Below are 57,671 nucleotides of genomic sequence, written 5' to 3'. Positions count from 1 at the left end.
GGCTGCGTCACCGATTCATCAAGCTCGACGGTCACCCGTTGCACGCCAGCACCTGTTTGGGTGTGACGTGGTCTCGAATCGCGTTGAGATGCCGCGCATGGCAGTGGCGGCATCGCTCCGTGTTTGCCCGCCGGCGTGTGGTCGAGGTCTGGGGTGGTTGGCGGAGTCGGCCGTACCCGGCGGGGTGTCGCCGGGTACGGCCGGCGGTCGGGTCAACTGCGGATGCTGCTGTCGAGGAAGCTGAGGACCATGCGGACCGTGTCGCGGCTGAACCAGGCGGTCTCGGGGTGCTGTTCGAGGATGTCCTGGACGTGGAAGGTGACCTTGGCCCAGTTACGGAAGTTGCCGTGGCAGGCGGCGTCGTTGATCCACATCAGGTCGTCGGGGGCGACGTTCTGCCACAAGGCGTGGTAGGTCGGCATCAGGGCCAGGACTTCGTCGGGGGTGAGCGGCTGGTACTGCTGGTAGATCGGGACGCGGGAGAAGAGGCCGGAGCAGCTGCGGATGCGCTGGAGGCAGTTGTCGCCGCCGGCGAGGACGATGGTCAGCTGGGTGCGCCTGTTCTCCCAGAGAGTCTGCAGGTACTCCAGGGAGTTCCGGGTCAGTCCTTGGGCCTCGTCGCAGACCAGGACGCGGTGCTGCTCGGCGAAGGCATGCAGGAGGAGTTGGTCGAATGCGTCGCTTTTGGCGGGAGGTTCTCCGGGCAGTGCCAGTGCGCGGTAGAGGGCGGCGCGCAGGGTGCCGAGCGGGGCTCCCTTGCGGCATTCGAGCCAGAGGGTGTTGTCGGGGGCGAGGTCGCGCAGGCTGGTGTTGATGGCGAAGGTCTTGCCGAGTCCGATATCGCCGTGGACGCAGCACAGAGCGCGGGCCTTGATGACCGTGGCCAGGTGGCGTTGAGTCAGGCGTGAGGCAGTGGTGGGGACGATGCTGGCTCCGGCCAGGCCGAGGTAGTGATCGTTGGCCGGGGCGGTGGTGTCAATCGTGTGGTTCATCGGTGGGCTCCTCGGGCGGGCCAGACAGGGGTGCGGGGATCCAGGAAGCGGTGGGGTCAGGCAGCGGCGGGAGCAGGGGGGCGGTCGAGCCGGAGCGGTTTTCGGTGGGCTTTGGGGTGTTGTTCCAGGTGGCGGTGGGGTCAGGCAGCGGGATGAGGTCGGGGCGTGCTTCGCTGGTGTGTTCGTCCTGGCGGTGCTCTTTGAGGATTGCGGCCGCCTGTTCCTGGGTCATGTCGCTGCTCGGGCGGGGGGTGGTGGCGACGGTGTCGGCCTCGAAGCGTTCCTCGCGCTGGCGCACCGCCTTGTCCAGGGCGGTGCGCAGGCGGCCGGCTTCGCGGTCGGCGGCGCGCCGTACCTCACGTCGTTCTTCGGGGGTGGCTTCGTTCTGTAGGACAGCCGGGCCCAGGTAGGTGCCGTCCTTGGCGTCGAAGAGTTCGACGGTGCGTTCCTGGCGGGGCATGTAGCGCAGCACGACTGTGGTGCCACCTCGGCCCTGCATGTAGGGGGCGAGGTAGCGGCGTTTGCCCCAGTGGACGCCGTCTGAGTTGATCGTCAGGGGTCTGGGGTGGAGTTCGAGGGTGAAGATGAGGTCTTGGGGGTCGGGGTCGTAGATGGGGGTGAGGTCGTCGTGCCACACCTCGTTGGGGGTGCGGTGGTCGCGGGTGCGGATGCGGTGCTCGTAGTTCCACTCGTGGACCCATTCGAGGAGGACGCGGATGAATGCCTCGTAGGTCAGGAGGCGTTCATCGGGGTCTCTTTTGGTGCGTCGGCTGGTTCGGGGGGCGTGGACGAAGCCGGGGAGGCCGGGGAAGTGCATGGTTTTGACGGCGTGGTTGAGGGCTTCGACGGTTCCCTTGAGCTCTGGGTGCCTGGGTGGCAGGTCGACGACGCGGACTCCGAGGATCCCGAAGGCTGTTTCGACGGTGTCACTCAGGAAGTCTTTGCCCCTGTCGACGCGGACGAGGCCGGGGGTGCCTCCGAAGGGGCCGTGGGCGCCTCCTCGCATGACGGCGGAGCGGATGGCGAGGAGGATGTTCTCCCGGCTGGGTGTCTGTGCGGAGACGGACAGGCCGCAGACGGCGTCGCTGGCGCAGTCGATGAACCAGGTGATCCAGGGTTTGCAGCGGTGCCCGTTGACATTGACCCAGACGCTTGCTTCGACGTGGTCGCCTTCCCAGGCCAGGTTGCGGTGTCCGATGTCGCGGGTGAAGTGCACGTCGAACTTGCGGCGTTCGCTCTCGCCGCCGTGCAGGCCGGCGAGGAAGCCGGGAGTGTAGGCGGCGGTGACGGCGCGGTGGAAGGTGGCATAGGAGACGGGGTCGTCTCCTAGGTGGCCTCTCTTCTTCAAGTCTCGGTAGGCGACGGCGATGTTGCCGCAGAAGAGAGCGACGGCGTCGCGCATCACCTGGGTGAGGGCGAAGGAGGCGCGGCGTTGCGGGGTGTAGCGGTCGTTGTGCTGGGCGGCGTTGGCCATCCACCGGCGCACGCTGCGCGGGTGGACTCCGAAGGCTTCGGCGACGGTGTTGATGTGGTCGGTGGTGAGGCTGTTCTGCTGGACGAGGAACATGAGCCGGCTGACGGCTGCCCGGCGCAGGCTGGTGTCGCGCAGCGGCTGCTCGGTGGTCACGGGGTGTGTCCTTCCGGGAGGGATGGTTCTGCCCGCATGCGGGGTCAGGCGGGGGCGAGGCTGAGCAGGCCTGCGCCGTAGGACTGGGCGCGGCCGATGCCGCGGCAGATGCTCTGGGCGAGGAGGCGGGCGTCGGTGATGCGGGCGTGTCCGTCGAACTGGATGAGCCGGTGGTCGAGTCCGGGCCTGTGGTGGGCGTGCGGGGAGCGTTCGAAGGTGCAAGGTGTGAGGCTGATGTCGGTAAGGGCGAGGCCGGCCTGGGTGGCTCTGCGCTGCCACCACTGGGCAGCGTCGTGGCCGTGCAGGGCGGTGGGGGTGCCGCGGCGGCGCAGGAGGCGTCCGTCGGGTCGTCGGCCGCAGGGGGGACCGGGGAGGTGGCGGACGGGGGCTGCGGTGATGCGGTAGCGGACGTGCTGGCCGGTGGTGAGGGCGTGTAGGACGGGGGTGAGGTCGCGGGCTGCGACGAGGGCGCCGTAGTGGGCGGGCAGGCCGGCCAGGTTGGGTGGCTGGGTGGTCTGGACGAGCAGGGTGGGCTCGTCGTGGTCGGTGTCGAGGCGGAAGAGGAGCCCGGCGTCGCGGCGGGGGTGGGGGCTGGGGGTTCCGGGGGTCAGGCGCATGAGGGTTTTGTGGAGCTGGACGCGGTCGGCCAGGTCGCGGCGTACGGCGTGGTGGGCGGGGTTGAGGCGGATGCAGGTGAGGGTGGCGGTGGGGGTCATGGCTGCTCCGGGTGCATGTAGGCGGCGAGGGTGGTGAGGGGGTTGGGGCCGGCGTAGAGGGCGGCGGGCAGGGGGACGCGGGTGCGCCACACACTGCGCGGGTGGTAGCGGCGTTGGCCGGGGGTGAAGTCGACGGGCTGGTCGCACAGTTCGTAGTGGTCGATGGCAGTGGACAGATCCGGTGGGGGGTCTTCGTGGATGAAGTCGACGTTGACGGTGGTGGTGTGGGGCCGGGGCGGCCGGGCGAGGCTGAGCGGGGTGCGGCGCGTCAGCTCGTCCAGGGGGTCGGTGACGGCGGTGGCCAGGACGAGGGGTTCGGTGGGGACGCAGGTGCGGCGGCCGAGGTAGGGGGCGTTGGCGGGGTGGCGGAGGTGGCCGGCGATGGCCTCAAGGAGGGGGGTGGGGCCGGTGACGGCGACGGTGAAGACCGCGTCGGCGAGGTAGTGGCGGTAGGAGACGAGGGTGGACTCCGCCTCGGGGCGCTGGGGGCCGCCGCTGGTGGACAGTTGCCTGTCGCGGGGGTGGCCGCCGCCGACGGTGTGGAAGTCGGTGTAGGGGGTGCCGGGCCGGTCAATGCGGATGAGGAATCCCAGGTCCTGGTAGCGGGGCCGGCCGGGCAGGTCGGTGAAGGGGTCGAGGGCGTGGTGGGGTTCGCGTCCGGCGCAGTTGGCGAACATGCCGATCAGGGCGGAACGGGTGGGGTGGGGGACGGTGTCGCGGTCGTGGAAGGCGGCGCTGGTGCCGAAGGCCGCCAAGGGGCCCGCGAGGCGCAGCAGCAGAGCGCTCATGCGGCAGCCGTCGGTGGCTGGCCGGTCGCGTCCGCGGCCGCGTTGGCGAGGGCTGCGGCGATGAGGGCGTCGAAACTGTCGTGCCGGGTGCCGAGGTGGGCTGCGTCGCTGCTCTGGGCGGTGGCGTAGCCGTGGCCGACGAGGTCGCTGGTTCCGGTCAGCCGGTGCGTGATGCCGGCGCAGGTGTCCAGGGCGTGGTAGCTGGGGGTGAGGTAGCCGCCGCCGGGGGCGGCTTGCACGGGTTGTTCGAAGGCGTTGGCGTAGCTGACGGGGCGGCCGTCGCGGACGGCGTAGGCGACCAGGTCGGGCACGGTGTGCGGGGCGGTGGACGTCTGCTTCGCGGGGAGCACGGTCATGATGGCCGCGCGCAGGAACAGGCCGGTCAGGTGCAGGGCCTGGCTCTGGTCGCCGCCGAGTTTGCGGGTCAGGTCGGTGAGGTTGAGCGTGGTGAACCGGTAGAACACTCCGCTGGTCAGGAACGAGGTGTCCATGAAGGCGCTGCCGCGGTCGCCCGGGTCGAGCCAGTCGTCCACCGCGGTCACGAAATCCGGCTGTAGATCGCTCTTGTGCGTGGTGAGGGCGGGGGCGGTCTGCACGGCGCTGGGGACGTCGGCGTCCGTCAGGCCGGCGAGCATGCGGCCGAAGAGGTGGATGGTGGCGGTGGGCCGGCTCAGGCAGGCGGCCACCTTGTCGGTGGGCAGTAGGGCAGGCGGTTTGCCGCGGCCAGGCTTGGTGTCCCCGCCCTCGTCGGGCTCCTTGTTCTGGAGGCGGGCCAGGCCCTTCTCCAGGGCTGCGCGGTGTGCGGTGCACAGTTCGGCGAGGTCCTCGACGATGGAGTCGGCGGCGACCAGGAGCATGGCGTTGGTGCGGTGGCCGTTCTTGGGGTCGGTGTCCAGGCCCTTGGCGGTGGCGGAGCGGGCGAGCTGCCCGGCGGCGAAGTGGGCCAGGTCCTCGGGCCAGCCTGCTGCGCGCAGCGCCTCGGCGACGCGCGGGGGCAGATAGCGGGTGCGGGTGGCGGGCTCTGCGAGCGTGTCCTCGAGTGCCAGGCGCAGTGGGCGTCGTTGGGTCTGGGCGGGGACCATGATGCGCTTGGCGTTGCCGACGGTCATGGTCTTGGGCACGTTGTGCTGGTCCCGGTTCAGGCAGGACGGCGGCCGGTGCTCGAGCAGGTGGAGGTCGAGGTAGCGGGTGTGCATCACAGCTCCAGGAGGGTGTCGGGGACGGTCAGGTAGAAGGAGTGGCGCCAGCGGCCGGCGACTTCCGGCGGGTCGAAGTCCCACTGGGCGAGGTCTTCGAGCAGCACGGCGAAGTCGCATTCCAGGCCGAGGTGGAGCAGCCGCTGGACGGTGTGGGGCAGCCGGGTGTGCAGCAGGTCGGCGGAGAGCACGCCCATCACTTCCACTTCGCGCTGCCAGCCTGCGGCGGTGCGGGGGTGTTCGCGGGCGGCGTCGGCCAGGGTGCGGCCGAGGTTGGGGCGCCGCGCCCAGCTGTCCGGTGGTGACGGTTCGCCTTCCAGGGGATCGTCTGTGGCGGGGTGTGTTGGCGGGGTGGAGGGGGTTGTCTCGGTCCAGTCCGGGACGGGACGTTCCAGGGCGATCAGGGAGGCGATCGTGTAGTGGGCGCGGCGGGCACCGAAGCCCTGGCAGGGTTTGACGAGGTAGGCGTCCATGTGCGGGCACTCGATGGGGGGCTGGCCGCGGCCGTTTTCAAGGCGGCTGCGGATGCGCCGGGTGCGGCACAGGCCGCGGACGTGAGCGACGAAGGCGTCGTAGTGGCAGCGGCGTTCGTCACGGCTGGGCATGCGGTCCTCCGGTCGGGCGCAGCGTGTCGTCGGGGGATGTGCCGGCGCGTCGCAGGCTCTGCACGGCGCGGGCCAGGGCCGGTCCGGCGTTGGGCAGGCGGTTGAGGGCGTCGCGGGTGGTCTCGGACAGCGCCGTGATGGCCGCGGCGGCGAACACCCCCCAGGCGGGACGGGTGTCGTCGACGAGCTGCCAGAAGGCCTGTTCGGCGCGCGGCCAGTAGTCAGCGAGGGCCTGGCTGGCCCACATACTGGCGTCTGTTTTCCCGCCGCCCTTTCGTCGGGTGAGACCGGCGTCCTTCCAGGCCTGGTCGGCTTCCTTGCGAAGGGCTGCGCCCAGGGTCTCTGCGGCGGCGCAGCACTCGACGATGCGGGAGGCCTTGACGGGGTCGCTCTCCTGGACCAGCGGCCAGATCGGCGGGGTGAGGCTGGTGTACCAGATACGGTTGTTGACCTTGCCTTCCTGGTCGAATCCGCACACCCATACCCGCAGGCTGGCGCGGGTGCCTTCGGGAAGGCTGTTAATCGTGGTGAATGCCTCGGGCCGGCAGCCCGGCCGGTGTTCGTCACCGGCGAGTGCGAGGGCGGGCAGCGCCCGGAACGTGGCGTGGTCGGCGTTCGCGCGGCGCGGGCTGCGCCGGCGTTCGGCGGGTGCCTTGGGGTCGAGGTCGTAGACGAGGTAGGGGTCGGTGGCCTCCAGCGGGTCGTGCTGGGTGGCCCAGGTCAGGTAGGCGTCGGTGACGTGCTCGCCGCTCGCGTCGGGGACCAGGAGTGCGGCGTGCCGGGAGCGGCCGGTCAGCACTCGTCTGGGCCAGGTCACCTCGGGCGGTACCTGCAGCGGATCGATGGGGGGCTGTTCCCAGGGGCAGGCGTCGCTGCCGGGGGTCTGGTCATGGCCGCGGTAGGGCGCCTGGTGCAGTAGGAGGGTCTCGTACAGGGTGCGGCCGCGGGGGTGGAAGGAGACGGTAGAGCGCAGCGGGCCGGCTCGCAGCTGTCCGCTGCTCGCTCCTTCGACGGTGCGTACGGTGGCCCGCCCGGAGCGCCCGTAGTAGTGGTAGGCGAGCAGGTTCCACAGCGCTTCCCTAGTGGGCGCGGGCTGGGGATTGGTGTCGGTGTGAAGGGGGTTGAACCAGACCAGGTTGCGGCCGGCCGCGCGGCCGTAGATGAGGGAGTTGATCCCGCTGCGTTTCGAGCACTGGACGGCCAGAGACGCGTCCTGCCACCACGGGCGTATGGGGTGGAACAGGTCGAAGGCGTCGGGGTCGGCGTCGAAGTAGGCGTGCACCGCATCGGGATCGAAGCCGTCTTCGCGTCTGAGCAGTTCTGACCGGTGCTCCAGCCAGTCCTTGATGTACTGGTCCGGGTCGTCGAGTTCGGTGATGGGCGCGCATATGGCGGTGAGGACGCGGTAGAGGCCGGCCTGGGCGGGCGGCAGAGGCAGGGCGAGGTCGTCGACGCGGTGCGCGTTCAGCAGCAGGTCGCGTAAGCCGACGTACTCGATGTGCTTGCCGGAGCGCACCGGGATGCAGGGTCTCAGGTCGATCCGGTAACTCGGCGGTGGCATCACCAACACTCCTCTTCGCTTCCTGCCGGGCCGTACGGGGCCATGGCAAGGACGCGGCGCAAGGCGCTCGGGCAGAGCGGTATGGACGGGATGCGGCCTGAGGGGGGCGCGCGCCCGCGCAGGATTTCGTTGGTGACGGTTCCTGGTACGGGAGCGGATCGAAGGGGCCGCAGGGACGACAGAAGGGACACATTCCGTGACGAGCGATACGCACCGTCACATGGATCAAGGAAAGCATCCGCAGTGAACTGCCGTACAGAGCCTGCGAACTAGTGTGACCAACGGCTGGCGCACAGGCCGGGGCGCGCGCCCACGGACGCCGCGCGCCGCGTACACCGCCGCGCGCCGTGCACTGCGCGCAGGGTCGGGCCGCGGGTCTTTTCGGCCTGCCGGCACCGCGCCGCAGGGCAGGTGGGCTTATGGGTGCTGCCTCGGCGACGAGGCCGTGAAGGGGTGAGGGAGTCTTCGCGGCTGTGGCCATGGCAACGGGCTGTTGCTGCGTGAGCTGGGGCATCGGCGAAACACGATGCCCCGTACCGATGCACAGGAGTGGCCGTAGCGCCCGGGTGCAGGAACCCGTGTTGTTGCCGGGTCAGGCCGTTTCGGTGTGGATCAGGCCGAGTTCGTCATCGATGTACAGGTGGTGGCGGCCGAGCTGGGCCGCCTGTGGGCGGTCCGGGTCGTGCGGGAGGAGGACGAGGTTGGCCAGCAGGGGGTGCTGCTGCCAGGCCTCGGGGCCCTGGTGCTCCTGAATGGCGGCAGCGACCCAGGCGCTGGGGACCGGCACGGAGTGCTGCAGCACGGTGCGGATCGCGGCAGGGCGCAGATGCGGTCCCTGAGGCAGAGGGAGACGGCCTGCCGCATCGAGGGTGGGCGGGCGGTCGCTATGCCGGTAGCAGGCGAGGACACGACGGGGCCGGTCGTGCGGGCGCGTGGCGGCTTGGGCTGCGGTCAGCTTCTGGCGGTGCAGGTCGGACAGAGAGGCGACCCGGTCGTGCGGAGGGACGAGGTGGACGCTGCTGGTGTGTTCCTCGGCCCGCTCGGCGGCCAGGTGCTGCGCGTACAGGGCGGCGAGACGGTCGGCCCAGGTGGCCGGCAGGCCGGACTGGTGGACAAGTTCGACCAGGTGCTGGGCCTGCTCGGGCAGGGTGATCCGGTGGTGGTCGGGCAGGGTGAGCAGGTGGGCGGTGGCGTGCTGGAGGTAGGGGTGGTCGGTGGTGGCCCAGGCCTCGGGCAGCAGGGTGGTGCGGTCCTGGTCGACGGGGTGCAGGACGGTGAGACGGGGGCCGCGGGCCCGGATCCAGGGCGGACGCGGGGCGACGCCGGGAGGCCGCTCGTCCTGCCAGGCCTGTTCGAAGCGCCACAGTCGTCCCGCGCGCTGGATGAGCCGGGCCAGCGAGGTGAGATCGCTGACCACGAGATCGGCATCGATATTGAGGCTGAGCTCCAGCAGACTGGTCGTGACCACCACCAGCCGTTCGGGGCGCGGCCCGAACGGGCCGAGCCGGGTACGGACCTGTGCCAGAGCCCGTTCGAGGTAGTGGCCGGGAAAACGGGCATGCACCAGCAGCAGTTCCTGCGTCCCTGCGGGCCACGTCAGGAACTGCTGCAGGTAACGGTAGGTGTCCTGGGCGTCGGCGACCGTGGCGCACACGATGACGGCGCATCCGCCCAGCCGGGCCACGGGGCCGATCGCCCCGGCGATACGGGCCAGCCGCTCCCCCGTCTTGGCCCGGCGCGCCGGGACATGCAGACGCTGATAGCGCGCCGGGCTCAGTCGGAGCGTGATGGTGCGCTGCTGGGCGGCGGCGTGCTGCGTTCGTGCGCCGGCGGGGATACCCGTGGCGCGGGCGGTGGCGGCGTCGGCGAACAGCCAGCCCGGGTAGGGCACGGTGAACTCGTCTGCGCGGGCGGTCAGATCGCGTCTGCGGTGGCCTGCGCCGGCCAGGTAGGAGTACACGAGTTCGCGCGCCGCCTGTCCCGGCAAGGTCGCCGACAGCACCACCACCGGGGTACCCAGGCTGCCCAGCCAGTGCAGCAGGCGGGTCAGGATGCGCCGGCTGAACGCGGTGAGTGCGTGTGCCTCGTCGACGATGACGCACTTGCCCGACAGGGACAGCATCCGCAGGGCGCTGTCGCGTACCGGGAGCGCGGCCATCAGCGCCTGGTCGACGGTGGCGACAGTGAACTGAGCCAGCAGCGCGCGGTCCCACCCGCGTACCCAGCCGTCCGGGAGGATCCGCCGCCAGGTACCGCCTTTCCCGCCGTTGCCAGCCGGCCGGCAGCCGTCGTCCTCGTCCTCATCGTCGTCCCCGTCATCGGTGTGCGGGGCGTCTCCGGTGCAGGCGGGGATGTCGCCGGGGGCGAGCATCTCGTCGGTGTAGGCGGCGTTCAGCCAGCTGTGGTTGTGCACGAGCGTGAGCACGGCCGGGGTGGGGCGGTGCGCACGCAGGTAGCCGCACAGCGTGTCGTAGGCGGCGTCCGCGGTGGCCGTGGTGGGCAGCAGAAAGCACAGTCCCCGGGTGCCGCACGTGTCGTTGAGGATGCGGGCCGCCTCCAGGGCGGTGACAGTCTTTCCCGCGCCGGTGCCGTCGGTGACCAGCAGGATCCCGGCGCCTCGTGGACCGGCCAGTTGAGGCAGGCCATCCAGGATCGAGGCCTGCAGCGGGTTCGGGGCGCGCAGGCCGGGATGTGCGGCGCAGAACGGCAGCGCGGGCAGTTCGATACGCGCCAGTCGTGACTCCTCCACCACCTCGCGGGCCTTCCAGCAGGCCCAGGCGAAGTGCTGGGCCGCGCCGTAGGCGGGCATGTCCGCCCGCGGCGCCCACACCTTGCACTGGCTGGCCAGCCGGTCGGCGACCATCACCAGCCCGGTCATCAGCACCGCCGCCGTGACGGACACCTGCGTCGGCACGGCCTCGGCACCTGTCAAATGCCGTACCTGGGCGGCGTAGCGGGAGCGGATCTCCTGCCACAACCGGCCGCCCAGGTCGACCTGCACGCGCCGGCTGCTGGCCGCACCATGCACATCGAGCTGCGGGAAACGTCCGTGGTGGCCGCCGGCGATCTGTGCCATCCGAACGGCCGGGCTGGCATCATCCGACAGCTCGTAGCCCATCTCCGCGAGGATCCCGACCAAGGCATGCGCGGAAGCCCGCTCATGCCGCATCAGCTTCCAGCGGCCCGTATCGGCCCGCAGCGCATCACTGACCCGTGCCCACGCAACCGGCTCGCAAGCCTGGAAACGGCTCACTTTGCCCAGGTCATGCAGGCCCGCGATGAACATCACTACACGACGGGCCTGCGCCTGGCTCATCCCCAGCCCCCCGGCGATAGCAGCGCACTGCGGCCCGGTCAGCAGCCGGTCCCACAACTCCCCCGCCACCGCGGCCGTATCGAGCATGTGGAACAGCAGCGGGTAAATCAACCCGTGCCGGGCGCAGTACTTGCCCCACAGGCACAGCGACAGCCCGTTGATCCGGCTCTCTTCCACAACCCTCATACCTGCGCTCGCCCTCCTGACGCCACCGGAACCGAACGCGGCCTCCCCTACCCCGCCGCACCCCGGCACGCGCTAACTCCTGCCGACAACCGCTCCCATGAGTGAATCGTCTCTATGGCACGTATCGTCGCCCCAGGAGGCGGGGACAAAGTGCTTCAGACAGCCACCCCGCACCTACATCACGTAACGGCAAAGCCGCCGCACAACCGCAGGTCAACAAGAGTCCGCTCTGCACACGCACAGATGTACCGAGCGAGCACGTCGTGGGCAGCGCCGCACGGATGTCCGCTCTGCACACGCACAGATGTACCGCAGCACGTCCGCGATGTGACCGTGCAGGAGGCGTCCGCTCCGCACACGCAGAGATGCTCCGATCCCTCTTGGCCCCTACACCCCCGCGCAGATGTCCGCTCCGCACACGCAGAAATGCCCCGAACCCGAAGTCGTCGCCGTACGTCGGGCCGCCGTCCAGTCTGCACGCGCGGAGATGTACCGGTCGGCGGCACCCACGTGCCCGGCGACACATCATCCAGGCGGCACGCGCGAAGATGCACCGGCCCAATACGGCCCCAGGCGGGACTCCCAACTGTCCACTCTGCACCAGCAGAGATGCACCGAGGAGTCGACGCCTGACCAGGGTGCGGATGATGCCCACTCCGCACGCGCGGAGATGTACCGACGCTGTGGGTCCCCCACCTCCACTACGCCTCCCGGGTCCGCTCCGCACAGGCGGAGATGCACCGTGGACGAACCGGCTTCGCGCCGTGGCCGCAGTGTTCACTCCGCACACGCAGAGATGCACCGATCGAGAGCGAAGGCTACGAGTACGCCGCCGAGGCGACTCCGCAGGCGCAGAGATGCACCGATGACCGCCCCAGGCGCCCTGCTGGCCGTCCTGTCCACTCCGCACGAACGGAGATGTACCGGTCAGCGGCACCCACATGCCCGGCGACACATCGTCCAGGCCGCACACGCGAAGATGCACCGGCCGAATACGGCCCCAGGCGGGACGCGCCCAACTGCCCACTCTGCACAGGCAGAGATGCACCGAGACGCCGGCTGACCGTGACCGGCTACACGATGGCCCCTCCGCACACGCGGAGATGCACCGGCGAGCAGACCGCGATGACCTTCAGCTCCGAGGCCCGCACCGCACGCACAGGGATGTACCGCACAGCTTGACGATTTGGTCCGTTGTCGAACGCCCGCTCCGCACGCGCGGAGATGTATCAAGCGGGATGCCGTACGCGAAGCTCGGGGACGGACCCGCTCCGCACACGTGGAGAAATGTCGTTGTAACGCGCTTCGATTTCACAGACCACACCGGGCACCCCAGCCCCACGAACCAAGATCGAATCTCCTATGCGATTCGCGCCAGAATGTCCTGCGCTTTTGCATGACTTGCCACGATCACCTTTCGCTAAATGTCGCACGGCGGAACCAACAAGCCAGCTCAACAGAGCTTTCCGAGCGACATCCAGATGAGAGAGATCTTTGACGTTTCGGTGCGAGACAACAACCTCGTCGCCCGCGACTGGAACGAACCACGCATCCTGCGCTGGCTCCACCACCTCGGAACGGAACTCGGCATACCCCGCTGGCGACCACGAGGCCCACACCGGGTGATCGCCGCCGCCCTACACCGCAAGGCTCAGGAGGACGCGCTCACGGCCGTCCCAGCCGACCTCGAACACGAGGAACACCTGCCCCACACAGGCCCGAACACCGCCTTCCAACAGGCCACCGCCATCCTGCGCACGCCGCTCGGCGCCGGGGCAGAACCCCCCGGTTACGCCGCCCGCTCCGGAGCAAACGACGAAGCCGCGCTCACCCCTTGGGAGTTGGCCCACCTACGCGAGGCAGCACGCACAGACCCGGCGCTGATCCTCGCCTGCGCACACATCGCAGGCCGCGAGGCGGCCATCACCACCTACGGCACCATGGCCACAGCAATCCTCGACGCCCCAGCCGCATACACCGGATTCAGCGACACACCCCACCACCAACCCTTGACCCGAATCACACCAGTACGTGCTTCGACCACGCCCCGGTGCACACCAGTTGACCGGGGTGCGGGAATTCATACCAGCAAGGCTGCCCCCGGTTCAGCGGTGGATAGCGACGACTTCGACCTCCGCATTCATCGCGCGCGGCCGTCTGACTGCTTGGAGCAGTGAGACCTGGGCGCAGGCGAAGAGTGACTCGACGCGGATGTTCTGGCCGTCCTTGAAGAAGGTGTCGTACCACATCCCGCTGGATCTGGACGGGCTGAAGCTCTCCCACCACGCTTTGCCAAAGACACATCAACTTGAGGGTTAGTCGGATGCCGAGCGTGCCGTGATCAAGGTGCCCACCCACTTCGTCCACGCGGCTACAAGTCGTTAGAGATCGGACCGCTGTTCCCTCGATAACAGTGGCCACAACAACCAAGTCGGACCCTTAAGGATGATCACGCATATGAGGCCGACGGCGCAGAGGATCGCCGTCAGCAGGTAAAAGCTCGGAACATGAGCCCGCTCGGCGCGAACATGCACATCTCCAAATCGCATCCACACGCGTGGCGACACGGTGCTGACGGACTCGGCTCTGGATGATCGCGGTGCCTAGAGGGTTAGCTGTCGGACTCAGACGACTTTCGCCCTACGGTTACGCAGCCGCCTCCTGCGGCTTCGCGTGCCGATTCGCCCCTGAACGTGGGTCCCCGCCTCCGTTCGTATGGGGAATGTAGCCCCAGAGGCGCGTGCCCGGGAGCGCAGGAGCGCACTCGGCTCGGTCCGTGCTTCGGCTCACGGAGGGGAAGGTGAGCCCGAACAGTACTTGTCGCGCATGTTCGTGACGCTGGTGGAAGCTGGCTCGCGCAGGCATCGCTGGACAGGTGGCCAGGCACCACGGTCGGTGTCTGCCCGCTCCACCGTGGGACAGCCACCAGCGGGGCACCCGTCCGCCAGTGGCCCTACCCGTAGTACGCCCTCACTCAGCAGTCGTAGCTCTTGAGCGTCTTCGAGGCACCGGTGGCCGACTTCAGGTAGTCGTTCTCCGACTTCAGGCTCTCATTCTCCGCCGTCGACTCTGCCAACTGCACGACCAGTCCGGCAGCCATGGACAGGAGCCCCTCGTGCTTCGTCTGGAGCTCCTCGTGCTCTTCCTGAAGCCCCTTGTACTTCCAGGTGAGGACCCCGATGGTGGTGGCGGCCAGAACGCTGACGCCGATCTTAACTGCGACCCTGGCTTTGCCGAACTTACCTCCAGTTGACCCTGTACCGTCCTTGCCAATGCAAACGTGGCCCGTCTGGTGCGAGTGCTGTTGAGCCTCGCCGAGATGGTCGCTCTGATACGAGCACGATCCGCATTGGTAACGGGTCATCAGTCGTTCCTCTCCCCCGGGGAGATGAGCCTGCCACAGGTCGCGTGCCTCCGGCGGCCACTTCGTCATCCTCCGTACGCCCACCAACGCTGAGGGAAGGACGCGCACCTGCACGGGCGGCGCGCCCCTGGTTGTGTTCTATGCCGTCAACGCTCGCAGGAGGGGCCCATGGCGCGCCACGGGTAGCTCGTTCAGGTCTCTGGCCAGCGGGATGCGTCGGTTCCAGCCGAGGAGGTCGAGGATATGGAGCTGACGCAGGTCCAGGTAGCAGCGCAGCCGAACGCCGAGCTCGCCCGCGTTCGGGTCGTCGGGCGCAGGTTCGCGGAGGGGTGGCTGCCCGTTCGCGGCTGAAAGTTGTTGGTGACGCTGGGGGGAGGAGGCCTCATTGTCAGAGCCCCTGTCTAGCCTTACAGCCACAACTCAGCTTAGGCGCAGGGGGTTTGCGTGACGACCGACGGTGGGCGGATTGCTGCACGCGGGTTTCAGTACCAGTATCTGCGCACGGTAGAAGCCCTGTTGGCCGCTGCAGGCGACGCAGATGTGGCAGCGTGCCGTATCGAAGGGCCCGGGAGCACGGTGTCTGTACAGCGTGCGGATTCGGTCGATTTCGACCTGACCGATGCCGCTGGCTGCTCCCTGATGGCTGTACAGGTCAAAAGCGCCGCGGCGGGCAGGACAGTGAGGGCACGCGAGGCCGTGTCGGTACTGGTGCATCTGGTCACCGGGTTCGAAGCCCGGCGGTACCGGTTGATCACGTCGGCGGCACCTGACGAAAGGTGTGTGCGGCTGGCCGAACTGCTGCGCCGGCACGGTGATGATCTTCCGCTACTCAAAGCGGAGTTGAAGGACCTTCTGGCGCGCGCGCCCAAGGTGTGGGACATCTGCCAGGCCCTGCCCGAGCAGCACTGGGAGCGCCTGGGGCGTGCCGGGATCGAGTTCGACGGCCGCAGTGACAGCCAGCTGAGGGAGGACCTCAACAAGGCGCTGCGCCAGGAACGGGAGCATGATCGACAGGGGCTGTCGCGCCGTTCCGGCGGGTTGGTTCTGGGCTACCTGGTGGCCGAGGTCATGCGCCGGGCGGCTGATCCCGACCTGGCGCACTGGGACGTGACGGACTTCCGTCGGTCGGTGCTGGTCGGCGATGCCGAGCTGATCTCGGCCGTCGGCCGGCAGGATTTCGGAATCGTGTACGGGCAGATGCCGCCCGTGCCCGAGATCGAGCGCGCGGACCTCGTCGACCAAATCGGAGAGTTCCTTTCGGGCGGCGAGGGCGGTCCCGGAGATGTGAGGGCATGCGTCATCACGGGTCTGTCGGGGCTGGGGAAATCAAGCCTGGCTGCGGCGTACATCGCTGGCCACGCCTACCGCTACGACGCCGTGTTCTGGGTGGACGCCGAGAGCGAGGAAGCTCTGGTCGCGTCGTTCACTCGCGTGCTGGCGCATCTGACCGGTGCCGGGGAGCCGGCCGAGGTGAGAGATCCGCGGCTGCTGCGCGAGCGTGTGCACGCGGAACTGCAGTCTCTGCCAGGACCGTGGCTGATGGTGTTCGACGACGCGAGCGTGTCCGTGGCCGATGCCTGGATACCGCGACGCGGGCAGGGGCGGGTCATCGTCACGGCGCTGGGCGGGCACTGGCGCGGTGCGCAGGGGCGCATCGAGCTGGCCCCGATGAGCAGTGAGGAAGCCCTTCGCTTGCTGCGGCTGCGGCTGGGCTTGAGTGGGAGCGAGGCAGACCAGCATGCGTCGTCGCTGTCGGACCTGGTGCGGACGCTGGAGTACTGGCCGCTGGCGATCGAGGTGGCCTGTGGTTATCTGGTCACCTGCCGCATCGGTGTCGAGCGGCTTTCCTCCTACACGGACACGCTGATCGCCCGAGCCGCGGACGACGAGCGGTCCGTACCTGATGGCTATCCCAGGACACTGGCGGCAGCCGTCGCGCTGAGCATGGAGCGTCTGATCGGCAGCGCCCGCGCACGAGGCCTGCTGCAGACGACGCTGGCCACGGTGGCGGCGCTGTGCTGGCTGGGCCCGCGCCGGGCGCCGGTGCATCTGGCACTGGCGAGCGCGTTCGTCGGCCCGCAAGACCTTCCTCCGGCTCCAGGATGGGTGGTGTTCGACGAGGCGCAGGTCCCGGTGCGCGAGGTCATCCGCGAGCTCCTTGATGTCTCCCTCGTGCGATACGACGAGCCGCTGCCGGCCCGGGGGGAGGTCTTCCCCGGCAGTGAGGACACCGTGTCGATGAACGCGGTGCTGCAGGGCATCCTGATCCGCCAACTTCGGTTGACGCGGGCGAGCATGGTCGAAGGCCTCGCGCATGTGGCCTGTCACACCGACCGCTGGTTGCGCGGGGCCCTGCTCACCGGGCAGGCAGAGCGCTCCTGGGAACTGGCCCAGCACGCCACCGCCCTGGTCGGGCATATCCGCGCAACGCAGACAACCGACGAGAACACGGCGCTGCTGATGGGCAATCTCGCAGCATTCCACCATGCCCACGGCCAGTACGACGCCGCGCACAGCCTGCTGGAACTGGAACTGGAATGGCTACAGCGTGCTGGTGACCCCGACGAGGGCCTGACCGCCCAGGCGCACACCCTGCTCGCTCACATCATCCAACTGCGCAAGCAGGCCGATGCCAGCAAGCCGATCGCGGCCCATCTGCGTCCCGTGCTCTCCTATCTGCGCCAGCTCGACGGGCCGCCGCCCGAGGCGGTCGCCAATCTCGCCATCGAGGCATCGGTGATCCTGCGGACCCGTCTGCGGGATGCCCCAGACGACGAGCTGGCGCAGTTGCTGCGGGACTTTCGCACGCTGGCCGATGCACAAGAACCCACCAAGACCACCCAAGCGGCCAAGGATCTCCTGGCCATCCAGGACCTGCTGGAAGAGGGAGCCGCCGAGAGCGCCGAACAGGCCGCTGTGCTGGCTTTGTCCCGCAGCACCGATCCGTGGTCCCCCGCCATGGCCGACCTCAAGCGTCTCCTCGTCGAAGCGCTGGTCAAGCAGGACAAATGGGAGCAGGCCGACGCCGCGCTCAGTGACTTCCTGCCGTATTCCGGACCCCACACGCTGTACGGGTTCGCCGTGCACCACCTGGTGCACAACGTCGGATGCGTATGCGCGTGGAAGTGGGTGGTCCGGGGCGAGCAGCGGGCGGTGGAGCTGCTGGGCCGCCTGCTCGAGGACACCGGCATCGCCGAGAACCCGGCGTATGAGACCTCCACCGATGAGGCCCGGTTCATTCTGCTCCAGGTGGTGCACGACAGCTGGCGGGCCATGAACGGAAGCGGACAGGGCGCAGGGTTCCTGGAGTTGACGCGCCGGCTCACCGACAAGACGTTCACTGATCCGCATGACCCGGACAACGTGTGGGAGCGGATCTATGCCGGGCTGGCGCCTCGGCTGTCGGCCGTGGTGGACGAGAACCTGCACCGTAGCTATCAGGCAGAGGGCGACGCCATCCTGTCGATCGGTGTCACGCTGCTCGAACAGGATGCGATGCTCAAGGAAGCCTACGAGACGGCCCGCTGCCACACGGTGCTGGCACTGTCCACCGACCGGGTCTACAGCAGCATCGCGGTGAACTCCACCGTCGACCTTCTGCTGCCGGAAGCCCGGAAGTTTCTGCCCGGCCCCAGGCCGCTGGTCATCCTCCAGCCGCACAAGATGCTCGGCGCCACGTCACCCGACACCGGCAAGTCCATCGAGCTTCAGATCCACCGAGCCTGCGACAAGGGCCTGCGCCGCCTCGCCGGGCCGCACCCTGTCATCCCCTCTTCCGAGCACCTCACCCTCGTTCTGATCGGCCAGGAGCTGACCCTCGAGCACGACGACGGCACCGTGATCGCCCGCTCCTTCGTCCAAGCTCCCGGCCCATGGCAACGCGCCGCCCGCTCCCGCCGCAGCGCACTGGTCTTCTACGGCTACGGCTTCGACATCCACGACATCACCGCACACCGCAGGCTCATGGCCTTCCCCGCCGAACTCAGCCGCCGTATCACCGGCGCCAGCGACAACGGACTCCTCGCCGCAGCATCCGTATCCGTCCGTCTCCCGCCAGCACCTGCCACGCCGCCCCGGCCGTCAGCCACGGCCCGCAACCAGCCCCGCAAAACCACGCGGAGCGAACGGCGCAAACCCCGTCAGTGACGCACCGGTGCACCCCAGCACGTCAAAGGAACCTTCCGGCGCGATCGTTCTCGGGATACACCCACTGGCCGCGCCCCGACGGCGCCACGCTCTTGATCGACAGCGCCCGGAACAATGCAGCCCTCCCTGCCCGTCACATCTTGCGCAGCCGCGCTCGGGTGCGGCCCGGACGTCGGGCCGTGCGCCGCGCGTTGGGCGTCGACGTGCGCGGCGAGTACCTCCCGGCCGGGGGCGCGGGTGGCAGGCCTCCAGGACGCCGGCGGCCTCGCCGGCCACCTCCAGGTCGTCCGTGGTGGGCTGGCAGGCGGCCAGCAGCAGGAGCGGGTGTGGTCCCCGCGCCAGGTCCGCATCCTCTCCCCGCCCATCCGGACCGTGTCCAGCCGCGTGCCCGGGCCGGGGCTGGGCATCTGCTCGGCCGGCACCGCGGGCCACCCGGTTGGCCAGCACGTCGTAGAAGGTGCGCAGCGGGCTCGCGGTCGGCACCGTGGCCTGCACCGCGTGCAGGGCAGACATGGCGCCCGGGCCGCTCGCGTAGGCCGGAAAGCGGTTCTCCGCCGTCCGGCGACGCCTCCCGCAGGGTGCGTGGTGGGCCTACGCGGCCTGCAGGATCGCGGCGGTCGCCGCGAGGACGTCTCGAGGGCTCTTCACCACCGGCACCTGTGTGGAGGTGGCGTCCTCCACCAGGTAGAGCCTCTCTGCGATACGGCTGGTGTAGACCCGGAGATGCCCGGCAGGGTATGGATCGGCCCGCCCGGCCGCAGGGCGGGTGCAATAACGCCTTGCTGGGTCCCCGGGGCCGCCCGTACCAGCTCGGCGGTCCGACCTGCGTGCCTGCGTTCGCCCGGTGTCAGCTCGTCGATATTCAGCGAGGGCCGTGGGGTGTCGGTCGTTAGAATCACGTCTGCGCCGGCCGTGCGGGGCAGGGTTGGAGAAGGCCGGCAGCAGAGCGGAGGGGGTCCGCAGTCCGCAGCTCGACGCTGCGGTGGAGCCTTCCTCTTCGGGGCCGTGAGGAGAAGTGGCACATGAAGGTACGGCGGCTCACGCTGCGCAATTTCCGGGGGGTCAGCAGCGGCACGGTGCTGCTGGACGACCAGTCCTTGCTGGTGGGCGCCAACAGCGTCGGCAAGTCCACGGTGTGTGAGGCCCTCGATCTCGTCCTGGGCCCCGAGCGCATGCTGCGGCGGCCCGTCATCGACGAGTTCGACTTCTACGCGGCGCGCTACCAGGAGGCTCAGGGAGAACTCCCAGAGGTCCGCATCGAGGCGGTGCTGACCGATCTCTCCGCTGAGGCGCAGCGCCGGTTCGGTCCTCATCTGCGGCGGTGGGACGACCGTGTGCAGGGCTTCATGGACACCGTTCCCGCGGCAGTGGCGGACGCCGATGCAGGCGAGTGGGCTCTGCCGGTGGTGTTCCTGGGCCGGTTCGACCCTGAGGAGGATGATTTCGTTGGGGGCACGTTCTTTGCCCATCCCCAGCGTGAAACCGATGATCTTTTCGGTGAGCCGGCCGCGGCCGAGCTGGGAGCCGGTCTGGCCCCCTTCAAGCGGGACGACAAGCGGCTGTGCGGCTTTCTGTATCTGCGGCCCAATCGCACCGGAAACCGGGCGCTGACGTTCCAGCGGGGATCGTTGCTGGACACGATCGTGCGGCTGGAGGCGGAGACCGCTCAGGGTCCGTTGTGGGAGAAGGCTCTGACCGATGTGGCGTCGGTGGCCGTGGCTGCAGGCGGCTCGGGCTTCGTCAAGATCCAAAGTGAGGTGCGGGACCGTGTGGCGAAGTTCCTCGCGCTGGCCCCAGGCGGCGACCCGGTGGACACCCGTGTCTCGGAGCTGACGCGTGAGCACCTGCGGGAGGTGCTGCGTCTGTTCATCGCCACACAGCCGGGAGCTCATGGTGTTCCGTTCAACCGGCTGAGCACGGGATCGTTGAACCTGCTGGTCTTTGCCCTGCTCACCTACATCGCGGAGCTGAAGGGCGAGAAGTCCGTGATCTTCGCGATGGAGGAGCCGGAGATCGCGCTGCCTCCGCATGCGCAGCGCCGCCTGGTCGATCACGTCGTCCGCAACATGGGGCAGGTGATCGTGACGTCCCACTCACCGTATGTGATCGAGCGGTTCTCCCCGGACCGGATCGTCGTCCTGGACCGCACTGCGGACGGTGCGATGACCAGCGCAGGCATCACGCTCCCCGACGGGTTCAAGCCCAAGAAGTACACGCAGAACCGGCGGCAGTTCGCCGAGGCGGTCCTGGCCCGGGCGGTCCTGGTCGTGGAGGGTGCCACGGAGGCGGCGCTGATGCCCGTGATCTCTGACGTCATGGACCGCGCCGAGGACGCGTCGCTGGCGGACTACCTGCACATCGACCTCTCCGGTGTCAGTGTCTTCGACGCCGGCAACGACGTGTCCGTGCCGGTGTTCGCTCCGCTGTTCAAGGCGATGGGCAAGCGCGTCTACGGCATCCACGACACTCCCACCAAGCCGTTCGATGAAGAACTCGCCGCGAAGACGGCCGACTTCACCCTGTACCGGCCCATCGCCTACAGCGGGGTGGAGGCGCTGCTGGCGGCGGAGGTTGCGGTGCCAGTCCAGCGCCGGTTTCTCGGGGAGGCGGCCGTGCGGCCGGACTACCCCAGGGAGGTCGGCGTACTCGGCGCCGAGGACACCGACGAGATGGTCCGGAAACTGACCCGCGCGGTGCTGATCAAACGCAAGGGTGACTACGCGGCTTTGCTGGTCGGCCTGTGCCGAAGCCGGGCCGACCTGCCGGCGAGCCTTGCGGACTTCCTCTTCGACATCGATCGCGACCTGCGTGCTTCCTCGTCCGCCGACGTGGCCGAGGTCGAGGTGCCGGGCCAGGAGGGAGGTGGCCGTGAGACAGATGCGGCTTGACGGTAAGAGGCTGGAGATCCTCCGCACACCAGGGCATCTCCTCATCGAGGGCGGTCCAGGCAGCGGCAAGACCACCATTGCGCTGCTGGCGACGCGGGAGTACCTCGATGATCTCGAGCCGGGCCAGCGGGTGCTCTTCCTGAGTTTCTCGCGGGCCGCGGTGCTTCAGATCAGCGACCGCATGAACGGTGTTCTGCCTCAGCGTGCTCAGGAGCTGCTGGAAGTCCGGACCTTCCATGCCTTCTTCATGGATCTGGTGCGCAGCCACGGACGCTTGCTGACGGGGGTGCCGGCGTCGTTCATCCCTCCCGACCGGGAGAAGCGGCTGCGTGCCGACTTCGACGGCGACTGGCTCGAGGAGCGCCGCCGGCTGGCCGGCCAGGGCCGGTATGTGTTCGACGAGCTCGCCCCCGCGGCCTCGACCCTGCTGGAAGAGAGCAGGGCCGTCCGGGAGCTTTACGCGGACATGTATCCGACCGTCATCGTTGACGAGTTCCAGGACACGAACACCGACCAGTGGCGGGCGCTGAAGATGTTCAGCGCCCGCTCGCGGGTGATCTGCCTGGCCGATCCGGACCAGCGGATCTACGACTATGTTCCTGGCGTCGATGCCCGGCGCATCCACTACGCGGTGGAGCATCTCAGGCCTCGGCGGTTCGATCTGTCGGGTGACAATCACCGCAGCCCCTCGAACGGTCTGCTCGACTACGCCAACGCCGTCCTGCGCTACACCCCCCACCCGCAGCCGGACGCTGTCAAGGTCATCCGCTATCGGACCACGTACGCCAGCCCGCCTGTCGAGGCGTACGCCCACTACGCGGTCACGGCACTGCGCCGCTTTCTCGCCGGGGAGCTGGGCCGGCAGCCCACGATCGCGGTGCTCGCCAGGGAGAACGCCTTCCTGGGCCGGATCTCGGAGAAGATCGCTGCCGACGGCCGGCTCGGGGAGCACGCGTTGCCTGCCGTGGAGCACGACCTCGTGTTCGACGCCGAACTCTCCGCCGCGGCCGGCTACGTCGTCGCGTCCATCCTCGAATGGCCGGGCCTGCCCCGGGCAGAAGCCCTCACCCGCACGCTGCAGGCCGTCGGCGACTACTACCGCATCAAGTACAGCAACGGCACCCTCGGCGCCCGGGACACCATGCGGACCCTCGACAACGCCATCACCGCCGTCCGCGCCGACAAGACCGCCAAGGCGAAAACCGCGAAGGTACTCGCCGGCGCCTACGACGCCGGCATCCAGCTCAGCGGGCAGCCCGTGTCCGACTGGCAAAAGGCCCGCGCCCTGCTGACAGGGTCCACAGAACTGGGCGAGCTGTCCAAGCAGGCCCGGATGCTGCGCCTGCTCAAAGCGACCGACCTGCTCGCCTGGACACTGGCCGAAGCCTGGGACGCCGCTTCCTACGCCAACGCGGCCGCCGCGATCAGGCGGGCTCTGGGCCAGGAGTACCTCACCGGATCCCAGCGGGAGCGCGCAGACGTCAGTCTGATGAGTATCCACCGCTCCAAAGGCAAGGAATTCGACGGTGTCGTCATCGTCGAAGGCACCTACAGTTCCAGGCTCCTCGACTCGGCCTGGGACGACAAGCGCGCGGACGAAGCGCGACGGCTGCTGCGGGTCGCAATCACCCGGGCCCGCCGCACTGTGGTCCTCGTCCGCCCGGCCGACGCCATCCCGCTCACCCCTCCGGTGCGGGACGGCGGCTGACCACTGCTCCGGCGTACTGCAGGAGCCTCGGCTCTTGCCTGTTCGCGAGGCAACGAGCGCTGTACACCGGCCGAAAGCTCCCCCGACCCAACTCATCTTGAGTGAGGTTGGCGGGATGACAAGTAGGCAGCCTCACCCCTGCAGCAGACCCGTCCGGCTGGAGAAGGTGACGAGGCGTGGGTCCTCACTGGCCTCGCCCTTTGCCCTGGCACGGGCAGGACACCACGGCCGGAGCCCGCTGCGGTGGGGCTCCGGCCCTGGGTGTGCCCGTGGGGTGTTTCAGACCTGGTTGTTCCGCCTGAGTTCCACCAGCTGGCGGTCGGCGGCGGCTACCTCCTCACGGGTGAGGACCGGCGGGACCCATTGCCGAGCCGCGCCATGGGAGAGGAACTCCTCCGGCAGTCCAATCCCGTAGTGCTCGACGTAGTCGGCTGCGTCGAGCCTCCAGAAGAACCGTCCGTCGCTCATGATGGCGGTGCCACCGGAGCGGGAGAATTTGTTACCCAGGACATCCTCCGAGAATCCCATCAGGGCGATGATGGGAGTGCCGGAGCGAAGATACTCGGCAATGTACGCCCGCTCCCCAACAGGAATCATATCTGTCCGTCGCCGGAGTTCCTCGGCGCCTTCCGCGAAGGCGGACTGACTTGCAATCCTGCCGAATATCCCCAAGGGGGCGATGTTCGTCATAGAGTTTTCCCTTCCGTCCGCATCCTATCTGTCACCGCGAACCCACCGGTCTCGGTGTGCCCAGGGGGCCGTCAGGCCACTCGCGCACAGTGCCCGTGGTGGGATCGACGTCCACCTGGTACTTGCTGGCGCCGGTGACTTTCACGCCCATGGCTTCCGCAAGTTCTTCGGCCGAGCCGCAGGCGGCGTGGCAGGAGACGATCTGAATGGGACCTCCCTTGTAAGCGGGATTCTCCCGGACGAGTTGGGCTATCTGTTCGGGGTGGGTAATGAGGCCGTCGACGCGGAAATTGCCCGCTTCGTCACCGTGCACAATCACGTCGTGACCGTTGGCTCCGGTCGACCGCATAAAGTTCTGAATCGTGTTGGCGTCGTCCCCAATGGCCGTCGCGGTCTCGCTGTACCGGACCTTGCTGCCAGCCCAGGTGAACGAGGCTCCGGCACCGGCACCGACGGTGAGACTGCCGCCGGAGGCTCCACCGGTCGCCATCTCCGCGATCTCGGCTGCACAAACTGGTGCTGTCGCCAGGCATCCCTCGCCGACAGCAATGGCAACCGGTGCGGCAACCACGGCCACCGCTACGACCGAAACGACCCCCAGGACGACCTTCTGCCAGGTGGCGAGCTTCCCCGCGTCCGGAATGTCGTTGGCGTTCGGATCGTAGTGCGGGTTTGTACCCATCATCCAGCAGGCGTTGCAGTAGCCGTCGTCCTTCTTAGGCTTCGGGTCTGGGCCCTTCTTGAAGACCACTGTCGCCGACTTGACGCCCCCGACCGTGTGGACGGTGACGGTCATGGTGCCGCTACCGGTTCCGCCACCTACCTTCTGATACTGGAACGACTGGCTATAGACCTGGGTGGAGACGTATGTCCATCCGCCCTTGCCGTTCGCCTCCAGGTGGTCGTAATCGGTTCCGCCCTTACCGTTACTGCATCCGTACTCGCAGGCCGTGACCGGTCGCAGGCCGGTGGGGTCGGACTTGGTGACGGGGGTGTTGTTGGCGTAGGCGTAGCCGTTCAGGGACTCGTGGTCGTCCGGGGCCAGGACCGGGTCGGTCGACAGGAAGCGGCCGGTGGTCGGGTCGTACTCGCGGGCGCCGACGTGGGTCAGGCCCGTCTCGACGTCGGCGGACTTGCCGAGGAAGCCCTTGTCGTCTGGCCAGGCCAATGGTGCTGTGCCGCGGGCCTCGCCGAACGGCTTGGTGTAGCGACGGGTCACCTTCTGGGTGACCGCGTCCACTGTCATCGACGCGGTGCCGTGGTGATCGTCAACCATCCACGACAGGCCGGCCTCCGTACGGACCGCGGTGGCGTCGCCCGCCTGGTAGTAGCGCTGGGCGGTGAACTTCTTAGCAGTTGTGTCGTAGTGGATTTCTTGACCGGCCAGGTAGAGGACTGTCTCCGCCGGGCCGCGGCGGATCAGCAGGTCCCCGTTTGCGTCGTACAGGTAGTCGGTGGTCTTGGTGCCTTCGGTGAGCTGGGTCAGCTCTCCTTCGATGTCCCAGTCCAGGATCTGCGCTGTGCCTGTCGGGTCGTACCTCTTGGTGGTGTTGCCCTGCTCGTCGTACTCGTACGACTTGGCCGCGGCGGTGCCGACAGTGACCGAGGTCATCGTGTGAGGCTGGCCGGCGCCGGAGGCATTGACGATGGGGTAGCCGTAGGCCGTGGTGGTGTTACCGGCGGTCTTGTGCTCGATCTGCGTGTCGCGCAGGCCGCCGGGCTTGTAGGTCCAGCTGGTCCAGTACGGGGCCGGGCCGCCGAGCGCGGATGCCGAGCGGGCGGTGGCGCAGTCGTTGGACGACGGGGTCCATGCTTCGGTGAGGCGGCGGTAGCCGTCGTAGGCGAAGCACTGGGTGTCCTTGCCGTTCGCCTGGTCGGTGACCGACTTGACGTTGCCGGTGGCGTCGTAGGCGTAGTCGACGTCGCTGGTGTACCCGGTGTTGGTCTGGTCGACGGTGTGGGTGTTGGACAGGCGGCGGGTGCCGTCCTCGTACTGGTTGAGGATCTGGAGCTGCTTCGCTCCGGTGGAGGTGCCCAGACGGGTCTCCTGGATCTCGCCGTACGGCGAGTAGCCGATGTTCTGGACGTAGTCGGTCATGCCGTCGGTGCCGGTGAGCATGCCGAGGCCGTTGTAGCTGTTGGTGACGGTCTCGGCGGGCAGGCCTGCCACTGCGGGCATCGAGGTGGACTGGACCGTGCCGTCAACGTTGTAGGTGGTGGAGGTGGTGAAGGTCGGCGACGCGCCGGCGGCGGTGAGGGCGGTGGCCAGGGGGTCGCTGGCGGCGATGACGGTCTTGGTGCCCTTGGGGCGGCCGAGTGCGTCGTAACCGGTGACGACCTGGGAGTAGATCTTGCCGGTGGTGCCGCCGACGTAGCGGATCGCGGCGGTCGGCTGTCCCTTGGCGAGCGTGTCGTAGGTGAACTTCGTCAGCTGGTGCGTGGTGTCCTTGGTCCCGTCCCAGGTGCCGGTCTTGCGTCCGAGTTCGTCGTAGTCGGTGATCAGGGTCCGGGAGACGCCCTTGAAGGTGGAGGTGACCGTAAGTGGCTGGTCGGCGTCGTTGTAGACGGTGTCGAACTGGCCCTTGTCCGGGTCGGTGGAAGTGGTCTTGCGGCCGCGCAAGTCGTAGCCGTACGTCCACACGGCTCCGTCTGGGCCTGTCAGCTTCTTGAGCTGGCCGCCGGCGGTGTACTCGTACAGGGTGCGCGTGTAGTCGCTGCCTGTGGGGGCGGGGCCGCCGTACTCGCGGCGCTCGGTGACCCGTCCGCGGGCGTCGGTGATTGTCAGGGTGCCGGTGCCGCCTGCGGCGGCGGTGACGGCGGTGCGGTCGCCTTGGTCGTCGGTCTTGGTGCGCCACTTCTCCTGGTCGTAGACCCGGAAGATTGATTCGGTGGCGCGTCCGGCGGCGTCGTAGACCGTCTCGGTGGAGGCGGGGACGGAGCCGGGGAAGGTGTTGGCCAGGGTGCCTGACGGTGCGTTGTTGTCGTGGACCTGGGCGTTGGACATGTAGGCCAGGCCGCGGTCGTCGTAGAGGGTCTCGGAGATCACCCGGCCGCCGTCCGGCGCGGGAGCCTGCTTCTGGCGGGACCGCAGCAGGCCGTCGAAGATCTCGTAGGAGCTGTTGTAGGTCTTGCCGTCGGCCTTGAGGGCGTCGGTGCGGACCCAGGTCTCCTTGTCGTTGTTGATGCTGTACGCGTAGGCGATGCTCTCTGCGTCACCCAGCGCGCGCGAACGGTCCGGCTTCCAGACCGACTTGAGACGGCCGAGCGCGTCGAAGGCCCATTCGGTGACGTTGCCGTTGGGGTCGGTGGTCTTGGTGGCGGTGCCCCAGGCCGGGTCCACCACGCTGGTGGAGGCAAAGAGCTTGGGGTCCGTTGTGGTCTTGGACGTCAGCGGGCCGTAGCCGGTGTCGTCGGGGGCGTAGGTGGTCCTGACCGTCTGGTTGACGGCGTTGGTCGCGGTGACCGGTCGGCCCAGCTTGTCGTATGTGGAGGCGGAGACCTGCTGGTAGACGGGCTTCTTGTCGACGCTGCCGTAGCTGGCGACCCGGTAGGAGGCGGTGATCTCGCCCTTGGTCGGCGCCGCCCCGACGGCCTGGCTGTCGTAGGCCGTGGTGGTGTCAGAGATGACGTCGTCGGGGACGGTCGGCGTGGTCGCGCAGGGAACCGAGTAGGTCTCGGTACGCGAGACCGTGTTCACCAGCCAGGCCGTGGTGTTGCGGGCGTAGCTGGTCTTCACGCACGTCTCGTCGCCGCTCTTGCCGGCGTCGCCGCTGTCCTCCACGGTCATCGGCATGCCGTACGTGGGGTCGTACGTGGTCTTCTGGGTGGTCGTGCGGGTGCCGGTGGAGGTTTTGGTGCGGGTTACGGTCTCGCCGGCCTGGACGATCCAGGAGTCGGTGGTGCCCCAGGTGTAGGTGTGACTGCCGGTCTTGTGGGACCAGGGGGTGTTGATGGTGCCGCTGAGTTCGTCGGTGCCGTTGTAGATGATGGTCTCGCGGACGAAGCCGGCGTACTGGCGGGCGTCGTCGATCGCGGTGTCGGTGGAGTCGGTGACCTTCTCGACCCGGGCGGTGCCGTCGAGTTCCTTTTCTCCGTTCAGTCCGCGCATGTAGAGGGTGGACTTCTTCGAACGCGGGCCTTCGGAGTCGCCGGAGGTTTCGACGACCTTGCCGTAGCCGCGCCACTGTGACCAGGTGCGGTTGGAGGCTTTGGTCAGGCCCTCGTCGTCGGCGTAGCCCCAGCCGGCGCCGCCCTGGTAGTCGTAGTACTTCTCGCCGGTGTCGCCGTGGCCGTAGGGGTCGTCCTGGAAGACGGATGTGACGACGTACTTGTGGAACCAGTCGGTGACCGGGGTTGCTCCGGACTGGGACCATTTGACCGGGTAGCAGCGGCGGGTGTTCTTGTCTATGTCCGCGGGCATGCTGGTGCCCCAGATGCAGTCCGGGTCGGAGTAGTTGACGGTGAGGGTCGATCCGGTCTCGGACTTGATCGTGCGTACCCGCCACTTGATGTAGCGCAGGGTGTCGGGGCCGCTGCCCTCGACGTGGTTGGACATTTGGATGCCGCCGAAGACGACCGGTGGCATGGCGGCCGTGGTGGAGTTGGCCTTGCCGGTGTTCTGGATGGACTTCAGCCACAGGCTCGGCGAGGAGGCGTCACCGGTGTCGGGGAAGTCCTGGTCCAGGTGCCAGGTGTCCACGTCCCGCTGGGTGGTGCCGGTGCCGGTCCACACCGAGGTGGTGATGTCGGTGAGGCGCTTGCGGGTGAAGAAGGCCGGGCCGATCTGGGTGGTGCACTTCGTGCTGGCCGCGCAGATCATGTCGTAGGGCACGTCGGGCCAGTTGGCTTTGGTGTCCTTGGTCAGGCTGGTGCACGAGGTCAGGCAGCGCTCGGCATAGGTGAAGCGGACCTGCTGGGCTGCGGGCTTGCTGTAGATCAGGTCATTGCGCTGGCCGTAGTCGATGCGGTTGAGGTAGCCGCCGCGGGTGTAGGCGGTGCCGTTGACCGTGGTGTCGGCGTTCTTGGAGTAGTAGTTCGTCTCTTTCGTGTACCAGTACGAGGACACGTTGTCGTGGGGGTCGACGACGTAGTCCAGGTTCCAGCGCCAGGCCTGGTTGCAGGAGGAGTCGGCGAAGCCGGTGGACTTGTAGCAGGGCTCGCCCGGGTTGTTGCCGAAGACCGGGACGGTCCATACGGAGTTGGTGACCGGGTCGTCGTCGGCTGTGTCGGTGGTGCCCTTGTCGCTCCAGCCGGGCAGCCGCTGCTTGCCGAAGAAGTACTGGATGCCGGAGGCGTCCGTGACCTTCCAGTACTCGGTGTTGTCGTCGCCGTTGCCGGTGGCCCCGGTCAGGTGCTCGACGAGGGTGCCGTCCTCGTTCTTCGTCTTCCAACTGCCACCGGACGCCTGGGAGATGGCAGCAGTGTCACAGGCCGCCTTGTCGGCACAGGTGTTGACCAGTTCGACGGCCTTGCCGTTGAGGACGAGCGTGGCGTTGGCGTACTTCCAGCACAGGTCGCCCTTGCCGGTCTGGCCGTCGTCCTTGCAGGAGGCGTACTTGCGCTCGATGTAGGACTCGGTGAGGGAGAATCCTTCGCCGATGACCGAGGTCTGGCTGTTCTCACCGGCCGTACGGCCGTCCACGGAGCCCGAGTTGTAGGAGATGGACAGGTTCGGGGCCGGGCCGGCCGTGGCCGGGGGGACCCGCAGCGGGTAGTTCCAGGTGAAGTCACCCGTGCTGCCGCCGGCCTCCCAGGTCGCGGTCGGGGACAGGGAGGTGGCGCCGTAGTCGCCGCCTCCGCCCGAGCTGTCGGCCGCTGCCGCGAGCAGCATCGGGGTGCCGGCCTTCAGGGTGCTGGCGGAGACGGTGCCCGTCAGGGTCTGTGCCTGCGCGTCGTTGTCCGCGCCGGATATCGGCTTCTGGGTACGGCAGGACTTCTTCTCTGGGGTGGTCAGCGCACACGCTGGCAGTGTCACCAGGTGCAGCCGGGGGCCGAAGTTGCCGCCGTAGACGTCGGAGAAGGAGGAGTAGTCCAGGAAGACACGGAGGTTGTCGGTGTCACGGGACTGTTTTTTGGCTGCGGCGCCCGCCGGGTCGACGGTGAGCAGGACACCGTTGACGCCGGCCTTCTTCGCCGCTGACTGGGGGTGGACGCGGAGCGCCACCTTCTCAGCGGGGCCGGTGGCCTTCCCGCCGGATCTGGCCTTCGCCCTGGCCCTAGCGGCGGGCGTCTGGGCCAGCTTTACGTCGAGTCCACCGACGGCGACCGAGGTCCTGCCCGTCGCCGGGACGTCGGCGGTGGCTCTTCCGGCTTTCGGCCACGCGGCCTTCTTCAGCCGTTCACGCGTCTTGCGGGCAGCTGGGGCGGCCTTGTCCTTCGGTGCCTTGGATATGCCGGGTCTGAGCACGCCCACCTTGTCGGTCTTCGCGTCGGGCTGGGCCTCCAGCGGCTTGCGGGCCGTCGAAGGCTGGGCCTGTGCAGCGAAGTCGTAGCCCGAGGGGACGGCGACCTGTGGCAGGACAGCGAGGGAAAGTACCAGCGCGCCACGGCCGAGCCAGCGGCGTACGACAGCTCCTGGCAAGAGTGGACGCAAGGGTGATGAGGACAATGATTTCCCTGTTTCCTGGATAGAGGCAGAGTCGTTCGGGGGACGGCTGGTCCCCCGAGGACGCCGGGTAGCGACAGCGCGTCGGTGAACGTGCGCAGTGGTGTGAGCGGAACAGCGCATGGTGGGGCAAGGACGGCCGCAAAGGCCCGCCCTTGCCCCCGGTTGTTACCGCTGTTCGGTGTTGCGCCGGTTGGCGATCGTGTCGGTGGAGGTGGCGCCGGCCCAGACGCGGACACTGTCGATCGATCCGGGGAAGTAGCGCGCGGCGGCGCCGTTGATCTTCGCCCGTCCGATCTCGAACGCCCCGGAGCCTTGCCACGGGGCCGAGAACGGGATGCCGTCCTCGTCACCCATCAGCGCGCTGTCGACGTAGAGCTTGAGGCCGCCGAGCTTGGAGGTGTCGTCGGGGTCGGCCGCCGCCTGGGCGTCGAAGACGACCGTCAGCATGACGGGGACGCCCAACGCGGCAGTGTTGAACGCGGTGGACTCGCTCTTCGTCCAGGCCGCACCGGTGCCGTCCTTGTCGGGACGGCCGAACGTCCACCGGCCCTGGGCGCTGCCGGCCGGCTGCTCGTACCAGACACCCCAGGACGACTGGCTGGTACCCGACTGACCGAACACCTGCACCGCGTACGACTTGCTGGTGTCGGCGAGCTTCGCGGGGTCCAGCGTGACCCAGGCGGTCGCGGTGAACGAACCGGAGTCGTCGACGACCGGACCGGTCGCAGTGGCGTAGGCGCTGGTGCCGTTCAGGATCATCGTCTGCGTGGTGGTCACCTCTTCGCCGATGTCCGGGTCGCCCGTGGTGATCTGGGTGAGCGCGGCCCCGTTGAGGGTGAGGTTACGGCCGAAGCCACTGGTGTCCTTGACCGTGGTGCCTGTCGCGTTCGCCATGTCCGAGGCGTCCCACTTGGCAACGAGCGCGGGAACCGGGTCGCCGGCGGTGCCGTCGCTGATGTCCTCGTCCTCCAGCCAGGCCTCGTGGGCGACCTCGGTGTCCGCGAGCGCGCGGGACCAGACCTTCACCTCGTCAATGGTCCCGGAGAAGTACTCCTTGCCGGTGGCGGCGTGCCACAGCCGCCCGACCTGGAGGGCGCCGGACGCCTTCCAAGGAGTGACCGGGAACGGCACCGGCGTGGTCTGCGGGACGCCGTTGACGTAGAGCTGGATGGTGTTCGCCGCCGCGTCGAAGACACCCGTCAGGTGCGTCCAGGCGTTGAGGACCGGCGGCTTGGTGCCCACCGAGCGGGTGATCGCCGGATCGGTGACGTCCGTCTGGTGCCGGTTGAAGATCCAGGCGTTGTAGGCGGTCGAGTAGTACAGCTGGAACCCGGAGGCGTTCGTGCCGGCCTGGGACAGGACGGTGTAGTTGACGTCCTTCTTCGTCAGCCGTGCCCAGGCCGAAACGGTGAAGGACTTGGTGGTGTCCAGCACCGCGCCGGAGGTGGCCAGGTAGGCGCTCGTGCCGTTGAACTTCGCCGCTCCGGTACCGCTGCGCGCCAGGGTGTCCCACGTGCCGCCCGAACTGGTCAGCGGGTGCTGAGTGGCTTCCGTGGTGTCGGTGAGGGCGTTGTCCAAGTGCCAGATTCCGGCGGGCTTTTCGGCCCCCTTCACCAGGAAGCTGTAGTAGCCGGTCTGGGAGCTGTGCTTCGCCGCGTCGTAGGCGAAGACCTGGAGGGTGTTCTCACCGGCCTGGTTCGGCGGGATCGACTGGGTGGTGGATCCGCCCTTGGCGACGGGAATCGGATCGGAGAGTTTGCCGCTGTTCAGCTTCCACTGGTAGCTGACAACGTCCGACTGGACCCCGGCCGCGACCGGGTCGCTGTCCCCGGGGCTGAAGGTGAACGAGCCGGGTGTGCCCACGCCGCCTGCGGCGGGGTCGGTCTCGGCCGGCTTGTAGTCGGCGCTCGTGACCACCGGCGGCGGCGGTGAATCGGTGTCGACCCGGAAGTAGCACCAGGAAGACCAGGACGAGTCCAGGACGCCCGTGTCACCCCGGTCCGTCTTGTAGTACGCCTGCGTCTTGGCCCGCATCCGGTAGTCCGCCTGCGGCGTCAGCGCACTGGTGGTCGCGTCGCGCGCCGCGTTGTCAGCCACCCACGCAGTGTCCGGGGAGGCCGCGTACCAGGTACGGGAGGAGCCGTCGGCCTTCCACACCTCGAACAGGGCACGCAACTGAGCGCCGGAGCCGTCGGCGGACTGCACCGTGGCCAGCATCTTCGGCTTGGTGGTGCCGGTGACGAAGGAAGAGGCGGAGGCGTTGCAGACCCGCCCCGCGTTGCCCTGCTGCACGCCGTACGAGGTCGGCTTGTCCGGGTAGGACACGTACGTCACCGACAGCTTCGCGTCATTGCGGAACCGCGCCCAGGAGGCCGCGTCGGACTCGTCGTGCGCGGTCAGCGAGAACGTGATCTGCGGATCCTTGTTCGCGGCGGCCGAGGCGAGGGTGGGGGTCAGGTTCTCGTTGGTCTCCTCGCCCACGTTGTCGCTGAAGCGCACCCAGTTCGCCGGCTGCGACGGGCTGCACAGGGAGCCCCGCCCGTAGGCCACGTTCCGGTCGCCCATCAGGTCGTCCGCGGTGGGACGGCTGGACCAGGTGGTGCTGGAGGAGATGGTCTTGGTGACATGGCTCAGGTCGTACCAGTGCGGATCACAGGTGAACGTCCAGGCCTGGTACACCTCCAGCGTCGCGTCCAGGATCTTCTTGCCGTAAATCGAGGACAGCGGGTACTCGAAGTACATGCGCTGGGTGTACGGGGTGTTCGAGCAGAGGTAACCGGCGTAGTTGGAGCAGCGCCCCACGCCCTTGTCCCCGTCGAACTTCCAGTACTTGGTGCCGTTGGAGGCCAGCGCCGTCCAGTCCCCCAGGACGACGCCCTTGGTCGGCGGGTCGATGTAGAGCGGGAAGACCGTGTCCGCGCCGTGGAGCAGGGCCGGGTCGGGCGTGATCTCCAGAGTGGAGCCGGCCAGTTTGAGGGGGAGTTCACTCGACGCGTCGCCGCTGCCGGGTCCTTCGGTGGGGGCGGGCTCACCCTTGGCGGCGGCCAGCGGGCCCGTGTCCTCGGCCCCGGAGGTCTCGGAAGCGGTCCGCATCAGCTGGGTGCCGACACCGGACGGGTCGGCCGGGGTGTCTCCCGCTGAGTCCCACATCCGCCCCGCCGGGCTCTCAAAGACCGGTGTGCCCTCGGCATCATGGGCGACGAAGCCGCCGTCGGCGGTGGGTGCGATGTCCAGTCCGTCACCGGAGACCGTCATCCTGATCGTCGCCAGTGCCGGGTTCTTGGCCGCCTCCGCGGTCTTGACCACGAGTACCGAGGTGTAGCCGGTGCTCAGCGCGGTCAGCTGCAGATCGACGTCGGGCAGCACTCCGGGGTAGGTGGCGGTGGCGCCGTCGAGTCGGGGCTCGGGGAGCGCGGTGGGCCAGCCGAGCTTCAGCTCGTGCCCGTCGTCCTTCAGCGTGATCAGCTTGTCGCTGCTGCCGCCGCCCGAGAAGATGAGGTCGGTGGTCGTGTTCTTCGCCCGCACCGAGCCGTCGGCGTCGCGGGTGAGGGTGGTGTCGATGGGGGCCCAGGCGCCGTCATCCTCGCGGGCACGGACCGGAGCGGCGTTCATCTCCTGAGTGAAAGTGCCGTCGGGATTGGCGAACACCTGGGACGACTCGGTGGTCGCCGCGTCAACGGCCACGCGCTCGCCGGTCTTCGCCGCGAGAGCGCTCGCCTTCGACTCCGGAGTAGGGTCGGCGGCTGCCACAGTCGCCCCGTCATCGGCGAGCGCCTGCGTCGCGCCCGCGACCCCGGCCGCTGGGACCATACCCCCCAGGAGCGCGACAATTACCGCCCCGCTTCGCATCACCTGGCGCCAGCCATGCCGCCGTTGTCGCGTGAACACGACCCCACCCCGTCCTTAATTTTTTCTTACCAAGAGCTGTGAGGATCATGTGTGGATCTTGAGCGATGGTCAACGGTGTCATCCATCACGTTGATCTTCTTTCATCATGGCGGTAGAGAACATCGCCCAGACTCTTTGACCTGATGAGGCGTCAGCTACGTGTAGCCGCAGGTGGGGCTTGCTACTCAGGGGAAGTGTCCGCCCTGAAGTCCCGAGAGGCCTCCGGGTAGCCTGCTGGCGGGGCTGGGCAGGACGCTCCCGAGGCGCGCCAGACACCTCACGCCGGTACAGCGCAGCCCGTCCCAGAAACGGGCTCTCATGAACCACCACGGTTCATGACTGAATGTCTGCGAGCTAGGCGACTGGCGCAGGTCCAGGTAACAGCGCAGCCCTACACCCGGTTGACCGGGATCCCGCGTGACACAACCTGCGGTCGCCGTCGCCCACCGCGCGGCGAGAGCATCCTGGAGAGCGAGCGCGGTCGCAGCGTCGGCGACCACGACATCGACGACCACGCTGGCCCGCCGCTACGGGGGAAAGCGACGGGCCAGTACAGCTAACCCTGCCACAGCAGGAAGCTCGTCGTACGGCGCGACGGCGTAGCGCCTGGGGCCTGCGTGGTTCAGCGGGTGGCGGTCTCTTTGCGGCACGGGCCCGCGCGGACCGGGGAGTCGAGGACCGTCTCTCCTGATGATGTGACTAGTTCGCCGTGCGGGTGAACCCACATCCGACCAGCCGACACTGACCCGTCGGGGCCGCTACGAAGATCACAGCCCTGTTCGTGATCTTCGGAACGGAGACCCGTCCGTGCGCCTTGCCCGTACCCGACGCACCCTGATCGCCGCGCTGTTCGCCCCGCTCGCCCTGCTCACCCCCACCACCGCCCACGCCACCACTACGGCCGCTGGGCATCTGCCCGTACGCCACGCGCCGGGCGAGACGATCACCCTGCCGGTCCGCGACGCGCTGGCCGCGCTGCCCGTCGCCGACGAAAGCCGCGCCGGCTACTCCCGGGACAAGTTCCGCCACTGGACCGACGCCGACAAGAACGGCTGCAACACCCGCGCCGAGGTCCTCCTCGAGGAAGCCGTCACCGCCCCCGAGGTCGGCGCGAAATGCGCGCTGACCGGGGGCAGTTGGTATTCGCCCTATGACGACCGCTACCTCGACAGCGCCAGCAAACTGGACGTCGACCACCTGGTCCCGCTCGCCGAGGCCTGGGACTCCGGAGCCTCCGCCTGGACCGCCAAACAACGCGAGGCCTACGCCAACGACCTCGACGACCCCCGCGCACTCATCGCGGTCTCCGCGGCCTCCAACCGGTCGAAAGCCGACAGGGACCCCACCGAGTGGCTCCCGCCGTACGCCGGCTACTGGTGCACCTACGTCACCGACTGGGTCGCCGACAAAACCCGCTACCAGCTGACCATCGACCCCGCCGAGCAGACCGCGCTCACCGCACGCCTCGCCGCCTGCCCCGACCAGCCCATCACCGTCACCCTCGCCCACTAGACACACGTCCGGGCCCGCCACTACGGGGGAAAGCGGCGGGCCCGGACTTCTGCCACGCTCTCACACCAGCGCCGCCGGTGCACGGCCTTCGCGTCCCGCGGCCCGGCGGCCGCAGGCGGCCCACTGGCCGCCCGGTCAGCTGAGGCCGAGGCGGCTGAGCGCGGTCGTCCAGTCGGTGACGATGGCCTGCTGCGCGGCGGCGAGGGTGACCTTGCCGGAGCAGACCGCGGTGTGCAGCTTCGTCTCCACCGGGTCCTTGAGGTTGTTCACCCCGGAGCCCTTCTTGTGGCCGGGGTCGGTCGGCTCCACCCACAGATTGCGGTAGTCATTGGGGTCGCCGCCGAGCTGAAGGCTGATCAAGTGGTCGTACTCGGCATCCCGCATGCTCCCTGTGAACCCGTAGGAGGCCGCGTTCAGCTTCTTCTCCTTGCCCGTCACGTAGGTAGAAGGGCGCACCCCGGAGGTGTAGCCGCCCTTGCGGCAGATCGTCGACGCCAGGTTCGCCTGGGTGACGGCCGGGGAGATCGCGCCCGGGGTGCACGCCGGGTCCTCCAGAGGTTCGCCCTTCTCGTACCGGTAGTGGCACGACCCCGCTGTCGGCTGCTGCTGGACCTCGTACTTCTTCTGCGGACCGGCCCCCACCGCGATCGCCCGGCCCGCTCCCTTCGCCCCCGACGCCGCCCCCGAGGCCGCCCCAGGCGCGCTCGTGGTCCCGGACGGCGACGAGCCGCCCAGCGAGGCGGACTTGCAGCCCGCGAGCAGCAGGCAGGACAGCACCACGGTCATCGTGGCGCGGCGGGTGAATGACATGACAGCCCCTCATGGTCTGGCGACGGCTGCCCAGATGCTGCCCTACCCAGCCGGCGCCGTAGCGCGCGGGGTGGGGCGCGCGGACGCATACCCGGCGTACACCCGCCCGAAGAGCTCAGGTGCCTCCGGCTCCTCCCACGACGGAACCGGTCTCGGCCTGCCCATCGTCCGCCACCTCGTTGACGCCTCCGGCGGCACCATCACCTCAACCCAGCCCCCGGCACCGGCCTGGACGTCGCCGTGCGGCTCGGAACACCTCGACCAGCGCCGGTGCCGGCGAGAACGCGACGACCGGCCCGGTCGTGAACTCGACGCTTGGTGCCGGGACATCCAGTACGTTCGGCCTGAATGTCCCGGTGGTTGGCAGGGTCAGCCGATGCCGGTGACCTGCAGGGCCGTGGTCCAGTTGGTTTTGATGGCGCTGCGGGCGGCGGACAGGGTGATGGTGCCGGCGCAGACGGCGTTCTTCAGCTTCGTCTCCACTCCGTCCTTGGTGGTGGCGGTCTTCGTGCCGGAATACGGCTCGGGCCACAGGTTGCCGGTGCTGCGGGGCGAGCCGCCGAGTTCGAGGGGGACGAGGTGGTCCTCCTCGTAGTCGGCCATGTTGGTGTCGGAGTAGCCGTAGTCGATGATGCCCTGGGCCTTGAGGGGGTTGGTGTAGGACGTCGGGGGGCGGACGGTGGCGGTCCAGCCGGACACGCATATCGTGCTGTGAATGTTCGACTGCGTGACATCCGAGTTGTAGGCGCCCGGCGTACACGAGGAGTCGGGCAGCGGCAGGTAGGCGTGGGAGCAGGTCGACGCCTGGGCAGTGCCGGCCGAAACGGCGATCATGCCCGCGGCCGCCAGGGCCAGAGCACAGGTAGTAGCGGTGAAGCGACGCATAGGGGATCTCCCGCAGGATCGGCCCGGACAGTGGGGTGCCGGGCGGCTGACGGCATGACACCACCACCCAGGTCTATGCGAGTAGAGCCGCGGGATGAACAAGAAGCGACCTGCGCAATCCTTACCTCACCCTGACCAAGCCTTTCCCAAGCTCCCCGTTTCGCCGCAGACTCGGGCCGCTTCCCGCCTGGATCAACACCCGCGACCCGGCACGAGCGCGTACAGCACCCCGAGCAACCCATCGGCCAATCGACGGGGCTGGCGTTCGTGTTCACGCTGCCGAGACTCGCGGCCAGGGTTCTCGTCCGGCATCTATCCAGGCGTCCGGTGCTCCCGTCCCGCTGTCCGGCGCCGTCCGCCCGTGCGTCCGCTGAACAGACCTCTGGCCCGTCACCACAGCAGAAGCGTGGGTGAGGGGCCAGACAGAGGAAGCTGATGCGCGGCGGCACCGCGGCGGTACAGCCGAAGAAGCGCACCGCCGGTTGGGTGCCGGCGGCCGGACCGGGGACCCCGTCCGCTGGCACCCAGCTCACGGTCAGCCGCGGCGGTCGCCACCGTTGCGCTGGTCGCCGCCTCGGTGGTCACGGTCGTCGCCGCGGTAACCCCAGGACGCTTCGTCGATGAACCGTCCGTGGTCGTTGCGCAGGGTCGCGGTGTCCCGGTCGTTGTTCCACACGTAGGCACGGCGGTCCTGGTAGACGTCGCCGTAGCGGTCGCGGCCCTCACCGGTGTGGACCCGGACCGTGGAGCGGCCGTCCAGGCGGAAGTGGCGGAAGGTGTAGGTGTGGCCGGCCTCGTCCGAGAGGGTCCAGCCGTCCAGGTTCACCGCCCGGCGAGTGGTGTTGGTGACGTCCACCCACTCCTTGTTGAGCGACCAGTTGGAGCGGTCGTCCCGGCCCGGGGAGTCGTACTGCACGTCACTGATCACCACCGCCCGGTCGTGCGGGCGGGCGGCGGGCTGGCCGGCGGCCGCGGCAGGCAGGGCGAGCGCGCCCACAGCAGCGGCGGCCACGGCAGCAGCAGCGGTCAGACGGCGGGCGGTCACAGAAACGGACACGAGGTCCCCCTTCTCGGGGCCGGACACCACCGGCACCTGCAGCATGAAAGCCGCAGGCCAGCCGGGGTGCGTTGTGCGGGTCGGCGGCCAGGTCGGCCGCGCACCCACACCTTGCCCACGATGCGGAGACGATGTGCCGGACACGCGAAGGTCGTAACGGATCCTGCATATTCCTATGACTCTCATCTGCAACATCCATGTATGCGTCGAATGCACAAGGTTGACGGAAGATCACCCGGAGATCCCGGTGAGCAGCGGGATCGCTGGGACGGACCGCTACCTCAACTCCTCCTCCAGGGCGGGGCCGTCACCTGAAAGTGTGTAACAGCCGCTGAACTCATGTCCTCTCCAGGCAGCGCGCCGGCACCTGCCCTCCGGGCACGATCCGCCACAGGCTCCCGCCGCCGCACTCGCGGTACTGCGACCACCCGTCCCTGCCCACCGCGACCACACACGACGGCACCCGCTCACCCCGGCGCAGGTACCGCACGACCGGCGAACGCGTCGTCGCAACCGACCCTTCGTTCCACGCCGGCTTGCGCACGGGAACGCGCTGGACGGCCTTCCAGGTCGACGTGCACGGCGCGGATACGGCCGCCGTGGCCGGCGGAGTAGCCGACAGGGCGGTCGCAAGGACGGCGGCGACGGCGGCCGCCGTGGTGAGCAGACGTCGGGTCAGGTGCATACGCGATCAATTCCCGCCCCGGGCAGACCGGCCACGGCCGCCCGTCGTAGATCACCCACAGGAGCCGGCCGGGTAGCTTGTCTGCCCGGCACCGCGCGCGGCACCTGCCGTCGCGCGCAACGGGGACACCTGCGCGGCCACCCCTCGCCCGCCGACCGGGGCCTGTCCCACCCACCCACTTCTCTTTTCTTCCTGCTGTGGGGCGTGGACTCGGGGGCGTAGAGGGGATGTCGGCCTCCCGACCACGGCGAGGTCAGCGTGGCGACCTGCGGGTTCCCGAACGGACGCAGCAGAGGGTGCGTCCGGTTGTCGGACGGGTTTTCGGCGGGGATGTGGGCCTGGTCCACGGCGGTGTTGTCGCTTCGTGACCGTGGTCGGGCCTTCACGGTCGGGGTTCTAGTCGGGGCCGGCTGCTGCTGTGTCCGGTACGCGCGGTGCCGGGCAGGCCGGTACCGAGGTCGGGAACCAGGCCCGGCTTCGACCGGCCTGCGGCAGGGTGATGCGGTCGCCCCTCACCGCGCAGTCTGGCCAGCCGCCGCCGGGTCTGCTCGATCCGCACCTCGGGGGCGATCACCCGGTGCATCTGCTCGGTGGTGGCCATCCGGTACTGCGTCAGCACGCCCAGCGCCATCCGGTCGCCGCTGCCCGTGTCCACGCCGATCATCACAGATCCGCTCGATTCCCGTCCGGTGCCCACCGGTGCCGACAACCGGATCAGCGCCCCGCGCGCCGGGGCCGGGCTGCTGGCCCGCTTTCCGTACGACGTCCCCGTGCTCGTGGCGCCGCTGGCCGACCCGCTCCAGCACGGCCCCTCCGCACCCGTGTGGCGCCCCGTCCACGACCCCGACCAGAGAGCCCCCTGGACCGGCTCCGGGTACCGGCAGACATGAAGCGTGGCCGCGGAAGCGAAGCGTCGGCTGTGCGCTGGCCAGGTCGCGCGCTTGTCGCTCAGGTGACATGGTCCCGCCCGATATCTCCAATTCCAGCACGGATAGTTCATCAGTACCGCATCATCGGAAGACGGCGGATGCCGGGCTGGGCGCGGGCCCCATCGGCGACGGATGGGGGAACGTCCCGCAGTGGTCCGGCGCGGCCGCCATGGGCGTTGCCGACGGCTGCAACACATAGGGGGTTCTCATCATGAGCGACGACGACCGGCGACAGAGTCCTCCCGCCAACAACGGTCTCGTGGTCAACGGCGGCACGCACCAGGTGGCCAACATCCCGGCTGGCGGTGCCCCCGCCCCAACCTTCTCCAGCCCGATGTCCTCCCGGCCGCGCGACGACAGCCCTGCCGCCAGGACGGCCCAACTGCTCGCGCTGGTCGAACGGTTGCTGGAGGAGTACCAGGCAGCACTTCCCAACCCCGCCGCAAGCATCGGCGTTCTGCTCCATCTGCGCCTGGAAATCACCGAAGCCGCACCGCAGCTCACGGTGATCCATCTGCTGGAGCAGCTGTACGCGACCATCGAACCCGTGCCCCAACTTGCCATGGCGGTCACATGGCTTAGGCAGTCGGTAGTGGACCTTCTGCACCAAAGGGCCAGCGATTTCGAGTCACCTCGATCCTCGCTGACGCCGGGGTGGAGGCCATCAGCGGATTCTCGAGCCGGGGAGCGTCCGACGAGCAGGTCGCCCGAGCCGGAGGCATCCCCGCTTCCGGTCACGATCTACCTGTCAGACGAAGCGCCGCACCGCGAGGTCCAGGCCGCCGTGGAGGAACTCCTGGCGACCGCCGGACTGACCGTCCTCGATCGCGAGGATCCCGTCATCGGGTCCTGGTTCCGCCGTATGCGGGCCACCCTGTCACGCGCCTTATGGTCGCAAGCCGTTCGCGAAGGCGTCCTGACCGCTGCGCACATCGCTGACGCACGCCTGACTCAGGAGAAGGACGCAGCCATCACCGCGACCATGATGCAGAACGTTGGGCCGCTGCTGGCTTCCCTGCAGCCCACCAAGGACGCGGTGGTACGCATCGGGGCAGTACTGATTGTCAAAGTTGACTGGGAGGTCAGAGTCCTTCAGCTCACGGCGCCCCAACAGGCGATCCTGGACCACCAGCCGCAACTCGCTACGACACCGCGTGACGTGATCGGCGCCCTCGGTCTGCTCGCTGCGTCGGACGGCCGAACGGCACCGGAACCAGCGCCGCGGACAGCCGCAGATCGTTGAAGGGCGTTTCCTCGCGGGTGGTCAGGAGGCGCGCCGGGCCGCGCCGGCCGGGCCGATCGCGCCGGGCCCGAACTTGGCGCGGACCCGATCGGCCGCCTCCTCCATGACCAGCCGGGCCTCCCGTCGGGGATCGAGGCTGAGCTGCTCGGCAGCGGTATCGGCGGCGACCGCGTCGTCGCCTTTCAGCACGATCCCCCTCAGGCGCCCGCGCTGGAGACCTGCGGCGTCCATCAGCTGGTAGACCGCCATGCGCAGGTCGTCCTCGTGCGCGGACGGCTCCCGCAGACGGCGGCTCTTCTCCCACCGCGCGCCGCCGGCGAAGTGCAGGGTGAGCGTGACGGCCCGGGCGGCCTGGCCCCGGCCGCGCAGCGTGACACCGAGCCGTACGACCAGCTCCAGCAGCCGGGCCCGTACCTCTGCCCCATCCAGCAGGTCCCGCTCGAAACGGGCCCTGACGTTCGCGGACACCGGCAGGGCGGCGGGTGTGACGGGGCGGGGATCCCAGCCGCAGGCCCGCTCCGAGGCCATCCGCCCGGCACGTGCTCCCAGGATCTGCTGCACCGTCCCCGTCGGCAGCGCAGCCAGCCGCGCCACCGTGTCGATGCCGTACCGGCGCAGGACCGCCCCGTGCCGGGGTTCTCTGAACTACCGTCGATAGCACGTCAGTCAGTGCCTGCTGGTAAACGAGTGGCCTCTTCGTGGACAAGCCTCATAGCTTGTGCCCTCGTGACCGATGATCCGAAGATGCCCCCGAATTGCCGCGGCGTGCATATCCCGGTGCGCGGAGTCTGGCCGGGACTCAGACTGCAGGCATGGACGAGAACACCGGGCCCCCGGCCGTCACGCCGACAGAGCAGTCGAGTGAGTTACTGGGGCACCCGCCCGATGCCCGACTGCTGATCGTCAACTGCGATGACCTCGGGATGTATCCAGCGATCAACGCTGCGGTGATCGAGTCGCTCGAAGAGGGCATCGCCAGCTCGTGCAGCCTGATGGTCCTGCCTCCCGCGGCGAAGCAGGCCATGGATCTGCTCAGCCGACGGCCGCAGATCCCCTTCGGGATCCACCTCACCCTGGTGTCCGACTTCCCCAGCCTGCCGTGGGAGCCGCTGACCGCCCGGGAACGGGTTTCCTCGCTGCTCGACCCCGCCGGCGCGTTGTTTCCGCCGACACTCGCCGGACGGGCCTCCCTACTCCAGCAGGCTCGGCCCGATGAGGTCGAACTCGAATTCCGCGCCCAGATCAATGCTGTCGCCGACGCCGGGCTCGCGCCGACCCACCTGGACTTCCACTGCCTGGCCGACGGCGGCCGCGACGACATCCTCGGCCTGACGGTCGCGTTGGCCGCGGAGTACGGCCTCGCGGTCCGGGTCTGGCTCGAACCCGCGCGTCGGTCGACGCGGCAACGCGGCCTGCCGGTCACCGACAACGACTTCCTGGACAGCTTCTCCCTCGACATCGGGGGAAAGGCAGCCCGATACACTCAGTTGCTGCGTGACCTGCCCGCCGGGCTCAACGAATGGGCGGTGCATCCCAGCCTGGGCGATAAGGAGTCGCGATCCGTCGACGCTGGCTGGCTCGTGCGCCGGACGGACTACGAGTTCCTGACATCGCCGCAGGCCCGCGAGCTTCTCCAGCAGGAGGACATACACGTGATCGACTACCGGACGATCCAGCACGTCTGGTCCCATGGCACCAACCTGCGATGAGTGATCCGGCCCGCTGTCCTCTGGGCAGCGGGCCGTCAAGCGGGAAGCCGCAGCCGTCATCCGACCTTTGCGGGGCCCTCGGCTCGTGCCCGGGTGCAGGCGAGCCGGTAGGAGTCGACCGAGGGCCTTTCACCGGGAACACCCCAATGCTGTCCTGACAAGCCCCCTCACTGCCTTCAAAACTCGGTTCTGGCACAGATCTTGGGGAGCGGTCGCGGAGCGTGACTGGGGTGTTCGATTGCGAAGGCTCAGGTCGGCGTGAGACTGCGTACGCCCCGCCGCCCGACAGACAGGAGTGACGCTCCGTCAGGTCTGCGGAGTTCCCCACCGGAGCCTGCTGTGGCCGGTAACGGTGCTAGTCATGCAGGCCAACGCATCGTTCGGGGACTCGCTGGTGTTCGACGGAATCGACGACGTGGACGTCGAGGCGAACCGCATCAAGAAGATCAAGAGGCAGCTCTACGGACGAGCCGGATTCGAACTGCTCCGCAAGTTGATCCTGCTCCAGTGACACACCGAGCCCGCTCCGGGCCTGTGCCAGAGCCCGGAGACCTCGGCATAGCCACCTGGTACGTTCGGAGATTACGCATCTCGGTTAGCTTCCCGAGCTGCACGCTCCAGCCGGCTTCGGTAGTCCTCCCACCACGCCGAATCGCCCGGCGGCATGCTGGTGTTGCCCTCGTTCATCCCCACAGCGCCGTCGAGGAGTTCCCTGACAATGTCGGCGTGCCCGGCGTGTCGGTGCGTGTCTGCGATCACACGAACCACGGCATGGTGCAGCGTCACCTCGTCCCGGCCGCTCGGCCACCACGGCACCCTGCCGATAACGTCCAGCGCCAGCGCGTCGATCGTCGCATCCGCGTGCGCCCACACCCGGCGGTAGCGCGCGACGATGTGCTCGCGTGACTCGTCGGCGGTGGCCCACATGTGGGCATTGGGCTCGGTGCCCTCTCCGAACCAGGGCCCCGGTTCGCCGGACGGCCTGCCGAACGTGTCGCCCAGGTAGCCCATCTCGGCGCAGGTCACATGTTTGACCAGGCCCAGGAGGTTGGTGCCGGTCGGTGTCAGCGGGCGGCGTATGTCGTACTCCGAGAGCCCTTCGAGCTTCCACAGCAGGGCATCACGGGCGGACTGCAGGTAAAAGTGAAGGTCAGCCTTGGGATCCGATGCGGTCATAGGGTCAGTCTGCCGCTCGCGTGATCTCTGTCCACCGCCTTTTCCACCGCTCGCAGCCCACCAGATCATTCGACGCGGCAGGGCAGATCACTTGGGACAGGACCAAGGACTGACGGAGAGCGGACATTTCACGCTCCGCGACCGCTCCTCAAGATCTGTGCCAGAACCCACGACTCGTGAATAAAACCAACCCTTCTCAGCACTACGAGATGCGGCCCGCGATCTGTGGGAAGGCTGGCATCCCGAGATGAATCGCCGGGCTGCGGCGGGCGGCCTCGGCGTCGATCTGGGCGAGCTTGTCGCGGGCGCCGACCAGGCTGACCTGGAGGCCCTCGATCTCGCCGAGCCAGCCTTCGCGTTCGGCCTCGGCGATCCGGGCCTGTAGGTTGTCGCTGTACAAACCCCACCCCCGTCAGCGCCCGGTGCGCATCCTGCAGCAACCCCAACGCCCGCACGCCCGCCTCACCCTGGGCCACCAGAGCCCCGGCCAGCACCTCGTCAACCACCGGCAGCACGCTCGCGCCCGCCGGCGCCCCCGCCTCGTCGTTCACGGCAGCACCGTAGCCCGCCAGCCGCCGCCCTCGGCCGGCTATGGCCAATCCGCCATAACCACCTGTCTGCCTGCCGTGTCTCTGGGCGGGACTTTCGCATGTCCGTCTGAATCCGTCAGGACAGCGACGCTCTCCGTACAGCCGATCACCAGCGCCTGAATTCGTGCGTGGAAGTGTGTGAATTTGTGAACTCCATAGGGCGGTGCTTCACGTCCAAGCGCAGCGGACGACGCCGGTGGCGGCCAACTCCGCCCAAGGGGTGGCCGGTTCGCGCGCGGCAGCGTGCTGGCCCGTGTGGGCGGTGTCGAGGACGACGCGGGTGATGTCGATGAGGCCGGCGTCGAGGCGGTGCAGCACGGCTTCGTGGAGGCGGCCCCAGACGCCGGCTCTGGACCAGATCAGGAACCGGCGATGGGCGGTGGACTTCGATATCCCGAAGCAGGGCGGCAGTGCCCGCGAGGCACAGCCGCTGACCAGGACGTAGATGATGGCCGCGAACAGCGTCTCATCAGGCACGTTGGCAGTCCCGCCGCCCTGCGGCCGTGCTCGTTGCTCAGGAATCAGCGGCTCGGCGATCTCCCACAGGCCGTCCGGCACGATCCAGCTCCAGGTTCCCCGCCCCATACCGAGTCAACGTCCGCCTCACCACGTAGGACACGGTCTAAGAACTCCTAACGAAATGATCTTCGAGGTGGTTGGATCGCTCCGGGTGCGTTGATCAGGGGGTGTGAGGTGGCTCGGCCGAAGCCGTGGCATGTCGAGGACGAACTCTGGGCGGTGATCGAACCGCTGCTGCCGAAAGTCGAGCGTCGCACTCACCATCCCGGGCGGAAGCGGCATCCGGACCGGCTGGTGTTCCAGGGCATTCTGTTCGTGCTGCATACCGGGATTGCGTGGGAACACCTGCCGCAGGAGCTGGGCTTCGGTTCAGGCACGACGTGCTGGCGGCGCCTGGCCGAGTGGACCGAGGCTGGTGTGTGGCCTCGGCTCCACGAAACGCTCTTGGCCAAGCTCCGTAGCTCGGACGCCCTGGACTTCTCCCGGGCGGCGGTCGACGGCTCTCATATCCGGGCGTTAAAAGGGGCGCCAAGACAGGACGAAGCCCTGTCGACCGGGGCAGGACGGGCAGCAAGCACCACTTGATTACCGATGCCACCGGCATCCCGCTCGCCGTCACTCTGACCGGCGGCAACCGCAACGACGTCACCCAGCTCATCCCACCGCTCCAGACAGTGCCTTCCGTGCGGGGCAAGCGCGGCCGGCCTCGGCGTCGTCCCGACGTTGTGCTCGGTGACCGCGGCTACGACCATGACAAGTACCGTCACCTCGTCCGCGGGCTCGGCGTGAAGCCACTGATCGCGCGGCGTGGCACCGAACACGGTTCCGGACTTGGAACTCAACGCTGGGTTGTCGAGCGCACCTTCGCTCACCTGCACTGGTTCCGCCGCCTGCGGATCCGTTGGGAGATTCGCGACGACATTCACGAGGCCTTCCTCAGCCTTGGATGCTCCCTCATCTGCTGGCGGAAGCTCTGCTCACTCCGGTGACAAGTGGTCATCCCAAGCACGGAGTACGGCGCCGAGTAGGCGCCGGTGGGTCGCGATCCAGTCGGCCGGTAGGTCAATCGGCACCCGAACGGTCACCATGGAGGCGAGATCGTCTTCAACCACCACCTCAGGACAGTCACGCTCGCTGCTGAGATGGATGAAGATGGACGGTCCACGCTGGACGTGCAACCAGGCGATGTCCTCGCCGGCCTCAAGACGATCCAGGGCATCGCCCCACGAAGTCAGCCGTGACCGCCACAGCGAGAGATTCACGCGTCCGGCGACGAATGGCGTGTCAACGACGACCTCCGCGGCGAGCCCTCCAGCCACACCCTGCAGAGCGCCGAGCACCGTGATGCGAACGCTGTTGCCCTCGTCGTCACAGAACAGAGCCAGATTCAGCTGCGCTGCGGCCTCCAAGTTGCGTCCCATCAGCATGAAGCGATCTTGACGCACGTCCGGTCAGCTGACCAGTGACCCGGACCTGCGCCCACTCATTTCGTTAGGAGTTCTAAGTCGTTTGACGAGCGTCAGGCAGTCGGGGACTCCGATGACTGGTGCGGAACCGCCCCGTTGGCACTCGGCTCCGGAGTCACCTCGGTCGGCTTCAGGACGCCGCCCAGATCGGGGAGCTTCGCGGCGGAGAACTTGAGGATCAGCGCCGCCTGCAGATGGGCCCGGAGAGACAGATCGTCCACGTCCTCAAGGAGCTTGATCGCCTGACCAGCATCACGCTCGACCTTCATGTCCTGTCGGAGCGACTGGGTCTGCGACTCCATGTGCTTCAGCGCCAGGTCCGCACGCCGGTGGAAAAGGGTGCCGATGCCCGTCGTGAGGAACCCTGAAACGCTGGCAGTGATGGAGGCGTACTGTTCGCCGGTGCTCTCAGCCTTGAAGATCGCCATGCCTACACCGGCGATAAGGATGAGGCCGCCCAGGATCGAGCAGCTCAGGCTGACGCTGAAACTCCGGCGGGCCTGGATGAGTCCATAGGCGTAGTACTCGATCAGGAGCTTCGCGAAGCGAGTGTCGGCCTGATCCTCCGGATCCGGCCGACCAGGGGGGCCGTCCGATTTCTCTGGGGCCGTCTCGGGGGCGGGCGTCTCGCCAAGCACCTCTGCTTGGAGACGGCGGCGCTCCGCATCCACTTGTTTTCCCAGGCGTTTCTGCGCTGAGAAATGCTCAGTGAGCGAGCCGACGAAGGTAATAACGGCGCCGCTCATCAAGAGCCACAGGCTGTCCATCACACAACTGTGTCAAGCACGCTCGCGATACTCCAGGGATCGGTGCGGCCCATTCTCCTCTGACCGGTCACCCGTCACCACGCACGCGTGAGGGGCCCACAGCCGCCTGACGCCCCCTCGGAGGGCCAGGCGGCCGGCTCACTCAGCTCTCGTGTTCGGCCCGCCCTGGAGCCTGAGACCTGCGCTGGGCCCGGCGGTCACGTAGGAATCAGCCGTCAGATGGACTGGTCTGTCGGGGCCATCACGAACCACGCGAACCGTCTCGGGCTCTCCTTCGGCCGGGAGGCCACCAGGGCGACCGCTGACGCCCGTCAGGTCGATCTGACGGCCCGGCGTCAACGGATCCAGGAGCGCCTGCTGCACGCGCGCCGAGGTCCTCCTGGCCGAAGCCGTCACCGCCCCGAGATCGGCGCTAAGTGCGCACTGACCGGCGGCAGCTGGTACAGCCCGTATGACGACCACTACCTCGACAGCGCCAGTCAGCTGGATGTCGACCACCTGGTCCCGTTGGCCGAGGCCTGGGACTCCGGCGCCTCCGCCTGGACGCCGAAGGAACGCGAGGCCTACGCCAACGACCTCGACGACCCCCGCGCGCTGATCGCGGTCTCGGCAGCCTCGAACCGGTCGAAGGCCGACAAGGACCCCACCGAGTGGCTGCCTCCGTACGCCGGCTACTGGTACACGTACGTCACCGACTGGGTCGCCGACAAAACCCGCTACCAGCCGAGCATCGACCCCGCCGAACAGACCGCGCTCACCGAACAACTCGCCGCCTGTCCCGACCTGCCCATCACCGTCACCCTCGCCCATTAGGAGTGGCATGCGTCTGGCCCGTCACCACGGCGGAAAGCAGGTGACGGGCCAGCAGGAGAAGGCGGTACGCGACGGCAGTCGGTGCTGCGCCTGGGACATAGGCGCAGCACCAGGGAGAGGAGAGGAGAGGGAGTGCCGGGGCCGGGCCCGGGGTCACCGGCCCTGGGCACCAACGGGCGGATCAGCGGCGGCCGTCACCGCGGTGGTCCCGGTTCTCGCCGCGGTGGTCACGGTCATCGCGACGGTGGTGGCCCCAGGAGACCTCGTCGACGAACCGGCCGTGGTCGTTGCGCAGGGTCGCGGTGTCGGAGTCGTTGTTCCACACGTAGTTGCGACGGTCCTGATAGACGTCCGCGAAGCGGTCGCGGCCCTCACCGGTGTGGACCCGGACCGTGGAGCGTCCGTCCAGGCGGAAGTACCGGAAGGTGTAGGTGTGGCCGGCCTCGTCGGACAGCGTCCAGCCGTCCAGGTTCACCGCCCGGCGGGAGGTGTTGGTGACGTCCACCCATTCCTTGTTCAGTGACCAGTTGGCGCGGTCGTCGCGGCCCGGGGAGTCGTACTGCACGTCGCTGATCACCACCGCCCGGTCGTGCGGGCGGGCGGCGGGCTGACCGGCGGCCGCGGCAGGCAGCGCGAGCGCACCCACGGCAGCAGCAGCGACAGCAGCAGCGGTCAGACGACGGGCGGTCATAGATACGGAATGGTCCTGCTGCTGTGCGTCGATCCGCGCACCGGCCTGCGAGGCCTCGTTCACGACTTCGTTGACCAGCTTGCGCATGGCCTCCGGGGCCATCCGGTCTCCGCGGTGCTCCAGGATCCCCAGAAGCTTGCGTGCCCGCCCGGCCGCCTGCGAAGCCCGTTCGTCCTGCAGTTCGGCCCGTCGTGCAGCTGCCGCCTCCTGCTGCTGTTTCGCGTGAGCCTTCAGAAGAGCCTCAGCTGCGGCCAGGGTCTGGTTCTCGGTGTCGGTCCGGTTGCGATACCCGGCTGCCCGATGCGTTTGCGCAGTGTTCTGACGCGCACGAGATCCGAGGTGTTGATCGCCTTGGCCAGCTCGGAGAAGAGCCAGCGGCGCATGTGCGACTGTTTCTCCAGCCAGCGCTCCGCGTCCGAGACCGCGGCCGCCAGCTGGGCTTGGGTCTCTTCCCCCACGCCGGTCAGATCCGCGATGTCCCGGCAAATCTGGGTCACCACGAAGCCGGAGTCCGCCACGGAGTCCACCCTGATCGCGTCGGCCAGCTTCCGCAGCAGCATCTGCGCTCGCGCCCGTGGGTCCGGGGGCCTTCTTGACCGTGCCCACGCCCCATGGGGAAGCGGGCCGGGGACGGCGGGAACGCACGATCTGCTCCACTGCCGGCGTTGACAGGCCCCGCTCCGTCATCTCACATTCGTCCAGCGCGAACCACTCGGTGGGACGCGCGAACGCCTCGGTGCCGATACGGACGCGTCGGGCGGTGCCTTCGCTGTCCAGCCGGATGCGATGGACGTACCAGCGGTCGATCAGCGTGTCCCGGTCCACCGGCACCGACATCCCGAGCACCGGTTCGCGGCCGTCCTGGTCCCATGACGGCTTCACCGCCTGGTCCAGGTGTGCGCGCAGCCCACTGCGGGGGAACCGGATGTCCACGACCGAGCCGATCGGCACCCGTCCGGCTGAGTAGGTGTTTTTGATCCCTGGCCGTGAGGTGGGTACGGCTGGATGATCTGGGTCGTGAGGGCTGGCAGGATGGCTCGGCGGTATTGCCGGGAGTGCGGTGATCCGCTGCCGCAGACGATGGCGGCGGAGGCGGTGTTCTGCTCGGGTCGGTGCAGGTCACGGCAGTGGCGGAGGCTTCAGCGGACCCGGCAGCGGGTGGCCGCGATGCAGCGGGGAGAGCGGGCGGAGTGCCCGGTTTGTGCGCGGTCGTGGACGGTGGGGGTGGAGCGGTCGATGGCGGCGGTGTACTGCTCGGACCGTTGCCGGGTGCGGGCCTGTCGTCAACGGCGGGCGTCGCGGAACGGCGTTACGGAAACGCTGTAGCCGAACGCCTCGCGGGCTCCTCGAACACCCCAAGTTTTGCAGGGTAGTTCGGAGTCAGGCCCGTGCGCTTCGAGCGCCCCTGGCTCACGCCCTGCCCCGGCGTGTCGCGCTCGCGTCACGGTGGATGGTGACCGGGGCCGGCGCCTCTTTGACCGGTCACGTCGTGGTGGCCGGGCCGGACCTGGGCGAGGCGGTGGTCTTCATGACCGACGTGGCCAACCGGATCGGGAACGTCACCCGGCAGCGTTACGAACAGCTCGTCACCCGGGCGAAGGAACTGATCGCGCAGATCGCCCGCTCGCAGTTCGCCCTGGGCGACATGGCGCTGGAGATCGAGCCGATGAGGTCGGTGGGCGGGTCGATGCCGAACGGCACGGACGACCTGTTCACGGTGACGGAGTCGTTGCAGCTGTTCGCGGACGACATCGGGGTGGAGCGTCGGACGGTGGAGGACTGGCGCTACACCGCCAACCGCTGGCCCGAGGGGCGCCGCAAGGAGGGTGTGTCGTTCACCGTTCACCGTATCCTCGCGTCGGTCGCGGACGAGGACGAGCGGTGGGCCGCGATCGAGGACGTGCCGTTCAACCCACGCACCGGGGCTCGACAGTGGACGCCGGACGGAGCCAAGCGGGTCGTCGGCCAGAGGGTGGACAGGCCGGTCACGGTCGATGAGAAGGTCCAGGCCGTGGCCGACCTGACCCGGGACGACGAGGTCGCAGCCCAGGTCGCCACCGACCTGCTGATGCGGCCGGCGGTCACCGAGCACGTCACCCCGGCCGAGCGAGTGCGGGTTGTCACGGAGCTGACGAGGGACGACTCCGTCGCCCAGCAGGTGACCACCGACCTGCTGCGCCGCCCGGCCGTCGCCCGGACGGCCATGCGGGACGACACCACCCGGATGCTCGTCAACCGCGCCCAGTTCGACAACTCCCACGAGACGCGCGACCGGATCCGGGAACGCCCCCGGCCGTCCGCGCGATCGAGCACACCATCGAGTACCTCGACCTGGTCGGCTCCTGCCACGGCTTCGTAGCCACCCTCGGCCGCCTGGTCCCGCAGCTGCGGGGGTAAGAGTTCACCGAGGACGAGCGCGAGACCGTCCGCCGTCAGATCGGACGGGTCCGTGCGGCGGCGGACTGGCTCGAAGGGGCGCTCGACAACGACGAGTTCACCCTGGACGAGCAGCTGGTCCAGCTGCTCAAAGGCGAGGAGTAGCCGTGCCGCGGCGCCGGGAGGCTCGGCCGCTGGCCGAGTACTACGGCGACCTGGTCCGCGTCGCTCTGATGGAAGCACGCCCCGCCGGCCTGCACACCTACCAGCTCATGGCCGCCACCCGCCTGACCCGCTCGCAGGTCGGGCGCGGCATCCGGCATTTCCGCGACGTGGTCGCCGCGGAGAACCTGACGCCGATCACCTGGACCCGCCGGGACGGGTTCATGTTCTCCGACAACCCCGCGGACTGGATCGAGTACGACAAGCGCCAGTTCCGACAGATCCTCGGCCGACTCACCCGGGTGATCACGGGCACCCTCGATCCGCAGCTGGCCCGCTACCCCGACGACGAATGGACTCAGCTCGCCACTGCCCAGCTCACCGGGGTGCGCGCCACCCTCGCCCAGCTCTCCAAATAGCCTCCGCTGCCGATCACCTCTGCCGAGCTCGCCATGCCCGCTGCTTCGCGTCGCCGCCGCTACCCGTCCGACACCTCCGTCGCCGAATGGGCCCTTCTGGAACCCCTGCTGCCCGTCCCGGCCTGCCAGACGAAGACCGGCGGGCATCCGGAGAAGTGGCCCCGGCGGGAGATCGTCGATGGCATCCGCTACATCGTCGACAACGGCGCGAAGTGGCGAGCCCTGCCTGCGGATTTCCCCCCGTGGGAGACCGTTTACGGGTTCTTCTGGCGGTGGAACCGCGCCGGGGTAGTCACCTACATCCGTGATCAGCTTCGCCGGAGGATCCGTACCGGCAAGGGCCGCTGCCCGCACCCGGTGACGCTGATCGTGGACTCCCAGTCGGTCAAGGGAGCCTCCACCGTCGGCCGCGACAGCCGCGGCTACGACGCCGCCAAGAAAATCAACGGCCGCAAGCGACATATCACCGTGGACACGCTCGGCCTGCCCGTGATGATCACGGTGACGGCAGCCGACGTCCAGGACCGCGACGCGGCCCGCGACGTGTTCTGGCGGCTGCGTCTCACCCAGCCGCAGATCACCCAGGTCTGGGCCGACCGCGGCTACGCCGGCGACCTCGTGGACTGGGCCCGCGACCGCCTCTAGCTCACCCTGCGCATCGTCTCCCGGCCCAAAGGCGTCAAGGGCTTCGTCGTCCTGCCCCGGCGCTGGAAAGTCGAGCGCACGATCGGCTGGTGCATGAACGCCCGTCGCAACGCACGCGACTACGAACGCTTGCCCCAGCACTCCGAAGCACACCTGAACTGGGCGCTCATCACCATGATGACTCGGCGTCTCACCCGCAAGAGCCCCCGCACCGACACTTGGTCGAGGAAGCCACGGGCCACTCAGGGCTGATTCCATACAAGCGTATAGCGCCAGAACAACCGTCGTCGCAGCCGTGCGCCAGGGAGGACGTCTCTGGCTTCACGGACGATGTCGTCAAAGGTCATGTCCGCTGGGCGAGTAGGGGCCGTCATGGAGACGGGCCGCTGCGAGGGGCGGCCCTTGTTCTTCAGCCAGCCCATGGCAGCGTTGGCCGGAATGGCGACAGCACCGAGCAGGTGGTCCACGGGGGTCTGGGCGCGAGACAGGCCGACGATCACCAGTGTCCCTCCCGGAGCCAGATGACGGCGGAAACGGGTGAGCGCCAGGGTGAACGGCAGGTGGTGGATCGTGGCGACGCACGTGATGACGTCGTAAGGGCCGGCAGGAAGCTCGGCTATTGCATCCGCGACGGTGAAGGTGACGGGGAGCCCGGAAGGAGTCAGTTTCTGGGCCTGGGCTGTGATCACCGGATCGGAATCGACGGCCTGCACAGCATCGGCTCGCCCGGCCAAGAGCCTTGCAAGATCACCGCTGCCGGAACCGACATCCAGGGCGCGGTCGAAGCGCCTCGGCAACTGCCGCAGGATCCAGCGGTGGTAGTGGGCGTTGTGATCCCAGGGATAGGCGGCGTTGAACCGTTCAAGAGCCCGCAGGACACGAGGCGACAAGATCTTCATCGCCCCAGTCCATCAAGTCCCTGCGGCATGCACACCCTGTTCCGGAACAAAGATCACTCGCTCTCGGGCTGCCAGACGCAGTCCGAGGAGGGGAGTAGAAAAACACCTACTGAGGGAATCCGGGCACCGACATCGGCTGGCGTTACGCCCTACGCCAGCGGCGGTTATGCCGGGGTAGCCCGAGTCGCGCCTGGACGGTGCGCTCCAGCCAGTCGACGAACTCGTCGGGGGTGTCCGGCTGGAGAGGCAGTACCCAGTACTTCGCCCATTCCTCCCTCTTGGAGCGGGCCTCGGTCGTATGCCGACGCACCCGGGCGACTGCCGCTCCCCGACGCAGGGGACGGGTCGGCCGGGTCCGTCCGCAGTAGCAGGCCACCCCGTCAGCGTTGACGACGATGTACACGGCCCTCTGCTCGCGACCGCTGTCCTCCCCGAGTCCGAGGGGACAGCACCTGAACTCCTCCAGCCAGGCGCCGGCGAGACGCGCGAACGCGGCGTACCGGTCCGGCGTCATGGTGACGACACCGGACCATACGGGAGCGGTCACCGGTTACGCGGCTTGGGCTCGGAGATGAGGCGCAGGTCTTCGGCGATGTCCTCGATGTGGACGAACGACGCCTCGACCTCCGCCCACGCGAGCTGGTCCGTGGTGCCGTTCTCCTTGCGCAGGACGAGCAGGTCGCGCAGATACTCGACGGCGGTGCCGAGCTGCTTCTGAAACACCGTCAGCTGGTCGGCCTCCTGCTCGGCCTCGGTCTTCTTCTCCTTGCCCGTGTCCTTGGCCTTCCAGCCGTGCCGGACGGCCTTGCGCAGCTGCGCGTTGTAGGTCGAGCCCCGCCAGTCCTTTGGCTGATCGATGAGCTCTTCCCGTTCCGCGTCCCACCAGCGGGGGGTCTGGCCGGCGCGCACACGCTTGATCGCGTCCGCGAGGATCCGCCGCCCCTCCTCTTCGGCCAGGAGCCCCTTGACGATGTGGCCGACGCTCGTACGGGCGATCGTGGTGCCGGCGTCGGCCTCCGCCGAGCCGGCGGCAGCGAGGAGGTGGCCGCTCAACACCAGTGAGATCATTCCGAGGGCGCCGAGCAGGAGGGTGGCCTGGGTTTCTCCCATGTGCGCGTCGGCGAGGAGCTCGTCAACCTTCGTGTCCGTGTCGATGTTCTTGACGGACCAGGGGTTGTCGACGAGGTCCTGCCACAGGCAGCCCGTCTCCAGGGCGGTCCGCGGCGAGTTGGTGGTCTGGCTCGCGGAGTAGGAGCGTAGCCCGAGCTCGACGATCGGTCCGTTGCGGCGGCTGAGTACGAGGTTGCCCTCGGTCTGCAGCTTGCTGCGGACGAGCGCGTTGAACTTCCGGTTCGTGTGGGTCAGCTGCTGCATGACGAGGGCGAACCGCAGGTCGGGAAGGTCGGGGTTGAAGCCGAGGTTTTCCATCGATGCGGCGACGTCTCCGCGGCCGATCAGTGCGTCACGCGTGGGCCGGGCCTGCGTCTCGGGGCCCAGGAGCCCCTCGTCGTAAAGCCCGTTGATGATCTCCTCGGCCCGCACGGCGTTCTTCGCGCCGTCGTCGAAGACCTTGCCGCCGGTGTTCATGCGGAGGAGGAGAGAACGGACACCGGCGGGAAAGCGCTGCATCCCCCGCTCGGCGTTGTCGTCGCGGTAGCCGACGATGACCGTGACCGGGATGGTCAGGGCGTTGAGGGCCATCGCCCACTTGTTGCGGTCCCGGATGTCGGCCGTGGTGCCGGTGCGGGGCTCCTTGAGACGGCTGTACGCCGCCTTGATCAGCTTGCGGACCAGCTCCCGGCGGTGCTCGAGAGACATGCGCATCAGGTGCGAGGGCCGGAGAGCCACGGTCTTCTTGCTCGTAGAGCCGATCAGGGAGTCGTCCACCCATCCGCGCGGCACCGGCGGGATCCGGTGGTAGCAGAAGGCGAGACGGCAGTTGCCGTCGACGGCCGTGACGTCGTCGGCGGGCTCGCCCGTTTCGGACTTGAAGGTCACCGGCACCAGCATCAGGGGGCGTTCCACGAGCCGCTCCCCCACTTCCTGGGGGTTGTCGATCAGTACGCGCTTGGCGGACCGGTCGACGGACTCCTCGATGTCCTTGTAGTCATCGGGGTGGAACAGTACGGCGTGCTCGGGGTGGGGCTCGGGCATGGCCAGCGCCTTGCGCACCCCGGAGGCGTGCGGGTCGGCCGCGTAGGAGGCCTCGGCCAGCAGGCGGTCGTTCTCGATGGCGAGCGAGACCATGGGCGAGTAGGCCCGGTAGGAGATGGCCATCAGCCAACCGGTCTCGACCCGGTGCCGCTCGACGCGGATGCCGTTGAGCTCCTGGGGCTCGACGGCGCCCTGGACGAGACGGCGGATGCTGTCCGCGGAGAGGTGCACGTCGTCGTGGTTCTGCAGGTACTCCTCCGCGGGCAGTGTCGCGCTCGTGGGAGGAAGCCGTTGTTCGAAGGCGCCGTTGGAGTTGCGGAAGTCGGTGACGGGGATGACGTTGATCTCGTTGTCGTCCGGCTCGAGCTCCGGCGTCGTGGTGTCGCTCACGCGACCGCCCTTCTGGGGTACGGCCGCACACAAAAAAGTGGCGCGGCCTGCGGATTTACGCGAGGCAGCACCATTCGGAGCTACGCACCCTCGTCGCCGTCGGTGGACCGCGGTCCGTCCGGGGCATACTCGGCGTTGTGCTTGAGCCGTCGGCAATCCGATTGCCCGCACCAGGAATTCGGGGCGGGGAGACCGGGTCGTGCGTACGGGGACCGCAGTCCTGCACGCAGGCGTCGGGCCGCTGCAAGCAACGGCGTCTACGAACCACGGTAGTACGCCACCCGCCCCTACTGGAAATCGTTTCAGAAGTCCGTGGTGGGCGGCCTATTGCGTGACCGATCCCGCCGGTGCGCGCCCCTACAAGGGCGGGCTGGCCGAGAAGAAGCCGCCGATGCTTCGGGTCAGCCGGGTCGCCTCCGACAGCCCGTACCGGAAGGCGAGCAGCGTGTAGACCAGCAGGGGGAACATCACGAGGGCCAGGGACACGACCAGTGCCGCTGGCGCCCCCATGGGCGAGAGGGCGAGGAAGAAGACAGTCAAGGCCACCGCGGCGTAGATCGATGCGATCCCGAGACGGCGGCCGTCGAGACGGTCTGGTTCGAGCGGCGAATCCTGCGCGAGCTTGTCGGCTGGAAGTACGACCGCGAAGCGGCCGGCGGCGATGCCGTTCGCGGTGTGGGCCGCGAGTTCACCCAGTGCCCGGGCAGCGGATTCGCGGTCGCTGGCCAGTTGGTTCGCTGCCAGGGAGAAGGTGACGCTGACCCGGTCGAGATGCTTGATCAGTTCGCGGCGCAGTGTACGTCGGTTACCGAAGTCCGAAGCAGCGTGACGTGCCACTGTCCGCAGCGGCAATGCTAAGGCGGAGACCTGCTTGCTGAGTTTGATCGACTCCGTGTAAGGGGTGCCTGGGCGCGCAACTGCGGCGCTGGAGGCCAACAAGTCGAGCAACGGGTACAGCGGCTGCGAACAGCGTGCGATCGTCTCACCCTGCCACGCTCGCGCGACCCACATCATGGTCAGGGCGAGGACCACCAGGGCATCCCACTGCATCAAAGAGGTTGCTATGGGGGTATTTGCCATGGAGCAGTCCGAGGTCGGTGCCGGATTGAACATCCCCCCAGGTGTGCATTCGCCCTGGTAGAGCGCAGCGGCCAGCAACATGAACGCCGTCATGCCTGCTAAGAACTTGAGGGCGTCACGAGGAAACATCCAGCGTTGGTACGCCAGTGCTTCACGGACCGCGGCGCCGTGCAGTTCGACACCAAGTTCAGCGGCCGCAGCTTCCGCGGCTGTGGCCCGCTTGTGCACATACCGGTGGTGCAGGCGCAGCAGCGGATGCCACCACCCTGGTTGCCCTTGTGTACTCATGGATCCCCCCGAGAATCAGTTGTGGGGAAGCCTATGAGCGGCCGCCGACACCAGGTCGGGGTCGGTGCGCAGATGTGCCGCAGCTCTCACGGCATCCCGCGCCGCTCTGTATTCCCGTGCAGTGGTTC

The 57,671-nt window shown here is 68.4% G+C and carries 41 protein-coding genes and 3 pseudogenes; 14 read left to right on the top strand and 30 right to left on the bottom strand.

The genetic code is table 11. The features are described from left to right. Positions 1-212: 212 nt before the first annotated feature. The 8 genes from ABZ642_RS42095 to ABZ642_RS42060 form a co-directional block, all read right to left on the bottom strand. Complete coding sequence (locus ABZ642_RS42095; RefSeq protein ID WP_360495570.1) at positions 213-992, bottom strand: ATP-binding protein; 780 nt, start codon at positions 990-992, stop codon at positions 213-215. Continuing rightward, positions 976-2,619 carry a Mu transposase C-terminal domain-containing protein gene (locus ABZ642_RS42090; RefSeq protein WP_360495567.1) on the bottom strand — a complete coding sequence of 548 codons (1,644 nt, stop codon included), beginning with the start codon at positions 2,617-2,619 and terminating at the stop codon, positions 976-978. The genes ABZ642_RS42095 and ABZ642_RS42090 overlap by 17 nt, the downstream gene beginning before the upstream one ends. A 44-nt stretch (positions 2,620-2,663) precedes the next feature. Continuing rightward, complete coding sequence (gene cas6e / locus ABZ642_RS42085) at positions 2,664-3,335, bottom strand: type I-E CRISPR-associated protein Cas6/Cse3/CasE (protein ID WP_360495564.1); 672 nt, start codon at positions 3,333-3,335, stop codon at positions 2,664-2,666. After that, entirely contained in the window at positions 3,332-4,123 is a 792-nt protein-coding gene (gene cas5e / locus ABZ642_RS42080; RefSeq protein WP_360495561.1) for a type I-E CRISPR-associated protein Cas5/CasD, read from the bottom strand. The genes cas6e and cas5e overlap by 4 nt, the downstream gene beginning before the upstream one ends. Continuing rightward, the gene (gene cas7e, locus ABZ642_RS42075) at positions 4,120-5,319 is read right to left on the bottom strand and encodes a type I-E CRISPR-associated protein Cas7/Cse4/CasC (protein WP_360495558.1); all 1,200 of its coding nucleotides are present in this window, start codon (positions 5,317-5,319) and stop codon (positions 4,120-4,122) included. Before cas7e ends, cas5e begins: the two co-directional genes overlap by 4 nt. Continuing rightward, positions 5,319-5,924, bottom strand: coding sequence for a type I-E CRISPR-associated protein Cse2/CasB (gene casB / locus ABZ642_RS42070; RefSeq protein ID WP_360495555.1), 606 nt, complete (start codon positions 5,922-5,924; stop codon positions 5,319-5,321). The genes cas7e and casB overlap by 1 nt, the downstream gene beginning before the upstream one ends. Next, on the bottom strand, positions 5,911-7,485 hold the full coding sequence (gene casA, locus ABZ642_RS42065) for a type I-E CRISPR-associated protein Cse1/CasA (RefSeq protein WP_360495552.1): 1,575 nt from the start codon (positions 7,483-7,485) through the stop codon (positions 5,911-5,913). Before casA ends, casB begins: the two co-directional genes overlap by 14 nt. Before the next feature lie 592 nt (positions 7,486-8,077). Next, positions 8,078-10,987: a CRISPR-associated endonuclease Cas3'' gene (locus tag ABZ642_RS42060; protein ID WP_360495549.1), complete on the bottom strand. Its 2,910-nt coding sequence runs from the start codon at positions 10,985-10,987 to the stop codon at positions 8,078-8,080. Between the two features lie 1,424 nt (positions 10,988-12,411). On the opposite strand from ABZ642_RS42060, the gene ABZ642_RS42055 reads away from it, so the two are divergent. Beyond that, positions 12,412-13,164 carry a hypothetical protein gene (locus ABZ642_RS42055; protein WP_360495546.1) on the top strand — a complete coding sequence of 251 codons (753 nt, stop codon included), beginning with the start codon at positions 12,412-12,414 and terminating at the stop codon, positions 13,162-13,164. Between the two features lie 797 nt (positions 13,165-13,961). Here the strand turns inward: ABZ642_RS42055 and ABZ642_RS42050 are convergent. After that, positions 13,962-14,351: a hypothetical protein gene (locus tag ABZ642_RS42050; protein ID WP_360495543.1), complete on the bottom strand. Its 390-nt coding sequence runs from the start codon at positions 14,349-14,351 to the stop codon at positions 13,962-13,964. A 444-nt stretch (positions 14,352-14,795) separates the two neighbouring features. Between ABZ642_RS42050 and ABZ642_RS42045 the strand changes: the two genes are divergently transcribed. The 3 genes from ABZ642_RS42045 to ABZ642_RS42035 all read left to right on the top strand — a co-directional run bounded on the left by ABZ642_RS42045 (position 14,796) and on the right by ABZ642_RS42035 (position 23,093). After that, positions 14,796-18,497 (top strand): hypothetical protein, encoded by a 3,702-nt coding sequence (locus tag ABZ642_RS42045; RefSeq protein WP_360495540.1) that lies wholly within the window; start codon positions 14,796-14,798, stop codon positions 18,495-18,497. 1,022 nt (positions 18,498-19,519) lie between these two features. Next, positions 19,520-21,385 carry an AAA family ATPase gene (locus tag ABZ642_RS42040; RefSeq protein ID WP_360495537.1) on the top strand — a complete coding sequence of 622 codons (1,866 nt, stop codon included), beginning with the start codon at positions 19,520-19,522 and terminating at the stop codon, positions 21,383-21,385. Then, entirely contained in the window at positions 21,375-23,093 is a 1,719-nt protein-coding gene (locus tag ABZ642_RS42035) for an ATP-dependent helicase (RefSeq protein WP_360495645.1), read from the top strand. The genes ABZ642_RS42040 and ABZ642_RS42035 overlap by 11 nt, the downstream gene beginning before the upstream one ends. 279 nt (positions 23,094-23,372) lie before the next feature. On the opposite strand, the gene ABZ642_RS42030 is transcribed toward ABZ642_RS42035, so the two are convergent. The 4 genes from ABZ642_RS42030 to ABZ642_RS42015 all read right to left on the bottom strand — a co-directional run bounded on the left by ABZ642_RS42030 (position 23,373) and on the right by ABZ642_RS42015 (position 34,778). After that, entirely contained in the window at positions 23,373-23,783 is a 411-nt protein-coding gene (locus ABZ642_RS42030) for a hypothetical protein (protein ID WP_360495534.1), read from the bottom strand. A 31-nt stretch (positions 23,784-23,814) separates the two neighbouring features. Next, positions 23,815-29,451: an RHS repeat-associated core domain-containing protein gene (locus ABZ642_RS42025; protein ID WP_360495642.1), complete on the bottom strand. Its 5,637-nt coding sequence runs from the start codon at positions 29,449-29,451 to the stop codon at positions 23,815-23,817. A 1,104-nt stretch (positions 29,452-30,555) separates the two neighbouring features. Beyond that, on the bottom strand, positions 30,556-34,239 hold the full coding sequence (locus ABZ642_RS42020) for a LamG domain-containing protein (RefSeq protein ID WP_360495639.1): 3,684 nt from the start codon (positions 34,237-34,239) through the stop codon (positions 30,556-30,558). Positions 34,240-34,463: 224 nt separating this feature from the next. Then, positions 34,464-34,778, bottom strand: coding sequence for a DUF6207 family protein (locus ABZ642_RS42015; RefSeq protein ID WP_360495636.1), 315 nt, complete (start codon positions 34,776-34,778; stop codon positions 34,464-34,466). 307 nt (positions 34,779-35,085) lie between these two features. Between ABZ642_RS42015 and ABZ642_RS42010 the strand changes: the two genes are divergently transcribed. Further along, positions 35,086-35,790 carry an HNH endonuclease family protein gene (locus ABZ642_RS42010; protein WP_360495531.1) on the top strand — a complete coding sequence of 235 codons (705 nt, stop codon included), beginning with the start codon at positions 35,086-35,088 and terminating at the stop codon, positions 35,788-35,790. A 135-nt stretch (positions 35,791-35,925) separates the two neighbouring features. Here ABZ642_RS42010 and ABZ642_RS42005 read toward each other — a convergent pair whose 3' ends face one another. The 5 genes from ABZ642_RS42005 to ABZ642_RS41985 all read right to left on the bottom strand — a co-directional run bounded on the left by ABZ642_RS42005 (position 35,926) and on the right by ABZ642_RS41985 (position 39,882). Continuing rightward, positions 35,926-36,600, bottom strand: a complete 675-nt coding sequence (locus ABZ642_RS42005) for a hypothetical protein (RefSeq protein WP_360495528.1) — start codon at positions 36,598-36,600, stop codon at positions 35,926-35,928. 369 nt (positions 36,601-36,969) lie between these two features. Then, a complete protein-coding gene (locus ABZ642_RS42000; RefSeq protein WP_360495525.1) occupies positions 36,970-37,485 on the bottom strand; it encodes a hypothetical protein in 516 nt (171 codons plus the stop codon). Positions 37,486-38,020: 535 nt separating this feature from the next. Beyond that, positions 38,021-38,542 carry a lamin tail domain-containing protein gene (locus ABZ642_RS41995; protein ID WP_360495522.1) on the bottom strand — a complete coding sequence of 174 codons (522 nt, stop codon included), beginning with the start codon at positions 38,540-38,542 and terminating at the stop codon, positions 38,021-38,023. 337 nt (positions 38,543-38,879) lie between these two features. After that, positions 38,880-39,227, bottom strand: coding sequence for a hypothetical protein (locus tag ABZ642_RS41990; RefSeq protein ID WP_360495519.1), 348 nt, complete (start codon positions 39,225-39,227; stop codon positions 38,880-38,882). Between the two features lie 382 nt (positions 39,228-39,609). Beyond that, positions 39,610-39,882, bottom strand: coding sequence for a hypothetical protein (locus ABZ642_RS41985; RefSeq protein ID WP_360495516.1), 273 nt, complete (start codon positions 39,880-39,882; stop codon positions 39,610-39,612). Between the two features lie 34 nt (positions 39,883-39,916). On the opposite strand from ABZ642_RS41985, the gene ABZ642_RS41980 reads away from it, so the two are divergent. Together ABZ642_RS41980 and ABZ642_RS41975 are read left to right on the top strand one after the other, a co-directional pair. After that, entirely contained in the window at positions 39,917-40,117 is a 201-nt protein-coding gene (locus ABZ642_RS41980; RefSeq protein ID WP_360495513.1) for a hypothetical protein, read from the top strand. Positions 40,118-40,367: 250 nt separating this feature from the next. Then, on the top strand, positions 40,368-41,399 hold the full coding sequence (locus ABZ642_RS41975; protein WP_360495510.1) for a hypothetical protein: 1,032 nt from the start codon (positions 40,368-40,370) through the stop codon (positions 41,397-41,399). Positions 41,400-41,420: 21 nt separating this feature from the next. Here the strand turns inward: ABZ642_RS41975 and ABZ642_RS41970 are convergent, their stop codons facing one another. Beyond that, a complete protein-coding gene (locus ABZ642_RS41970; protein WP_360495508.1) occupies positions 41,421-41,993 on the bottom strand; it encodes a hypothetical protein in 573 nt (190 codons plus the stop codon). 218 nt (positions 41,994-42,211) lie between these two features. Here ABZ642_RS41970 and ABZ642_RS41965 point away from each other — a divergent pair, with 218 nt between their 5' ends. Together ABZ642_RS41965 and ABZ642_RS41960 are read left to right on the top strand one after the other, a co-directional pair. Continuing rightward, entirely contained in the window at positions 42,212-43,108 is an 897-nt protein-coding gene (locus ABZ642_RS41965) for a polysaccharide deacetylase family protein (RefSeq protein ID WP_360495505.1), read from the top strand. Positions 43,109-43,469: 361 nt separating this feature from the next. Then, positions 43,470-43,619, top strand: coding sequence for a hypothetical protein (locus tag ABZ642_RS41960; RefSeq protein ID WP_360495502.1), 150 nt, complete (start codon positions 43,470-43,472; stop codon positions 43,617-43,619). A 71-nt stretch (positions 43,620-43,690) separates the two neighbouring features. Here ABZ642_RS41960 and ABZ642_RS41955 read toward each other — a convergent pair whose 3' ends face one another. The 3 genes and pseudogenes from ABZ642_RS41955 to ABZ642_RS41945 form a co-directional block, all read right to left on the bottom strand. Further along, on the bottom strand, positions 43,691-44,284 hold the full coding sequence (locus ABZ642_RS41955; protein WP_360495499.1) for a DinB family protein: 594 nt from the start codon (positions 44,282-44,284) through the stop codon (positions 43,691-43,693). Between the two features lie 202 nt (positions 44,285-44,486). Then, the gene (locus ABZ642_RS41950) at positions 44,487-44,684 is read right to left on the bottom strand and encodes a hypothetical protein (protein ID WP_360495496.1); all 198 of its coding nucleotides are present in this window, start codon (positions 44,682-44,684) and stop codon (positions 44,487-44,489) included. Positions 44,685-45,129: 445 nt separating this feature from the next. Further along, a pseudogene (locus ABZ642_RS41945) lies at positions 45,130-45,459 on the bottom strand (transposase); the annotation flags it as partial. Positions 45,460-45,567: 108 nt separating this feature from the next. Here ABZ642_RS41945 and ABZ642_RS41940 point away from each other — a divergent pair. After that, positions 45,568-46,382, top strand: a protein-coding gene (locus ABZ642_RS41940; RefSeq protein WP_360495493.1) for an IS5 family transposase whose coding sequence is annotated in 2 segments (ribosomal slippage) — positions 45,568-45,900 and positions 45,903-46,382 — 813 coding nt in all. Because the reading frame shifts where the segments join, the coding sequence is not laid out codon by codon here. On the opposite strand, the gene ABZ642_RS41935 is transcribed toward ABZ642_RS41940, so the two are convergent. Together ABZ642_RS41935 and ABZ642_RS41930 are read right to left on the bottom strand one after the other, a co-directional pair. Then, positions 46,371-46,820, bottom strand: a complete 450-nt coding sequence (locus ABZ642_RS41935; RefSeq protein WP_360495490.1) for a DUF5959 family protein — start codon at positions 46,818-46,820, stop codon at positions 46,371-46,373. The genes ABZ642_RS41940 and ABZ642_RS41935 overlap by 12 nt on opposite strands. A gap of 92 nt (positions 46,821-46,912) precedes the next feature. Beyond that, positions 46,913-47,626: a hypothetical protein gene (locus ABZ642_RS41930; protein WP_360495487.1), complete on the bottom strand. Its 714-nt coding sequence runs from the start codon at positions 47,624-47,626 to the stop codon at positions 46,913-46,915. Between the two features lie 219 nt (positions 47,627-47,845). Here ABZ642_RS41930 and ABZ642_RS41925 point away from each other — a divergent pair, with 219 nt between their 5' ends. Beyond that, positions 47,846-48,439, top strand: a complete 594-nt coding sequence (locus tag ABZ642_RS41925) for an HNH endonuclease family protein (protein WP_360495484.1) — start codon at positions 47,846-47,848, stop codon at positions 48,437-48,439. A 181-nt stretch (positions 48,440-48,620) separates the two neighbouring features. On the opposite strand, the gene ABZ642_RS41920 is transcribed toward ABZ642_RS41925, so the two are convergent. Both ABZ642_RS41920 and ABZ642_RS41915 read right to left on the bottom strand, forming a co-directional pair. Next, positions 48,621-49,130: a lamin tail domain-containing protein gene (locus ABZ642_RS41920; protein WP_360495633.1), complete on the bottom strand. Its 510-nt coding sequence runs from the start codon at positions 49,128-49,130 to the stop codon at positions 48,621-48,623. A 230-nt stretch (positions 49,131-49,360) separates the two neighbouring features. Then, positions 49,361-49,690, bottom strand: coding sequence for a hypothetical protein (locus ABZ642_RS41915; protein WP_360495481.1), 330 nt, complete (start codon positions 49,688-49,690; stop codon positions 49,361-49,363). Between the two features lie 890 nt (positions 49,691-50,580). Here ABZ642_RS41915 and ABZ642_RS41910 point away from each other — a divergent pair. The 3 genes and pseudogenes from ABZ642_RS41910 to ABZ642_RS41900 all read left to right on the top strand — a co-directional run bounded on the left by ABZ642_RS41910 (position 50,581) and on the right by ABZ642_RS41900 (position 52,984). Continuing rightward, positions 50,581-51,671, top strand: a pseudogene (locus tag ABZ642_RS41910) (DUF6192 family protein). Between the two features lie 2 nt (positions 51,672-51,673). After that, positions 51,674-52,087 (top strand): hypothetical protein, encoded by a 414-nt coding sequence (locus ABZ642_RS41905; protein WP_360495478.1) that lies wholly within the window; start codon positions 51,674-51,676, stop codon positions 52,085-52,087. Between the two features lie 33 nt (positions 52,088-52,120). Next, positions 52,121-52,984, top strand: a pseudogene (locus ABZ642_RS41900) (IS5 family transposase). On the opposite strand, the gene ABZ642_RS41895 reads toward ABZ642_RS41900, so the two are convergent. The 4 genes from ABZ642_RS41895 to ABZ642_RS41880 form a co-directional block, all read right to left on the bottom strand. Next, positions 52,975-53,631 (bottom strand): class I SAM-dependent methyltransferase, encoded by a 657-nt coding sequence (locus ABZ642_RS41895; RefSeq protein ID WP_360495474.1) that lies wholly within the window; start codon positions 53,629-53,631, stop codon positions 52,975-52,977. The pseudogene ABZ642_RS41900 and the gene ABZ642_RS41895 sit on opposite strands and share 10 nt — an antisense overlap. A 142-nt stretch (positions 53,632-53,773) precedes the next feature. Continuing rightward, the gene (locus ABZ642_RS41890; RefSeq protein ID WP_360495471.1) at positions 53,774-54,178 is read right to left on the bottom strand and encodes a hypothetical protein; all 405 of its coding nucleotides are present in this window, start codon (positions 54,176-54,178) and stop codon (positions 53,774-53,776) included. Continuing rightward, on the bottom strand, positions 54,175-56,175 hold the full coding sequence (locus ABZ642_RS41885; protein WP_360495468.1) for a hypothetical protein: 2,001 nt from the start codon (positions 56,173-56,175) through the stop codon (positions 54,175-54,177). Before ABZ642_RS41885 ends, ABZ642_RS41890 begins: the two co-directional genes overlap by 4 nt. 357 nt (positions 56,176-56,532) lie before the next feature. Next, complete coding sequence (locus tag ABZ642_RS41880; RefSeq protein ID WP_360495465.1) at positions 56,533-57,543, bottom strand: hypothetical protein; 1,011 nt, start codon at positions 57,541-57,543, stop codon at positions 56,533-56,535. Between the last annotated feature and the right edge of the window lie 128 nt (positions 57,544-57,671).

It is taken from the genome of Streptomyces sp. NPDC007157, from assembly GCF_040634235.1.
Classification (GTDB): domain Bacteria; phylum Actinomycetota; class Actinomycetes; order Streptomycetales; family Streptomycetaceae; genus Streptomyces.
This window is presented reverse-complemented; position numbering and strand designations above follow the sequence as displayed.

Coding starts and splice junctions, on each gene's coding strand:
- ABZ642_RS41925 (WP_360495484.1), top strand. CDS start 47,846: ATGGACTGGTCTGTCGGGGCCATCACGAACCACGCGAACCGTCTCGGG.
- ABZ642_RS41930 (WP_360495487.1), bottom strand. CDS start 47,626: ATGGACAGCCTGTGGCTCTTGATGAGCGGCGCCGTTATTACCTTCGTC.
- ABZ642_RS41975 (WP_360495510.1), top strand. CDS start 40,368: ATGAGCGACGACGACCGGCGACAGAGTCCTCCCGCCAACAACGGTCTC.
- ABZ642_RS41965 (WP_360495505.1), top strand. CDS start 42,212: ATGGACGAGAACACCGGGCCCCCGGCCGTCACGCCGACAGAGCAGTCG.
- ABZ642_RS42050 (WP_360495543.1), bottom strand. CDS start 14,351: ATGACCCGTTACCAATGCGGATCGTGCTCGTATCAGAGCGACCATCTC.
- ABZ642_RS41920 (WP_360495633.1), bottom strand. CDS start 49,130: ATGACCGCCCGTCGTCTGACCGCTGCTGCTGTCGCTGCTGCTGCCGTG.
- ABZ642_RS41990 (WP_360495519.1), bottom strand. CDS start 39,227: ATGCACCTGACCCGACGTCTGCTCACCACGGCGGCCGCCGTCGCCGCC.
- ABZ642_RS41895 (WP_360495474.1), bottom strand. CDS start 53,631: ATGAAGATCTTGTCGCCTCGTGTCCTGCGGGCTCTTGAACGGTTCAAC.
- casA (WP_360495552.1), bottom strand. CDS start 7,485: ATGCCACCGCCGAGTTACCGGATCGACCTGAGACCCTGCATCCCGGTG.
- ABZ642_RS42095 (WP_360495570.1), bottom strand. CDS start 992: ATGAACCACACGATTGACACCACCGCCCCGGCCAACGATCACTACCTC.
- ABZ642_RS41935 (WP_360495490.1), bottom strand. CDS start 46,820: ATGCTGATGGGACGCAACTTGGAGGCCGCAGCGCAGCTGAATCTGGCT.
- cas6e (WP_360495564.1), bottom strand. CDS start 3,335: ATGACCCCCACCGCCACCCTCACCTGCATCCGCCTCAACCCCGCCCAC.
- casB (WP_360495555.1), bottom strand. CDS start 5,924: ATGCCCAGCCGTGACGAACGCCGCTGCCACTACGACGCCTTCGTCGCT.
- ABZ642_RS42055 (WP_360495546.1), top strand. CDS start 12,412: ATGTCGCACGGCGGAACCAACAAGCCAGCTCAACAGAGCTTTCCGAGC.
- ABZ642_RS42040 (WP_360495537.1), top strand. CDS start 19,520: ATGAAGGTACGGCGGCTCACGCTGCGCAATTTCCGGGGGGTCAGCAGC.
- ABZ642_RS41955 (WP_360495499.1), bottom strand. CDS start 44,284: ATGACCGCATCGGATCCCAAGGCTGACCTTCACTTTTACCTGCAGTCC.
- ABZ642_RS41960 (WP_360495502.1), top strand. CDS start 43,470: ATGCAGGCCAACGCATCGTTCGGGGACTCGCTGGTGTTCGACGGAATC.
- ABZ642_RS41915 (WP_360495481.1), bottom strand. CDS start 49,690: ATGCTGCTGCGGAAGCTGGCCGACGCGATCAGGGTGGACTCCGTGGCG.
- ABZ642_RS42060 (WP_360495549.1), bottom strand. CDS start 10,987: ATGAGGGTTGTGGAAGAGAGCCGGATCAACGGGCTGTCGCTGTGCCTG.
- ABZ642_RS42020 (WP_360495639.1), bottom strand. CDS start 34,239: ATGCGAAGCGGGGCGGTAATTGTCGCGCTCCTGGGGGGTATGGTCCCA.
- ABZ642_RS41880 (WP_360495465.1), bottom strand. CDS start 57,543: ATGAGTACACAAGGGCAACCAGGGTGGTGGCATCCGCTGCTGCGCCTG.
- cas7e (WP_360495558.1), bottom strand. CDS start 5,319: ATGCACACCCGCTACCTCGACCTCCACCTGCTCGAGCACCGGCCGCCG.
- cas5e (WP_360495561.1), bottom strand. CDS start 4,123: ATGAGCGCTCTGCTGCTGCGCCTCGCGGGCCCCTTGGCGGCCTTCGGC.
- ABZ642_RS42000 (WP_360495525.1), bottom strand. CDS start 37,485: ATGCGTCGCTTCACCGCTACTACCTGTGCTCTGGCCCTGGCGGCCGCG.
- ABZ642_RS42035 (WP_360495645.1), top strand. CDS start 21,375: ATGCGGCTTGACGGTAAGAGGCTGGAGATCCTCCGCACACCAGGGCAT.
- ABZ642_RS42030 (WP_360495534.1), bottom strand. CDS start 23,783: ATGACGAACATCGCCCCCTTGGGGATATTCGGCAGGATTGCAAGTCAG.
- ABZ642_RS42005 (WP_360495528.1), bottom strand. CDS start 36,600: ATGTCATTCACCCGCCGCGCCACGATGACCGTGGTGCTGTCCTGCCTG.